This window comes from Streptomyces sp. NPDC029159, from assembly GCF_055564055.1.
Genome location: NZ_JBVHWT010000003.1, coordinates 281,378 through 336,115, shown reverse-complemented (window position 1 = coordinate 336,115; position 54,738 = coordinate 281,378). Strand labels below are relative to the sequence as shown.

Sequence of the window (54,738 nt, the reverse complement as noted above, 5' to 3'; positions counted from 1 at the left end):
GGTAGATACAGAAGGGCTATCACCACCCCTCCCCCCCCCCCCCCCCCCCCCCCACCCCCACCCCCCCTCCCCCCCCCCCCCCCCCCCCCCCCCCCCCCCCCCCGGCCCCGTCGCGTAGGCGTTCGACTTCTCCCTTGACTTCGCCGGAGCGCGATATATCGTGTGTAGCGAAGACGCGATATATTGCGTTGCGATTCCATCAGCCAACCGGGGGGGTCGGCATGTCCAGCAGCGAGTCGAGTTTCGGTACATCGAGTTCTTCCGCATCCGGGTCCGGTACGCCGGGGCCCGACGGAGCAGACCCGCGCTTTCCGCTCCGCGTGGCCGAGCCGCGCACCCTGGAGATCGACGGGCCCGTCGAGGCCCTGGAGATCCGGGTCTGCGGTGGCGCGGTCAACGTCGTGGGGTCGGCCGAGGAGGGCCCGGCCCGGGTGGAGATCGGTGAGGTCACCGGCCATCCGCTGACCGTCTCCCTCCAGGACGGCGCCCTCTCCGTCGGCTATGACGACCCGCCGTGGAAGGGTCCTTGGAAGGGTCTGTTCACCTTCCTCCGGGGCAAGGGGTGGCGCGACCACCGCGCAGAGGTGTCGGTGACCGTCCCGTCCGCCACCCGCGTCGACGTCGGCTCGGTCGGCGCCTCGGCGGTCGTGACGGGCGTCGCGGGCCCCACCCGGGTCCACACCGTCTCGGGCGACAGCACACTCGTCGGGCTGACCGGCGAGGTGCGCGCGGAGACCGTCTCGGGCCGGGTCGAGGCGCAGGGCGTCACCGGCGGTCTGCGGTTCCACTCCGTCTCGGGGGATCTGACGGTCCTGGACGGCAGCGCCGCCACGGTGCAGGCGGACTCCGTCAGCGGTGACATGGTCCTCGACCTCGATCCGTCGGAGCGCGGTGCGGACATCCAGCTGACCAGCGTCTCCGGCGAGGTGGCGATCCGGCTGCCGGAGCCGGGCGACACCCGGGTGGAGGCGGGCACCACCAGCGGCACGTTCTCCAACGCTTTCGACACCCTGCGGGTCGGCGGCGGCTGGGGCGCGAAGCGCCTCAGCGGAACGCTCGGCTCGGGGTCGGGCAGGTTGAAGGTCACCACCGTCTCCGGTGGTCTCGCGCTGCTGCGCCGACCGGCCTTCGAGACCGCGGACGGCGGCCGCCCGGGCGACGGCCCGGCCACCCCGTCCCTAGAGAAGAAGGTGCTCTGAGCATGCCTCCCGTCTTCGCCCACGGCCGTCTGCGCCTCTATCTCCTCAAGCTCCTCGACGAGAATCCGCGCCACGGCTACGAGGTCATCCGCCTGCTGGAGGAGCGCTTCCAGGGCCTGTACGCACCGTCGGCCGGCACGGTCTACCCGCGGCTGGCCAAGCTGGAGGCCGAGGGCCTGGTCACCCACGCCACCGAGGGCGGCCGCAAGGTCTACTCCCTCACCGACGCGGGCCGTGCCGAGCTGGCCGGACGCGGCGGCGAACTGGCCGAGCTGGAGCTGGAGATACGTGACTCGGTGGCCGCGCTGGCCTCCGACATCCGGGCAGATGTGAGCGGTTCGGCCAGTGAGCTGCGCCGCGAGATACGCGAGGCCGCCCAGCAGGCGCGGGCACAGGGCCACCCGGACGCCGACGGCGGGGGTTCGGGGCCTGCCGGGGAGGGCGCGTTCGGCGACAACGAGACGTGGCGGCAGGCGAAGGAGGAGTTCCGCCGCGCCAAGGAGGAGTGGAAGGAGCAGGCGCGCCGGGCGAAGGACGAGCGCCGCCGCGCCGAGCAGGAGGCCCGCCGCGCCCGCGAACAGGCCCGCGCGGCCCAGGCGTTCGCGCGCGAGGAGGTGCAGCAGGCGCTCCGGCGGGTCCAGGAGCAGGCGCAGGAGCGGGTCCGGTCCGGCGATTGGGCGGGCGCGGTCCGCGAGGCCCTCTCCGAGGTCTCCCGCGAGGTCGGCCGTTTCACGGGCGCGCCGCACACCGACGACCACACGGGGCGGGAAGGCGCCTCGCGCCCGCCGGAGGGCGACACCCGCCCGCGTGGGGAGCGCCCGCACGGGGAGCACGTGTCCGGTGCCGGTGCACCCGATGCCCGTATATCCGACGAGCCCGGGCACGACGGGCCCGCGGCGGGTTCCGGGCCGGGCGGCGCGGGGGCCGACGGGGTCACGGAGGATACCGAAGGCCGGTCGGGTCCGGGGGCGGACCGCGCGGCGGCCGGGCGGGCGGCGGCCGGGGAGCGGCCGCTGCCGGAGTGGGCGGAGGAGCCGCCGGGTCCCGATCCGGCCCGCGACTTCGACCGCCTGCTGGACCGCTTCCGGGACGGCCTCCGGGACGCCGCCCGCGACCACGGCATCACCCCTGAGCAGGTACGCCGGGCCCGGCACCGCCTCGCGGAGACCGCCACCGAAATCGGCGGACTGCTCCGGGAGTCGGCGGATCGGGGGTCGGAGAAGTAGGGCGGAGGGAACCGCGGGCGGAGACGTGGCGGGGTGCGGGGCCAGGGAGGTACGGAGAGACGGAGGGGCGAGGTACCGGGAGGAAAGGGCGGCCGGGCGGCGGGAGTTCGGCACTGCGGGAGTGCACCCGGCTCTCCCCCGCCGCCAAGTTCCCTCCCGGTATTTCGCAGCCCGCTCCGCCCCTCATTTCCCCTCCACCCCCCTCGTCACGGAGAGTTAGTCATCGCGGCCAGGATTTACGGCACGTAATCGGGGAACGTCATCTGTCGCACGGTTTTTCGTCCGGTGCCGGTGTGGGCTCCCGGATCGGCGTCCGGGCGGCGGCCGTGTGCGGAGCGGGGCGCACCGTGCGGCCCGCCGTCCGTGCGGGGCACCGGTTCCGTACGGCATCCGCCGCCCCCGTACCGGCACCACACGGTCCGCGGACGCGCCCGAGGCGTGGACCCCTGGCTCTCGCGGCGCGCGCCAACGGCCGTTACCGCTCTGCACGCACGCATCTCCGCACGCACGCATCGTGAAGGCCATGAGGTACAGCGATGTCGGACTACCTTTCGGTCGCCCGCCGAATGTGGCAGCAGCTCGAACCGCTGCACGCCACCGCCTACTCCGCCCCCGAGGCCCAGCGGGTCGCGGCGGGTCTCGGTTACGACACCACGTCATGGCGTCCCGGCTACTTCGCCTGGCGCACGGCTCCGTTGGGGGCCGTGGGTCCGGAGCTGGTGACGGCGACGTACTACACCTTCGCGCCGCGGCTGGTCGCCCAGTTCGTACCGCGGGTCTGGGCGGTGGCCCGGCCGGGCGCGGTGCTGGACGCACGGCTGCGGGCCGTCGACCGCGCCCTCCGCCGGTTGCTGGGCGACAGGTTGACCGGCCCGGAGGTGGCCGAGGCCGCCCGGCTGGCGCGCCGTGCCGCGGAGAACGCCCACGCCGTGGCGCGTCCGCTCGCCGCCGCCAACCGTGATCTGCCGTGGCCCGGGCCGCCGCATCTGGTGCTGTGGCAGGCCGCGGCGGTGCTCCGGGAGCACCGCGGTGACGGCCATCTCGCGACCCTGCTGACCTGGGGGTTGGACCCGTGCGAGGCGCTGGTGTCACATGCCGCGGCAGGGGGCGGCGCGGGCCGGCACGGCTGGGTCGCCCCGGCGTCCGCCGCCGCCCGCGGCTGGAGCGCCCAGGAGTGGAGCGGTGCCCACGACCGGCTGGCGGCGCGCGGCTGGCTCGCGGCGGACGGCAGCGCCACCGCGTCGGGCCTCCGGGAGCGGGAGGCGATCGAGCGGATGACGGACCAGTTGGCGGCCGGTCCCTGGCGGGCGCTGGGCCGGACGGGCGCCGAACGTCTGCATCTGCTGCTGCGCCCGCTGAACCACGCCCTGCGCGCGGCGGACCTCCGGCCGCCGGAAGCGGACCCGGGGCCCGTACCGCCGTGTTTCCGGCGGGAGGTGACGCCGGATCGGGGGGCCATGGGGGCCATGGGCGCGGATCCCGTGCGCGTCGCGGATCCCGTGCACGCCTCGGTGGCCGCGCCGCGTACCTCGGCCCCGCGGTTCTCCGGGTTGCCGCCGTCGCCTTCGTCCTCGCCGCCCCCGCCGTCCTCGCCGTCCTCGGCACCGCCTCCGCCGGGCCGGTCGGCCGACGCGTCCGCCCCGGTGGTGGCCGCGCTCGCGGCACCCGGCCGCACGCCGTAGCGGCTGCGGCGGCGGGCCCGGGTCCGGCCTCGGCGCTGCGCCCGGGGTCCGGCTCAGCACTCGGGGCACGGCTCCGTGGCGGGGCCCGGCGCGTAAGCCCTGAGCGGCCCGCCGACCCGGCCCGGTGCCGCGCCCCACACCGGTCCGGGCCGCGCCCACACCCGCACGCCACCGCCCACCCCACGAAAGACGCACCCCACGCCCCCAACCACCTTGACCTCAACCACACTTGAGAAAGCAGACTCCGAGCGCAACGGCGAAACGGCGAAACAGTGAGACAGCGAGATGACGGGGCGGCCCTGCACCCGGCCCGGCGTACCGCCACACCGCCACACCGCCATGACGAACGGAGTACGCGATGACCAGGGCTTCCGTCTTTCCCGAGGTGCGGCGGGGCGATGCCGCGACCACGCTGATCAGCAGGTGGATCGTGCCGGATCCGGCGGTGCAGGTCGCGGCGGCCGATGCCGTGCTCGACGCGTGGGAGGCGCAGGAGCGGCCCGCTGCGATGCTGTCGCTCACGGTCTTCCTCAGCCTGGACGGCACGGAGGTGCTGCACCATGCGCAGTGGACGAGCGACGAGGCGCACCGGGAGTGGGTGCGGGCGCACCGGCCCGCGGCGCTCGCGCCCATCGACGAGGCGATCCCGGGCATCCGGCGGCCGGGGCTGGTGCGCTACCGGCTCGACCGCAGCCATGTGCCGGACGGGGCGTCGGGCCGCCCGCCGGGGCTGCTGGCCACTCCGGTCTTCACCACGACGGGAGCGGCGGCCCAGCGCGCGCTGACCGACACCGTGCTCGACGCGCTGGACGAGGCGCGGGTGCCGGGGCTGCTCGGGGCGCATCTGTACCGGAGCCAGGACGGTTCCCGGGTGCTCAACCACGCGGAGTGGGTGGATCTCGCGGCGTGGCAGGCGTTCGCCGACGGCCCGGTGCCGATGCGGATCGCGGCACGGATCGCGGCGCTGGACGGCGTCGCCCCGGACTCCGACGGCCCGGACGGCGTCCACCGCTACCGCCTGCACGGCAGTCTGGTCAACGTGGCGCCGCCGGCCTGAGCGCGCCGGGAGGCACCGCCCGGAAGGCCGCCCCGGCCCGGTCCCGTCAGTGCTCCCCGGCCTCCAGCCCCTCCCCCACCAGCGTGATCACTGCGGCGGCCCCGTCCGTACGGAGCTGCGCGGCCACCCCGCCGGGCAGCAGCACCGCGTCGTAACAGCCGAGTTCGGCCGTCGCGCCGTCCGAGGTCACGACCGCGCCGCCGGGGACCGTGGCCGCGCCTTCCGGTTCGCCGGACCCGTCCCCCGTACCGTCCGGCAGGGCGACCACCATCGTGCGGCCGGGCGTGGCCGTCAGAGCGCAGCCGCCCCGGACGATCCCGACGTCGGCGCCCGCCCGGCCCTCCCGTGTCATGACGTTGAGGTTGACGACCGGGCCGGCCAGCAGGCGGGAGTCGGTGGCGGCGGCGCCGGGGAAGGCGAAGGGGGTGTGGCGGGGCAGCGGCGGGTGGGCGGTGCCGTCGACGGTCAGCCGGAGTCCGGCGCCGTCGGCCACGGTGAGGATGCGGCGGATGCCGGGCAGCGGGGAGTACGGGCCGTCGCGGACGACGTCGGCCAGGCTGATCCGCCAGTCGAAGGCGTCCCAGCCCGCGCCGTCGGGGTGGGCGGCGATCTCGCGCGTCACCCCGCCGCCGTTGCTCCACGGCGCGGCGGCCCGCTCCGCCGCCCGCAACACCCGCATCCCCGCACCCATGTGACTCCTCACTTCCCGCCATCCCGCTCGAACCACCAGGCCATCAGGGCGTCACACCGTCAGGACGACCTTGCCGAACAGGTCGCCCTCCGCCATCTTCGCGAAGCCCTCGCGCGCCCGGTCCAGCGGCAGCGTGGAGTCGATGACGGGGCGGACGCCCTTGGCGGCGCAGAAGCTGAGCAGCGACGCCAGCTCCTCCTTGCTGCCCATCGTCGAGCCGACGATCTTCAGCTCCAGGAAGAAGATCCGGTTGAGTTCGGTGCGTTCGGGGTGGAAACCGCTGGTGGCGCCCGAGATGACGAGGGTGCCGCCGGGGCGCAGCGACTTGACCGAGTGCGACCAGGTGGCGGCGCCGACCGTCTCGATGACCGCGTCCACCCGGTGCGGCAGCCGCTCCCCGCTGCCGAACGCCGCCTCCGCGCCCAGCTCCACGGCGCGGCGCCGCTTGGACTCGTCCCGGCTGGTGGCGAAGACCCGCAGTCCGGCGGCGGCGCCCAGCACGATCGCGGCGGTCGCCACGCCGCCGCCCGCGCCCTGGACGAGCACGCTGTCGCCGGGCTGCACCCCGGCGTTGGTGAAGAGCATCCGGTACGCGGTGAGCCAGGCGGTGGGCAGGCAGGCGGCCTCCGCCCAGCTCAGCTCCGCCGGCTTGGGCAGGACGTTCCAGCTGGGGACGGTGACCTGCTCGGCGAAGGTGCCCTGGTAGCGCTCGGTGAGGATGGAGCGGGGCTCGCCGGGGCCGACGCCGTGGCCGGTCTGGCCGATGACGGAGTGCAGGACGACGTCGTTGCCGTCGGCGTCCGTTCCGGCGGCGTCGCAGCCGAGGATCATCGGCAGCGCGTCCTCGGTGATGCCGACCCCGCGCAGCGTCCACAGATCGTGGTGGTTGAGGGAGGCGGCCTTGACGTTGACGGTGGTCCAGCCGGGGCGGCTCTCCGGAGCGGGGCGTTCGCCCAGTTCGAGGCCGTTGAGCGGCTGGTCGCGGTCGATGCGCGCGGCATAGGCAGCAAACATGAGGCCAACCTAGGCCGCGGAAGCCCGTCACGGTACGGGGCGGAGCTGTGACGCGCGCCGCGTGGCGGACGGGTGTACGGCGGCGGGGCGCCCGGGACAGGGCACGGGGACCGGCCGCGCCACAGGGCCCGCACCCGCAACAAGCCCCGTCGCATACGCAACGGGCCGGGCCCGCACCCCCGGAGGAGGCGCGGGCCCGGCCCGACAGCGCTGCGGCGAGGCGCCGCGTAGGCGTCAGGCGCGTGCCACGCCCTCGGCCCGCGCGGCGGCGGCGACCGCGGCGGTGACCGCCGGGGCGACGCGCTCGTCGAACGGCGAGGGGATCACGCACTCGGCGCTCAGCTCGTCGGCGACGACGGAGGCCAGCGCCTCGGCGGCGGCGAGCTTCATACCCTCGGTGATGCGCGAGGCCCGCACCTGCATCGCGCCGGCGAAGATGCCCGGGAAGGCCAGCACGTTGTTGATCTGGTTCGGGTAGTCGCTGCGGCCGGTGGCGACGACGGCCGCGTACTTGTGGGCGACGTCCGGGTGGATCTCCGGGTTCGGGTTGGCCATCGCGAAGATCATGGAGTTCTTCGCCATGGTGGCCACCGCGGACTCCGGGACCGTACCGCCGGAGACACCGATGAAGACGTCCGCGCCGTCGAGGGCGTCCTCCAGCGAGCCGGTCAGCCCGCCCTTGTTGGTGAAGCCGGCCAGCTCGCGCTTGACCTCGGTGAGGTCGCCGCGGTCGGCGGAGACGATGCCCTTGCGGTCGCAGACCGCGACGTCGCCGATGCCCGCCTCGATGAGGATCTTGGCGATGGCGACCCCGGCGGCGCCCGCACCCGAGATGACGGCGCGCAGCTGGCCCAGCGACCGGTCGGTCAGCTTGGCGGCGTTGCGCAGCGCCGCGAGCGTGACGACGGCGGTGCCGTGCTGGTCGTCGTGGAAGACCGGGATGTCCAGCCGCTCCTGGAGCTTGCGCTCGATCTCGAAGCACCGGGGCGCGGAGATGTCCTCCAGGTTGACGCCGCCGAAGGAGGGCGCCAGCCGGACGACGGTCTCGACGATCTCGTCGGCGTCGGTGGTCGCCAGCGCGAGCGGCACCGCGTCCACGCCGCCGAACTGCTTGAAGAGGATGGCCTTGCCCTCCATCACCGGGAGGGACGCCTCCGGGCCGATGTCGCCCAGGCCCAGCACCGCGGTGCCGTCCGTGACGACCGCGACGACCTGGGACTTCCAGGTGTAGTCGTGCACCAGCTCGGGCCGCTCCGCGATGGCGCTGCAGACCTTGGCGACGCCCGGCGTGTAGGCGAGGGACAGGTCGTCCCGGTCGCGGACGGGGACGGTCGCCTGGATGGCCATCTTGCCGCCACGGTGCAGCGCGAAGGCCGGGTCGAAGGAGGCGCCGACGCCGTCGGTCCCCTCGTCGGTGCTGTCGCTGCGAGGATTGATGATCTCCGCTGCCACTTTGTTGAACCCCTTTGTTCGTAAAGATGTTGAGGGTGGCCACCCCCTGGTTGGGAGGTGGGCGGGCACCGCGTCCGTTCCCTGCGCGCCGGATGCCCGGTGCGCGGGGGGGGAGGTACGGACGCCGGGCGCGCCGCACACGCGCCCTGAGCCCCGGATGAGGGGTGTAACGCCCCTTTCTACCGGACGGGCGTGGCGGGCGACGAGCCAGATCCGTCACCCCGGCCCCGACAGATCCGGCAATAAAGACCAACGGGATGAATCCCCGGAAGGGTTAGGGGTCGTCGTCCACATGCCGAGACATCCACCCGGGCGGCCCGGAACGAGCCGGAGCCACCGGCCCCGGTCACCGCTGGGCGGTGGGGCGGACCGAGCTGAACACCCCTCGTCCGTTATCCGATTTTGACCTGAACGGCAGTCCGATTACCGGATCCCTGATGGCAGGATTCCGTCCATCGATCGAGGTCGGGGGAGCTCAACGTCCCCCTGCCCGGCCGTGCCCCGCCGGCTTTTCCCCACCCGCAGGAGGATCAGCATGACCGCACGTCCCACCCGTCGCACGGCCTCCGGCAGGTCTCGGACAGCCGTTGCCGGGGCGACCGCGGTAGCTGCCGCGCTGCTGCTGACGTCCTGCGGGGACCAGACCGACGCGGCCATCGCCCGCCGCGAGGCGGTGAAGAATCGTGACACCAGTGCCCCGCTCTTCAAGCTGCTCCCCAAGGACATCCAGGAGAAGGCGCTCATACAGGTCGGCTCGGACATCACCTACAAGCCAGTGGAGTTCCGCAGCGACGGCGCGGTCGAGGGCATCGACCCCGATCTGGCGGCCGTGCTCGGCAAGGAGCTGGGCGTCAAGCTGAACTTCAACAACGCCACCTTCGACACGCTCATGGGCGGCATGAAGTCCAAGCGGTACGACATCGCGATGTCCGCGATGACGGACACCAAGGAGCGCCAGCAGGGCATCGACTCCAGCACCGGCAAGAAGATCGGTGAGGGCGTCGACTTCATCGACTACCTCAACGTCGGCGTCTCGATCTACACCCAGAAGGGCAAGACGAAGGGCGTCGACAGCTGGGACGCCCTGTGCGGCAAGAAGATCGCGGTGCAGCGCGGCACCGTCTCGCACGACCTGGCCAAGACCCAGTCGAAGAAGTGCGAGGAGAACGGCGCGCAGCCGATCGCCATGGAGGCGTTCGACAACGACTCCGAGGCCCAGACCCGGCTGCGCACCGGCGGCGTGGACGCGGTCTCCAGCGACTACCCGGTCGCCGCGTACGCCGTGAAGGTCTCCGGCCACGGCAACGACTTCCAGATGGTCGCCGGCGCACCCGTGAAGGCCGCGCCGTACGGCATCGCCGTACCCAAGGGCAGCGAGAAGCTGCGCGACGCGCTCAAGGCGGCGCTGGAGCGCGCGATCAAGTCCGGCGCCTACGCCAAGGTCCTCGAGAAGTGGGACGTCAAGGCAGCGGCGGTCGAGGAGGCGAAGCTCAACGGCGGTTCCTGACCGCCGCGGCGCCCGCCTCCGCACCCTCCCGCCGATCCGCTGAACCTCCGAAAGGCAGCATCCGTGTCAGTCGACGTCGAGAAGTCGGACCGGTCCCCGGCCGGCACCCCGTCCCCGCCCGAGCCCATCAAGGCCATCCCCGTCCGCCACTACGGCCGCTGGGTGGCGGCACTGGTCGTCCTCGGAGTGATCGCGGCGCTCGTGAGGGCCTTCGCCTCCGGGAACGTCAACTGGGACGCCATCCCCGAATATCTCTTCAACGCGGACATCCTCAAGGGTCTGCGCAACACCCTGCTGATCACCGTGCTGTCGATGGTCATCGGTGTGGTGCTCGGTGTGATCCTCGCGGTGATGCGCCAGTCGAAGAACTGGGTGACCTCGTCCGTCTCGTGGTTCTACATCTGGTTCTTCCGCGGCACGCCGGTCTACGTCCAGCTCTTCCTCTGGTTCAACCTCGGCCTCGTCTTCCAGTACATCGACATCATGCCGATCTACAAGGACGAGTGGTCGGACTTCATGACGCCGTTCCTGTGCGCGCTGCTGGGCCTCGGGCTCAACGAGGCCGCGTACATGGCGGAGATCTGCCGGGCGGGGCTCAACGCCGTCGACGAGGGCCAGACCGAGGCCGCGCACGCGCTGGGCATGAGCCACGCCAAGACGCTGCGCCGGATCGTCGTACCGCAGGCGATGCGGGTGATCGTCCCGCCGACCGGCAACGAGGTCATCAACATGCTGAAGACCTCCTCGCTGGTCATCGCCGTCCAGTACTACGACCTGTTGCAGGCCGCGCAGAACGTCGGCCGGGACTCCGGCGTCGTGGTGGAGATGCTGATCCTCGCCGCCGCCTGGTACCTGATCGCCACGACGGTGCTCAGCATCGGCCAGTACTACCTGGAGCGGTACTACGCCCGCGGCGCCAGCCGCCAGCTGCCGCCCACCCCGCTCCAGCGCGCCAAGGCGAAGCTGGCGGGCCTCAACCGCGCCGGAGGTACGGCATGACCAGCAAGTCCGCCCCCGCCAAGGGCTCCGGGGCCCCCATGGTGAAGGCCGAGGGCGTCCACAAGTCCTTCGGCGCGGCCCACATCCTCAAGGGCATCGACCTGGAGGTGGCGCCCCAGGAGGTCTTCTGCCTGATCGGCCCGTCCGGCTCCGGCAAGTCGACGTTCCTGCGCTGCATCAACCACCTGGAGAAGATCAACGCCGGGCGGCTGTCGGTCGACGGTGAACTCGTCGGCTACCGCGAGCAGAACGGCAAGCTCTACGAGCTGCGCGACCGCGAGGTGGCCGCCCGCCGCCGCGACATCGGCATGGTCTTCCAGCGCTTCAACCTCTTCCCGCACATGACCGCGGTGGAGAACATCATGGAGGCGCCGGTCCAGGTCAAGGGCGAGTCGAAGGCGTCCGCCCGGGAGCGCGCCACCAAGCTGCTGGACCGCGTCGGCCTGAAGGACAAGGCCGGCAACTACCCCTCGCAGCTCTCCGGCGGCCAGCAGCAGCGCGTCGCCATCGCCCGCGCGCTGGCGATGGAGCCCAAGCTGATGCTCTTCGACGAGCCGACCTCGGCGCTCGACCCGGAGCTGGTCGGCGACGTCCTCGACGTGATGAAGGACCTGGCCGCGGACGGTATGACGATGGTCGTGGTCACCCACGAGATGGGCTTCGCCCGCGAGGTCGGCGACTCGCTGGTCTTCATGGACGACGGCGTGGTCGTCGAATCCGGCCACCCGCGCGACGTCCTCGGCAACCCGCGGCACGAGCGCACCAAGTCGTTCCTGTCCAAGGTGTTGTGAGGCCGGACCGGGACGGACCGGTCGGACCGGCGGAGGCGGTACGGGCCCTGGAGCGCGTACCGCCTCCGGTGCGCCGGGGGCAGGGCGGCGGCCGGTGTGGCCGTCCCTCAGTGCACCGAGAACCCGCCGTCGACGCAGACGGACTGCCCGGTGACGTACCCGGAGGCCCGGCTCGCCAGGAACACGGCGGCGCCCGCGAAGTCCTCGGCCAGGCCGTTGCGGCCGGTCAGGGTGCGGGCGGCCAGCGCCGCCACCCGCTCCGGGTCGGACGACAGCCGCGCGTTGAGCGGCGTCATCACGAAGCCGGGGACCAGCGTGTTGCAGGTGACGCCGTGCGGCGACCACGCCTCGGCCTGCGAGCGGGCCAGCGACTCCAGCGCGCCCTTGGAGACCCCGTAGACGCCGCTCTGCACGAACGCCCGGTGCGCCTGCTGCGAGCTGACGTGGATGATCCGGCCGAAGCCCCGCTCGGCCATCCCGGGGCCGAACCGCCGCCCCAGCAGATGGGGCGCCTCCAGATTGACCGCCATCGTGGCGTCCCAGACCTCGTCGGTCGTCTCCCCCATGGGCGGCCGCAGGTTGATCCCGGCGCTGTTGACCAGGATGTCGGGCTCGCCGAAGACCGCGGCCGCCTCCTCCGCCCCGGCGCGTACCCCGTCCCGGCTGCCCAGATCGCAGCTGACCGCGGCCACCCGGCAGCCGTCGGCGGTCAGTTCCTCGACGGTGGCGGCCAACTCCGCCTCCCGGCGCGCGACGACCACCACGCGCGCCCCGGCGCGCGCCAGCGCCCCCGCGATCCCGCGCCCGATACCGGAACTGCCGCCGGTCACCACGGCGTTCAGCCCCTCCAGCGAGAAGAGTCCGGCGAGGTAGCTCCGGGGCGTCTGCGGCGGCTGCGGTGTCTGAGGTGTCATGCCCGCACCATAAGCGGCGCCCGGTGGACGGCGACGGGGCGTCCCGGCCCGCGGACACCGGGACGGCCCGTACGGCGGCGGGCCCGGGCGACCGTACGGTGGCGGGCCCGGGGCACACCCGATGAACGCGCCCCGGGCCTCGCCCCCGCCTCACTTCAGGCCGAGCACCAGCGCATCGCTCGGCGAGCGCCACACCGTCCGCGCCTCGGCGAAGCCGGAGTCCCGCAGGACCTGGGCGTGCCACCGGTCGGAGGGGGTGTCGCCGTCGGCGTGCTCCCCGTAGATCTCGAACCGCTCGGCGGTCGGCGCGGCCAGCAGCGGGTCGGCGGCGGCCAGCTTCCACCAGTCGGCCCAGTCGACCGCGCCGGCGGCCTTGGCGCGGTCCATCCGGGCGTGGCGCTGCGCCCGGTCGGCGGCGTTGATCCGCGGGGTGGACTCCTCCGGCATGTGGTCGGCGTTCATGAAGACGCCGCCGTCGCGCACCACGGTGCCGAGCTGCCCGTAGAGCCCGCGCAGGTCCTCGGTGTGCAGCCAGTGCAGCGCGGTGGCGGTGAGCACCGCGTCGTACGACGGGTGCGGCAACCGCGCGGTCCAGGAGGGGTCCTTGAGATCGGCGCGAACGAACCGCACCCGCGCGTCACCGGCGAAGTACCCTTCGGCGATGGCCAGCAGCGCGGGATCCAGATCGACGCCGACGCTCTCGGCCTCCGGGAAGCGCTTGAGCAGCCGGTCGGAGATCGAGCCGGTGCCGCATGCCAGGTCGAGCACCCGGGGTGCGGTGCCCACCAGCGCCTCGACCATGTCGAGCATCACCCGGAACCGCTCCTCGCGATCCGGCATGTACCACTCCTGCTGCCGGTCCCAACTCTCCTGCCACGCCTGCCAGTCGGCCCCGGCCACGGTCTCCGTCATCACGAACCCCTTCCGCGTGTAATACCCTCGTAGCCGTAACACCCATTACGGCTACCTGCCCGGAACGATAGCCCGCCCCCGTAAGGACTACAAGTGGAACTGGCCTATTACTCGGACTATGCCGTGCGGCTCGTCAACACCGAGGAGCCCGAGCGCGGCAGCGACAGCCTGACCTCCGTCGAGGCGGTCCGGGCGCTCTTCGGGCCGGCGCAGCAGATCGCCCGGCGCGCCACGGAGAGCGATGTGACCCGGCTGCGCGCGGTCCGCGGGCGGCTGCGGACGGTCTTCGAGGCGGCGGCCGACGGGGACGAGGTCCGCGCCGTCGACCTGCTGAACGCGCTGATGATGGAGTTCCCCGTCAGCCCGCAGATCTCCGGCCACGAGTACCGCGACGCGGACGGCCGCCCCGACTGGCACATGCACATCGCCGACCACGCCGCCAACGCGACCGCCGGCTACACCGCCACCGCCTGTATGGGCCTCGCCTTCCACCTCACCGAACTGGGCGTGGACCGGTTGGGTGTCTGCGAGGCCCGCCCGTGCCGGAACGTCTACCTCGACACCTCCACCAACCGCTCGCGGCGCTACTGCTCCGACCGCTGCGCGACCCGCGCCAACGTCGCCGCCTACCGCGCCCGCAAGAGGCTGGAGAGCGAACGCGCCGCCCGCAGCGGACGCACCGCCGACAGCACCCAGGACGCCACCGCCAGCGGCGAGCGCTGAGCCCCCAGCGGCCGCAGCCGCACCCGGGCACGCGCCACCACCAACTCGTCCGGCACCGCCCCGAACTCCCGGCTGTCGTTGACCACCCGCGGATTGTCGCCCCGCACCCACCAGCCGCCGTCGCGCCGCTCCACGGCCCGTTTGACGATCAGCAGGTCCTGCCGGAACGGGTGCCGGACCACCACCACGTCACCCGGCCGGACGGCCGCGCCGTAGTGGAGCAGCAGCCGGTCGCCGGGCCGGAGCGTCGGCAGCATCGACGGGTTGTACACCTCGGCCAGCCCGAACACCGGCCCCTCCCGCCGCCGCGCCCCGCCGCCGGGCCCGCCGCCGTCGCCGGGCCCGCGCCCGTCCACCTGCTCGGGCATCCCAGCCCACCTCCCGGTCCGGTCCGGCCCGGTGCCCACCGGACCATCCCTCCAGCTCACCGGTCCATCCTCCATCAGTCCCGGGCCGGAGCCCGTCTCCGGCCCTGCGGGAAGCCGGACTTTTGCCCTAAGACCCCCGGGCCGCCCGAGAAAAGGGTTCCGGTACCGAGTAATCTCGCCCGTGAGAAGACGATCACGAGGAAGGACTGAACATGCTCTCGCGCCTGTTCGCCCCCAAGGTGAAGGTCAGCGCCCACTGCGACCTGCCCTGCGGTGTGTACGACCCGGCCCAGGCCCGCATCGAGGCCGAGTCGGTCAAGGCCGTCCAGGAGAAGTACCAGGCCAACGAGGACGCGGACTTCCGCACCCGCGCCGTCCTGATCAAGGAGCAGCGCGCCGAGCTGGCCAAGCACCACATCTCGGTGCTGTGGAGCGACTACTTCAAGCCCCCGCACTTCGAGAAGTACCCGGAGCTGCACCAGCTGGTCAACGACACCCTCAAGGCCCTCTCGGCCGCCAAGGGCTCGAACGACCCGGCCACCGGCCAGAAGGCCCTGGACCTGATCGCCCAGGTCGACAAGATCTTCTGGGAGACGAAGAAGGCTTGATCTCAGCCTAGGCCGCCTGACCTGCGCTTTCGCGGGTCTCGTCGCCTACCTGTCCGCACCTGGTCCGCAGGACGCCGAGCACGGCGTCCATGACGGACCGGGTGCGGTCTTCTTCGCCCGGCCACAGGTGCGCGTAGATCCGCAGCGTCATGACGGCGGACGCGTGGCCGAGGACCAGCTGCACCTGCTTGACGCTCGCGCCGCCGGCGATGAGCGCGGAGGCGTAGAAGTGCCGCAGGTCGTGGGTCACCATGTGCGGCAGCTCGACGGGCTTGCGGCCCCCGCGCTCGGCCGCTTCGTTCTCTTCCGCCTGGAGCACCCTACGGGCGCAGTTCCACGGCGCCTGGGGCGTGGAAGCCCCCAACCGGCTTCCTCACCGTCGTCTTCGTCATCCACGAAAGGACCGGCGAGCCCGAGAACCGAGAACCGCGCAAGCACACTCAGGTCCGGTGGGTCGACGCCGATGCAATCCCTCAGGACTTCGTGGACACCACCTCATGCGCCCTCCGCCGGTACCTCACGGGAGGCTCGAAGGTCTCCCTCAACGGCTGGCAATAGAGACGCCAACTGCGGGTCATTCTTTCAGCACGGCCCGTACGGCTTCGACGACGAAGCTGACAAGCCCGTTCGCAAGGGCAGTCAACACACCGCCGACTGCCGCCGCCAGCACAGTGTTTCGCTCGGCACGGGCCAGTCGCAGCCCGCGCCGGACGTTGCGCTTGCCCTGCTTCTTCTTACGCACGTTCGCCTCCAGTTGAGCGTCCGTCGGGCGCGTCTCCTGCCCGCTCACGTGACCACGCTGCGGGGCCGCGGAGGGCACACGATGAGTTGCGATGGCAGGACCACCAGCGGGGCCCGGACCTGGAGAAACCCTGCCGAGGTGAGGCGGAAGCGGGATGATGCTGCGATGAGCCGAGACAAGGGAGAGTACGGGGAGTCAAGCAGCGGTGGTCAGCGCCGAATTCCCGCACCACGAGTCGCTCCGGGCCCGTTGCGCGAGCTGAAGCTGCTGCTCTATCGCCTCTACGTGGAGGCCAGGACTCCCCCCGTGGCAAGGATCGCCGATCTGATCGCCGACGACCCCAACGATCTGCTCCCAGGGTCCCCTTCGAAGGACACCGTGCACAGGATCATTGGTTCGAGCGAATTCCCAGCGCAACAGGCGAATGTTGTCTCAATTGCAGCGGTACTGGCCCGCGAGGCCCGCTGGGATGTCACGGACGCGACGGAGCGGGTCCGAACGGCATGGGTTAAGGCGCTCCTCGCCGAGCCTCCGGGCAAGCCGCTGAGCGAACTCGGCCCCTACGCTCTCGAAGTCCACCAGTCCATCACCGTCGATGAAGGTGAGCACACGCCAACGTTGCCAGCCTATGTGGCACGTGAACACGACCATCAAGTTCAAGAGAAGGTCGACCGCGCGGTTTCGGAACAGAACGTGATCGTCACACTCGTCGGAGAATCCTCGACGGGAAAAACCCGAACCCTCTGGGAGGCAATCCAGAAACTGCCCCCGAAGTGGCGCCTCTGGAAAGCTCTGGACTCCGCTCCGCACGCTGATCTGGCAGCAGAAATCGAGAAGGTCGGTCCGTACACAGTGGTGTGGCTGAACGAGGCCCAGCGTTTTCTCCTCACAGCCGATCCTGCAGAAGGCGAGAAAGTAGCGGCCGCACTTCGACGGATTATGTACTCATCTGAGCAACGTCCCGTACTGATCCTGGCCACCCTCTGGCCCGAGTACTGGGACCAGTTGACATCGGAACCACACGACGGCCAAAGAGACCTGCACCCGCACGCGCGCCACGTGCTCAATGGGAGTTCCATACGCGTTCCGGTCACCTTCGCGCCGAATGACCTGGATAACCTGAGAGAAGCCGCCGCACACGATGCTCGGCTCGCTCAAGCCATGAAACACGCGGAACAATGCCAGGTGACCCAGTATCTGGCCGGAGTGCCAGCGCTGATTCAGCGCTACCAGACAGCGCCGCCACCAGTTAGAGCCCTCATCGACGCAGCGATGGATATCCGTCGGCTTGGATATGGCGAACACATCTCATTGGAACTACTCGAAACCGCAGCATACGAATACCTGACCGACCTAGAGTTCGACTACTTACCCGATGACTGGCTGGAAGTTGCCCTGGCTTATGCGGCAAAACCTCAAAGAGGGATCCGCGGGCCATTGACTCGGGTTCGCCCGCGAAACAAAGGGGTGACGGAAGGATCGGTACGGTATCGCCTGGCAGATCCCTTGGATCATCTGGGGCGGGAAGAGCGGTGCCGAACCTCCCCGCCACCAGGAATTTGGGACCTCCTGGTGTACCACTCACCACCAACCGAGGCGCTGAACATCGGAAGATCGGCAGAATACCGCGGCCTATACCGCACAGCCATCGCTCTCTACAAGAAATCCGCCGACTCCGGAAGCAGCGAGGCAGCCCTCCACATTGCCGAGATCCTTTCCATGACAAACAGGAGAATAGAAACTTTCGAATGGTACGAGGAGGCACACTCCCTCGGCGATTCCCATGCACTCCGTTTCGCCGCGCAAACCCTGGCGACACGCGATGAGGCCGACTGGGATTCCGCGAAGAGCTATTACATGCGAGCAGCCCGCCAGGGCGACATTTTCGCGCTCGTTGACTGCCGGGACCACATGAGGGAATGGGAATACGACGGGGATGCGGACGAGTGGTTTCATGATGCGCTTACGGAAATCTGGAACCACGTCTCTGTAGAGGCGGCTCTGACCTGGTGCGAGAACTTCGGCACGAAGCATAATTTGGGCAAATTACTCATTGGGGCAGGGCAACGAGCGAGAGGAATGAAAGTACTTGAACAATCGACACTCAATGGCGACTTCATGTCAATGTATACAGTTTGTGAAGAGAAGCGACTGTCCGGCGGAGTTGATTCTGTACTGTCATACCTGAAGGAGCTCGGACACAGCAGCCATACGGGATCCATCTTTGCCCCCATGGCTCTGAAAAAGACAATGCTCTCGGAGGGACTCGAGGAAGAATGCGTGACCACCCTGAGGGAAATGATCAGAAACGGAAACAGTTCGGCGGCCAGCGAGTTTACTGAACTAATGCGCCACCTGGGTCGAAGCGATGAGGCGATCGACTTCCTCCACTCCCAAACCGAGAGGGAAACCGGCGTGACATACAAGCTTGCTGATCTTCTGCGGCAGGAGTCTAGGAGCGATGAAGCGGTTTCGTTGCTGACCCCACTGGCAAATGCTGGGGATTCTCGGGCTCAGTACGAATTGGCCTGCATTCTCGAGGAGAAGGGGCAGCTCAACGAGGCAGTAATCTGGTATCAGAAGAGCGCGGAGGACGGCAGGCATAATGCAGATTCCGGCGCGGTGAGACTGCTGTTGCGCGCCAATCGTGCGTCCGAGGCCCTCACTTGGCTCAAATCGATCAGCGACCCTGACGCTTCCCACGATCGAATCGACTGTGCAGTGCGGGTTTTGGAATCCATGGGACGCCGCGAGGAAGCGAAGCGGCTGAAAGACTACGGCTGGGAGCCAGACGGCACCATCAGCGCCCCGTGGTCCATCACTCCTTCCACACGCGCTGAGACATGAGGAAGGCCCACTCTCCTCCTAGACCGGCACTGCGCCAGAGAAGCAAGGCCACCGCTTCCAACGGCGAAGCACTGCCGCAGTCCGCATGTAGACCGCAAGACACCCGGTCAAGACCGTCGCACCCCATCGCCGCCCACCACCAAAGGCCAGGTCGGCGACCTGCGGCACTGATCCCCGCAGGTCGCCGACCCGCCCCATTACTAGGAGACCAAGAAGGCCTGATCCCCGGATCGGTCCATGACGCCCTGCGGGTGGTGCACCTCCGCAGACCGGCGTCGTCGCGAAGGGGCTCGGCGGGATTCCGCCGGGTCCCTTCGGCGTGTGTGGGGCGGCGCTACGGCTGGTTCAGGTAGGTGAGGACGGCGCGGACGCGGCGGTTGGTGTCCTCGTCGGTGAGGCCGAGCTTGCCGAAGAGGGTGGTGGTGTACTTGCCGATGGCGCTCTCGCTGAGGAAGAGACGGCGGGCGATGGCCTGGTTGGACAGGCCCTCGGCCATGAGGGCGAGGACGGAGTGCTCGCGCGGGGTGAGGCGGTCGAGTGCGCGGGCCGGGGCGCCGCGGGAGAGCAGTTTCGCGATCACGGCCGGGTCCATGGCGGTCCCGCCGCCCGCGACGCGTTCCAGGGCGTCGAGGAACTGGTCGGCGTCGAACACGCTCTCCTTGAGCAGGTAGCCGACACCGCCGGAGCCGTCCGCCAGCAGCTCGCGGGCGTAGAGCTGTTCGACGTGCTGGGAGAGGATCAGGACCGGCAGGCCGGGGATCTCGCGGCGGGCGGTGAGGGCGGCGTGCAGCCCCTCGTCCGTGTGGTGCGGGGGCATCCGGACGTCGATGACGGAGACGTCCGGGCGCCAGGTCCGCAGCGCGTCGAGCGTCTCGGGGCCGGTGGTGGCCGTCGCGACCACCTCGTGCCCGTACGCCTCGATCAGACGGACCAGCCCGTCGCGCAGGAGGTAGAGGTCTTCGGCTACGAGGATGCGCATGGCACGGCCATCCTCACACGGGTCGGGCCGCCCGGTGGGCTGATGATCTCCAGGGTGCCGTCGAAGGCGGCGAGGCGGCGGCGCAGGCCCGTGAGTCCGCCGCCGGGCCGGTCGGCGGCGCCGCCCCGGCCGTCATCCTCGATCTCGGCGGCCAGGACCGCGTCGTGCAGTGTGAGGCGGACGCGGGCGCGGGTCGCGTGGGCGTGCCGGGCCGCGTTGGTGAGGAGTTCACTGACACCGAAGTAGACGGCGGACTCGATCGGCGGGTCGAGGCGCGGCGGGAGTGCGGCGTCGACGTCCACGTCGAGGGGGACGTCCAGCGCGCGGGCGCGGACGGCGTCGGCGAGGCCCCGTTCGGTCAGTACCGGCGGGCTGATGCCGCGGATCAGGTCGCGCAGTTCGGCCAGCGAGGCGGTGGCACCGTCCCGGGCGTCGCGCATCACCGCACGGGCGCGGTCCGGGTCGGTCTCCAGCAGCTTCTCGGCGGTCGCCAGGGACATGCCGAGCGCGACCAGGCGGGCCTGCGCGCCGTCGTGCAGATCGCGTTCGATCCGGCGGATCTCGGCGGCCTGCGCGACGGTGGTGTCCGCGTGCCGGGCGGTCAGTTCGGCCACCCGGTCCGCCAGGGCCATCGCGCGCGACGGGCCCAGGAAGCGGACGGCCAGCGGCGTGAGGGGCCGCCAGGCGTACGGGGCGCCGGCGACGGCCGCGGCCAGGAGGGCCACCGCGGCGAGGCGCGCGGGCTCCGGCCGGGTGAACAGGGCGCCCGCGGTGATCACCGCGGCCGGCGGCAGCGCGGCGACGGCGCCCGCCAGCGGCACGATCGCGGTGAACCGCAGGTCACGCCAGGTGGCGGGATCTCCCCAACGGACGCGCCACTTCTGGTCCATGAGGGCGTCCCGGCGGCTGCGTTCGTAGGTGAAGCCGTTCCACCAGTACCCGGTGGACAACTGCGTCACCGGCCCGGCCCGGCGGTATCCGGCGGGGATCGCGGTGGCGGCCCACCGGACGACGAGGTGGCGGACCGCCCGGCAGACCGGCCGGGACAGGGCGAGCGTGCCGCCGCCCGCCACCACGCACGGCAGGACCCAGGACCACGGGTTACCCGCGCCCCAGTGGATGCCCAGCGCCACGGCCACGGCCCACACCGCCGGTATCAGCAGGCCGACGACGGCCACGGCGCACCCCCGTACCCACCCGCCGCCGACACGCGCCGCCCACACTCCCAGGTGCCGCATGGCGCCCCTCCCCGTTCCTGTCCGGTGCCTCCACTGTGCACCGCGCGGCGCCCTCCGCCGTCCTCCCCGGGCGAGGAGTGTGGCTACCCCCACCCCGGTGTGGGCCTGCCCCCATACCGCCCCTGACCGGCGCTTCCTAGCGTTCGGGGCATGACATCCCGGACACCCGCCCCGTGCAGGGCCGCACTCCTCAACTCACCCGACGTCCACGGCACCTTCGTCACCGTCAGGCGCGGCGCCGTCCTCCACGGCGCACTCGCCACCGCCGCACTCCTGACGGTCGCCGCGATGGCGGTCGGCGGCCATCCGGTGAACACGTTCATGTGGGTCCGGGCGGCGCTGCTGCCGGTGGTCGCGGTGGTGCTCCACCGGACGGCGGTCGCCGCGTCCCGGGGCTCCGCACGGGCCTACGAGCGGCTGCGCGCCCTGAGCACCGTCTTCCCGGTCGCGATCGTCGGCGTCGATCTGATCCCGGGTGTCTGCCCGGCGTGGTACACGGCGATGCAGACCCTCTGCGTACTCCCCGTTCTCGGCGTCGCCGCCCTCACCCGCCGCGCCACGGTGCGCGCCGCGTTTCCCAAAGGCAGGTGAACGCAGGGCCGACCGGGACGGGCGGGGCGGCCGGGTATCAGCGGGTCAGGACCGTGTCACGCGGTCTCCCCCCTCGGTACGGAGTCGGCCTCGCCCACGGCCGGAGAAGCCCCCGCGGCTGCCGTCGGGGCGGCGATGGAGCGGGCGAGCAACGACACCCGCACCGTCCCCACCACCCCGGCCAGCGCCGCGATGCCGCCGCCGACGACGATGCTCCACCGGGACCAGTCCGCGGGGAACGCGGCCGCCAGCGCGAACCCGCAGGCCACCGCGGTCTGGAGGGTCGCGCCGTAGGCGGCGCCGACCTGGCCGCGCCGGTCCGCGGGGCAGTCGGCCATCACATACGTCCGCAGCATGACGTTCTGCAGGGCGTTGGCCATGCCGCCGCACAGGAAGGCGGCCAGCATCAGCGGTACGAACAGCACGGCGCCGGCGAGCACATAGGCGAGCCCGATGACGGTGGCCGCGGCGACGGCGAACACCTGCGGCGGGAGGGCCGCCAACCGGCCGCGGACCAGTACGGGCCCGATGACCAGGCCGATGCTCCAGGCGGTGAGCAGTGCGCCGTAGGCGGTGACGCCGCCCGGGATGCGGTGGGCGAAGAACGGCATGACGACGTTGAGGGCCGAGGTGGCGGCTACGGTCACCACGATGACGCCGAGTGTCGCGCGGCGCTGCCCGCCGTTCCAGAGCATGGCGAGGCCCGCGCGTAGACCACGGCCGGCGGGGGAGCCCGTACCCGTGTCCTCGGACGCCGCTCCGCCGTCCGGAGTCGTGCCGTCCGTCCCCGGCCCGGCGCCGTGGGCGGACCAGCGGGCGATCACCGGGACGGCGAGGAGCGCGAAGCCGAAGGTCGCGCCGTCGGCCGCCAGGGCGAGGCCGGTGCCGCCGTATCCGGCGAGCAGGCCCACCAGCGCCGGTCCCGCGATGTAACCGGCGTTCCTGGTCGACTCCATGACCGCGTTCGCCCGCAGTTGGGCGCCCGTCTCGGGGAAGAGCCGTGGCACCAGTGCCATCACACACGTCTGGGCCACCGCTCCGAACGAGCCGAGCAGCAGCACCGCGGCGATGAGCTGCACCGGACCGTTGGCGAACACGGCTGCGCCGCATGCGGTGACCGCCTCCAGCGCCAGCGTCCCCGCCAGCACCAGTTCGGTCCGGTACCGGTCCACGGTCCGGCCGATCAGTCCGCTGAGGACGATGCCGGGCAGCAGTCCGGCGATCATCTGGGCCGACACCACCGCGGGCAGCCCGGTGCGGTCGGCGGCGCGCAGCGACAGCGCGACCGTGGCGATCTCGTCGCCGACGGTGCTGACCAGCAGCGCGGCCATCACCACCAGCGTGGACCGCTTGCTCAGGTGTACGGGTGTCACGGGGATGCGGTTCCGCTCTCCTCTCGATTGACCGCCGGATCGCCCCCTAGGCCGAAGCCAGCCTCCGCGGCAGCCCCCCGTCCCCCTTCCGTACCAGCCACGCCCGGTACGCGCTGCTCGACCAGGCGATTTCCGTGTACGAGGCGGTGAGGTCGGCGAAGAGGGACTCGGGTGGGGCGGCGAGGGTGGTGTCGGAGCGGCAGGCCATGAAGAGGCGGACGGCGAGGGGGTCGCCGCGCAGGGGGCGGATGTCCATGCCGTGGCGGGGGCGGGAGGTCGGCTGGCAGGGGGTGACCACTTCGCCGGCGGCGACGAGGTCGGCGGCGGTGAGGTAATCGCCGTGCACCACGCGGGGGTTGACCCCGGCGGCGGCCCAGATGCGGCGCAGACCTGCCCATTCGCCGTCCACGGTCGGGTCGACCATCCACGGGTCGCCCGCCAGATCGGCGAGGTCGACGACCTCCTTGGCGGTGGCCGGGTGGGTGGCCGGGAGGGCGATGAACTGCGGTTCGCGGGCGATGAGTTCGTACTGGACGAGGCCGGCGGGTACCCGGAGCGGCGCGCCCTCGACCTCGTGGACGAAGACGGCGTCGAGCTGGCCGGAGGAGACCATCTGGAGCAGCGCGTTGGCGGAGACGTCGATGCGCAGCGCGGGGTCGGTGCCGGGCAGGCGGGCGCGCAGGCGGCGCAGCCAGCCGGCGACGGCACGGCTGCTGGTGCTGCCGATGCGCAGCCGGGCGCCCTGTTCGCTGACGGAGACAGCGGTGATCTCGTCGACCAGGGCGCGCATGTCGGCGACGATGGGGCGGGCGCGGGAGAGGACGACGTGGCCGAGCGGGGTGGGACGGCTGCCGGTGGCGGCGCGGAAGAAGAGCTGGCCGCCGAGGGCCTTCTCGATGCGGTGGAGCTGCGTGGTCAGCGACGGCTGGGTCATGCCCAGCTGACGGGCCGCCTTCCGTACGCTGCCGGAGTCGGCGATGGCGCACAGGGCTCGAAGATGCCTCACCTCTAGCTCCACGCGGGGAGCATAGCCATGCGTGAAGGCGTCACACCAGACTCCTGAACCCTCATGAACTGCCCCTTTTCCCCGGGGTATTGATCCGCCCTATCGCCTCCTGGCATCTCCGTCTCCCGGGTGAACTGCGTCCAGACTCGGCGGCACCAAGAAATCCGGGGCCCCGGCCGCCGCCCCACACGGCGGCCGTGACCCTCGGAAATTAAGGAGCCCCCACATGAGATCTCCCAAGACGGCGCTGTCGGCGGCGCTCGGCCTGGGCCTCGCCGCCGCACTCACCGCGGCGGTCCCGGCGTCCGCGACGCCCGCCTCCCCCACCTCTCATCGCTCCACCCCCGCCTCGGTGGCCGCGTACACCGGTTCGGCCGCGCAGAAGGCCGACACCAAGGCCTTCTTCGACGCCGTGCTGAAGTCCGCGGCGAAGAAGCTGAAGGCCAACCCGCACCTCCAGTCGGTCACGGTGACCTACGACGCGAGCGCCGCCCCGACGTTCGCGAGCCAGATATCCCAGGCCGCGCAGATCTGGAACAGCGCGGTCTCCAACGTCAAGCTGGCGGAAGGCAGCGGCGGCGACTTCCAGTACCGCGAGGGCGACGACCCGCGCGGTTCGTACGCCAGCACCGACGGCCACGGCAGCGGCTACGTCTTCCTGGACTACGCGCAGAACCAGCAGTACAACTCCACCCGCGTGGTGGCCCACGAGACCGGTCACGTGCTGGGTCTGCCGGACCACTACGAGGGCCCGTGCAGCGAGCTGATGTCCGGCGGCGGCCCCGGCCCGTCCTGCCAGAACACCCAGCCGGACGCCAACGAGCGTGCGCAGGTCAACCAGTTGTGGGCGAACGGTCTGGCGGGGCTCCTCCCCAAGGCGTCCTGACCCGTCCGCCCGTCGCACCGGCGGGCGCGCCCTCCTGACGCCCCGTCGGGACGCGCCCCCCGGTACGGCACCCCCGCGCGGCGGCCCACCGCCGCCGTGCCGCTTCCGGCAGGGGATCCCCACCCGCCTGCCGCGTCCGGTCCCCCTCGCCCCGGCCGCCCGCACCCCAACCGGCGCGGGCCACCGGCGGACAGCGTCCGGATCCGGCGGCGGCCTCTGCCCGGACCACCGGGCGGCCCCGCGTACGGCCGCCTCGTGCCCGTCTTCCCCGTACGCGGCCCTGCGGCGGAGTCCTTCGCGGACTCCGCCGCAGGTGCGTGCGGGGCCCGGCCTCTTTTGACAGACGGAAACATGGGATGTTCACATGACCGGAAGAATGCGGCGGGCCGGTGGACGGTCCGCCGTCCCGGTCGGAGGAGAGGACGCCGCGCCGATGCCGCTGCGCAGTACCGCCCGTACCAGCCTGGTCGGCCTCGTCATCGAGCAGCTGGAGGCGCTGATCGCGGGCGGTGAGTGGCCGGTGGGGACGAAGATCCCGCCGGAGCCCGCCCTCGTCGAGCAGCTGGACGTCGGGCGCAACACCGTCCGCGAGGCGGTCCGCGCACTCGTCCACACCGGGCTGCTGGAGGCCCGGCAGGGCGACGGCACCTACGTCCGCGCCCGCAGCGACTTCGGCGCCGCCGTCCAGCGCCGGCTGCGCCGTGCGGAGAACCTGGAGGCGTACGAGGTCCGGGCCGCGCTGGAGCGGGACGCCGCGCGCCACGCGGCCGAGCGGCGCACCCCCGCGGATCTGGCGGCGCTGCGGGAGTCGCTGGCCGAGCGGGTGCGGGCCTGGGAGTCCGGGGACACCGAGGCGTTCGTGGCGGCCGACGTCCGCTTCCACCAGCTGATCGCCCAGGCCGCGCACAACGGTGTGCTGGCGGATCTGTACGCACATCTCAGCGACGCGCTGCGCGCCACGCTGCACGCGGTGCTCGCCGCGCACGTGCCGGACGCGGTGCACCACCAGCTCGACGGCCACACCGCGGTCGTCGACGCCATCGAGGCGGGCGACGCCGACGCCGCCGAACGCGCCGTACTGGCGCATCTGACCGAAGCGAGGGACGCCCTGCGCGATGCCACGGGCGACGGTGCCCGGGCCGGCGGGCGCCCGCACACCACCGGAGAACACCGTGCCTGAGTCCGGATCCGCCGTCGCCGACGGCCCGATATCCACCGCGCCGCCGCGCCCCGGGGCCGCCGAGCCCGCGGCCGTCCCCACCGGGCGCCGCGCGCTCTACCTGGGGCTGGGCGTCGTCCTGCTGGCGCTGAACCTGCGGCCCGCGCTGGTCGCGGTGTCGCCGCTGGCCGGGACCATCCGGGACGACAGCGGGATGTCGGCGGCGGCGACGAGTCTGCTCACCGCGCTGCCGCTGCTCTGCTTCGGGCTGCTGGCGCCGGTCGCGCCGCGGCTGGGCCGCCGGCTGGGGATGGAGCGGTCGCTGCTGGGCACGATGGCGCTGATCGGCGCCGGGACCGCGCTGCGGCTGGTGGACTCGGTGGTGGCGCTGTTCGCCGGGACGGTCGTGATCGGCGCCGGGATCGCGGTCGCCAACGTGCTGCTGCCCGGCCTGATCAAGCGGGACTTCCCGGCCCGCGCCGGGCTGATGACCGGCCTGTACTCGATGTCGCTGTTCGGCGGCGCGGCGCTGGCCGCCGGGGTGACCGTCCCGGTGCAGCGGGCCGCCGGGCTGAGCTGGCAGGCCACGCTGGCGTGCTGGGGCGGCCTCGCGGTGGTGGCGCTGGTCTTCTGGCTGCCGCAGACGGGCGCCCGCAGCCGGGTCTTTGCCGGGGCGGCGGGCGCGGCGGCCCACCCGGTACGCGGCCTGTGGCGCTCCCCGCTGGCCTGGCAGGTCACCGGCTACATGGGGCTCCAGTCGCTGAGCTACTACGCGGCCGCCGCCTGGTTGCCGACGGTGTTGAAGGACGCCGGGATGTCGGCGGGCGACGCCGGGTGGATGCTGTCGTACTCGTCGCTGCTGGGGATCGCGGGGTCGTTCCTCGCCCCGGTGATCGTCGGGCGGCGGCTGCGCGCCGGGACGCTCGCCGCGGTGAGCGCGCTGCTGTGCGCGGTGGCGTTCGCGGGACTGCTGGCCGCGCCGGCGGGCGGTGCGTACGTCTGGATGACGCTGCTCGGCCTCGGGCAGGGCGGGGCGATCAGCCTGGCGCTGCTCTTCATCGTGGAACGGGCCCCGGACGCCCGGCACACCGCGCAGCTCTCCAGTATGGCGCAGTGCTTCGGCTACATCCTGGCGGCGACCGGCCCGGCGGTGCTGGGCGCGGTACACGACGCGACGGGCGGCTGGACGGTGCCGGTCACGGTGCTGCTGGTGTTGCTGGTACCGCAGATCGCCGCGGGCTTCGGGGCGGGACGGCCGCTCCACGTCGGAGGGCGCGGGTAGCGGCCGGGCGGGCGCGGGGGCTTTCTTTCAGGGAGGGTTCCTGAAGGACGTCGGTGGGCTCGGGACGTCGAAGGGCTCGGGGCCCGGTTGCTTTCAGGGAGGGTTCCTGAAAGCAACCGGGCCCCGAGCCTTCTCTCAGGAACCCTCCCTGAGAGATACCCCTCTCACAGCCACCCGTTCCGCTTGAATCCGCGGTGGATCAGCCAGCACAGCCCCAGCGTGATGGCCACGATCAGCGGATATCCGTACGTCCAGTCCTTCTCCGGCAGGTACGTGAAGTTCATGCCGTAGATGCCGCAGACCATGGTCGGGACGGCGAGGATCGCGACCCAGGCGCTGATCCGGCGCATGCCCTCGTTCTGCGCGACGGTGACCTGCGCGAGATGGGCCTGGAGTATCGAGTTGAGGAGTTCGTCGAAGGACGTGATCTGTTCGACGACGCGTTCCAGGTGGTCGGTGACGTCCCGGAAGTACGTCCGCAGCCGGGCGTCGACGTACGGCATCGGTCCGGTCACCAGCTTCTGCAGCGGCCGATCGAGCGGGGCGACGGCGTGCTTCAGCTCAAGCACCTCGCGTTTGAGCTGGTAGATGCGGCCGGCGCCGCCGCTGCCGCGGACCGAGAAGACCTCGCTCTCCACGTCGTCGATGTCGCTCTGGATCTCGTCGGCGACGTCGAGGTAGTCGTCCACCACGAGGTCGGCGATGGCGTGCAGCACCGCCGACGGGCCGATGGCCAGCTGCTCCGGGTCGCGCTCCAGCTGTTCGCGGAGCGGGCCGAGGGAGCCGTGGCCGCCGTGCCGGACGGTGATCACGAAGTCGGCGCCGGTGAAGACCATGAGTTCGCCGGCCTCGATGACCTCGCTGGTGTCGGTGAGCTGCTCGTGCTCGACGTAGCGGACGGTCCGGAAGACGGTGAAGAGCGAGCCGTCGTACAGCTCGATCTTCGGGCGCTGATGGGCGAGGACGGCGTCCTCGACGGCGAGCGGGTGCAGCCCGAACAGCTCGACGATGCCCGCGAACTCCGTCTCCGTCGGCTCGTGCAGCCCGATCCACACGAATCCGGCGCCGGAGCGCCGCACCCGGCGCAGCGCCTCGTCGGCGGGGTGGTCGCCGGGCTGCCGTACGCCTTTCTCGTACACCGCGCAGTTGACGACGGCGGTCCCGAGCGGTGAGCGGGCGGGGTGGCTGAGGTCGACCCCGCGGGTACGCGGCTGCGGCAGCCGGACGGCACGGCGGATGCTACGGATCATCGACACCGGCACAGTATGGCGTCCCGGCCCGCCGGACGGCAGGGAGCGGGCACACGGGGTGGCGGCCCCGGGGAGCCGCCGGAGCGGTCGCCACCCCGTGACGGAATACCCCTGGGGGGTATACAGTTGGAGACAGCGGGACGCCGGTGACGCCGCCGTCCCCACCCCCGGGAGCGCCCGCGGTCCCCGGTTCCGGTATCCCTGTGAGGAGTACGGCATGAAGGCACCGACCACCCCGGTCCTGCTCGGCGGCTACGCACTGATCCTGCTGGTCGTGCTCGCCGCCGGATTCGGAATCGGCCGCGCCACCGGCGCCCCGGCACCGCCCGCACCTTCCGCGCCGCACGGCGCCCCGCATACCCCCCACCCGTACGCACACCACGAGGAGAAGTCGTGATCACCGTGCCCGGAGAGCAGTACATCGAGCTGGAGATCGGCGGGATGACCTGCGCCTCGTGTGCGGCGCGCGTCGAGAAGAAGCTCAACCGTATGGACGGTGTCACCGCCACGGTCAACTACGCCACCGAGAAGGCGCGCGTCTCCCTGGAGGAGGGCAGCGCGCTGGAGACCGCCGATCTCATCGCCACCGTCGAGAAGACCGGCTACACCGCCGCGGTGCCCGCGCCGCCGGTGCCGGAGCCCGCCGACGAGCAGGGCGCGGCGGAGCCCGCGGACGACGGCCTCACCGCACTGCGGCAGCGGCTGCTGACCGCGCTGGTGCTCTCCGTCCCGGTGATCCTCATGGCGATGGTCCCGGCGCTGCAGTTCACCAACTGGCAGTGGCTCTCGCTGACGCTCGCCGCCCCGGTGGTCGTCTACGCCGCGTGGCCGTTCCACCGCGCCGCCTGGACCAATCTGCGGCACGGCGCGGCCACCATGGACACCCTGATCTCCATGGGGACGCTCGCCGCGTTCGGCTGGTCCCTGTGGGCGCTGTTCTTCGGTACGGCCGGGATGCCCGGTATGCGGCACCCCTTCGAGCTGACCCTCACCCGCGGGGAGGGCGGCGGCTCGATCTATCTGGAGGCCGCGGCCGGGGTCACCACGTTCATCCTGGCGGGCCGCTACTTCGAGGCCCGTGCGAAGCGGAAGGCCGGGGCCGCGCTGCGCGCCCTGATGGAGCTGGGGGCCAAGGACGTCGCGGTGCTGCGCGGCGGCCGGGAGGTCCGCATCCCCACCGCCGAGCTGGCCGTCGGCGACCGTTTCGTCGTCCGCCCCGGCGAGAAGATCGCCACCGACGGCAAGGTCACCGAGGGCTCGTCCGCGGTGGACGCCGCCCTGCTGACCGGCGAGTCCGTCCCCGTCGAGGTCGGGCCCGGCGACGCCGTCACCGGTGCCACCGTCAACGCCGGGGGCCGGCTGGTCGTCGAGGCGACCCGGGTCGGCGCCGACACCCAGCTCGCCCGGATGGCGCGGATGGTGGAGGAGGCGCAGAACGGCAAGGCCGCGGCGCAGCGGCTGGCCGACAAGATCTCCGCGGTCTTCGTCCCGGTGGTCATCGCGCTGGCGGTCGGCACCCTCGGTTACTGGCTCGGGACGGGCGCCGGGGCCACCGCCGCCTTCACCGCCGCCGTCGCGGTGCTGATCATCGCCTGCCCGTGCGCCCTGGGGCTGGCCACCCCGACCGCCCTGATGGTCGGCACGGGCCGCGGCGCCCAGTTGGGCATCCTGCTCAAGGGCCCGGAGGTGCTGGAGTCCACCCGCGCCGTCGACACCGTCGTCCTGGACAAGACCGGCACGGTCACCACCGGTGTGATGACGCTGACCGGCGTCCACCTCGCCGACGGCGAGGACCGGGCGACCGCGCTGCGGCTGGCCGGTGCGCTGGAGCACGCCTCGGAGCACCCGATCGCCCGCGCCGTCGCCACGGCGGCCGAGGAGGCGGCGTCCGGTGCGCTCCCGGCGCCCCGGAACTTCGAGAACGTCCCCGGGCTCGGCGTCCGCGGGGAGGTCGACGGCCACACCGTGCTGGTCGGCCGCGAGCGGCTGCTGGCGGACGCCGGGCTGGCGCTGCCGGCGCCGCTGGCGACGGCGAAGCGGCAGGCCGAGGAGGCGGGCGCCACCGCCGTCGCGGTCGCCTGGGACGGCGCCGCCCGTGCGGTGCTGGTGATCGCCGACGCGGTCAAGGAGACCAGCGCCGAGGCGGTCCGGCGGCTGCGGGCGCTGGGCCTGACGCCGGTGCTGCTGACCGGTGACAACCGCGCGGTCGCCGAGGCGGTCGCCGCCGAGGTCGGCATCGACGAGGTCATCGCCGAGGTGCTGCCGCAGGACAAGGTCGCCGTGGTGGAGCGGCTGCGCGCCGAGGGCCGTACGGTCGCCATGGTCGGCGACGGCGTCAACGACGCGGCGGCGCTGGCCACCGCCGATCTGGGCCTGGCGATGGGCACCGGCACCGACGCCGCCATCGAGGCCGGCGACCTCACGCTGGTCCGCGGTGATCTGCGGGCCGCGGCCGACGCCATCCGGCTGGCCCGCGCCACCCTCGGCACCATCCGCACCAACCTCTTCTGGGCCTTCGGCTACAACGTCGCAGCCCTGCCGCTGGCCGCCGCGGGCCTGCTCAACCCGATGATCGCGGGCGCCGCGATGGCCTTCTCCTCGGTCTTCGTCGTCGGCAACAGCCTCCGCCTGCGCCGCTTCCGCGCGACGGCGGAGTGACGGATACGCGGGAGGCGGTACGGAGGCGGGGCCCGGGCCGGGGAGGCCGGGGCCCCGCCTCCGCCGTACGCAGCGGCATACGGAATGCGGCCGGGGGCGCGTACCGGACACACCCGCGCCGGGGCGCGCACGAGCGTCCCGTGCGCCCCCGACCGCACCCGGCACGCCCCCGGGCCGGGCCCGGGTGGCGTCGGGTCCCTCCAGAGAAGACGGCGGAAGATTGGCGGTTCTCGAAAAGGGGTGCTCGCCCGCCGCAGGTCACACTGGTCGCACGACACCGCAGGTCCGGAGGGGACGACATGCCAGGTTCACGCGTTCTCGCGGTCGGCCACCATCAACCGCCGGGCGTGCTCACCAACGACGATCTCGCGACGATGGTGGAGACCGACGACGCCTGGATCCGCAGCCGGGTCGGCATCCGCACCCGGCACATCGCCGGACCCGACGAGACCGTCGACTCGATGGCGGCCCAGGCGGCGGCGAAGGCCCTCGCCTCCAGCGGCGTCCCGGCCGAGGAGATCGACCTCGTCCTCGTCGCGACCTGCACCGCGACCGACCGCAGCCCCAACACCGCGGCCCGCGTCGCGGCCGCCCTCGGCCTCGCGGCCCCCGCGACGATGGACATCAACGTCGTCTGCTCCGGCTTCACCCACGCCCTGGCCACCGCCGACCACGCCATCCGCGCCGGCTCCGCCCGCTCGGCACTGGTGATCGGCGCCGAGAAGTTCAGCGCCGTGACCGACTGGACGGACCGTACGACCTGCGTGCTGGTCGGCGACGGCGCGGGCGCCGCCGTGGTCACCGCCTCCGAGGAGCCGATGATCGGCCCGGTGCTGTGGGGTTCGGTCCCCGAGATGGGCCACGCGGTCCGGATCGAGGGCGAACCGGCCCGCTTCGCCCAGGAGGGCCAGACCGTCTACCGCTGGGCCACCACCCAGCTGCCGGCCATCGCCCGCCAGGTCTGCGAACGCTCCGGCATCGCCCCCGCCGACCTCGCCGGGATCGTCCTCCACCAGGCCAATCTGCGGATCATCGAGCCGGTCGCCCGGAAGATCGGCGCGGTCAACGCCGTCGTCGCCCGGGACGTCGTCGACTCCGGGAACACCTCGGCGGCGTCGGTGCCGCTGGCCCTGTCCAAGCTGGTCGAACGGGGCGAGATCACCACCGGCGACCCCGTCCTCCTCTTCGCCTTCGGCGGCAACCTCTCCTACGCGGGGCAGGTCATCCGCTGCCCCTGACCGGGCAGAACGCCGACGCCGCCGCAGCTCAGGGCACCTCGCGCAGATACATCGCACCGCAGGAATGGCAGAACGGTTCGCCCTCGGGCGTGCCCCAGAGACGGGCCGGCTGGGTGGCGGCGGACTCGCCCAGAATCCGGCCGCACATCGCCTTGATCCCGTCGAGGCGGACCATGTGCCAGATCTTGACCGGGGCGTCCGGTCCCGGCGTCACGCCGTCCTCGTACTCCGCGCGCATCTCGTGCTCCATGGCGGTGCACCTCCTAGGCCCACGATGCGCCAGGAAGATCGCCGCCACAACGCGACCGGAGCCGGGCGGACGGCCGGCCCGCCCGGACGGCTCAGAACACCGACCAGCCGGTGAGCGTCGTGAAGTGATCGAGCGCCGCGGCACCGGCGACGGAGTTGCCCCGCCGGTCGAGACCCGGGCTCCAGACGCACAGCGTGCAGCGGCCCGGTACGACGGCGAGGATCCCGCCGCCGACGCCGCTCTTGGCGGGCAGCCCCACCCGGTAGGCGAACTCCCCCGCCGCGTCGTAGGTGCCGCAGGTCAGCATCACCGCGTTGATCCGCTTGGCCTCCCGCGCCTCCAGCAGCCGGGTGCCGTCCGCACGCAGCCCGTGCCGGGCGAGGAAGCCGCCGGCGGTGGCCAGATCCCGGCAGCTCATCTCTATGGAGCACTGCCAGAAGTAGTGCTCGATAACGCTGGGGACCGGGTTCTCCAGATTGCCGAACGACGCCATGAAGTGCGCGAGCGCGGCGTTACGGTCCCCGTGGTCGGCCTCCGAACCGGCCACCGCCTGGTCGAACGCCAACTCCTCGTTGCCGCTCTCCTCCCGCAGGAAGTGCAGCATCGTCGTACTGGCGTCACCGGTGAGGGTCTGGAGGCGGTCGGTGACGACGAGCGCGCCCGCGTTGATGAACGGATTCCGCGGAATGCCGTTCTCCCACTCCAGCTGCACCAGGGAGTTGAACGGCGTACCCGACGGCTCCCGGCCCACCCGGGACCAGATCTCCTCGTCGTGCGCGTGCGCCATCACCAGCGCCAGCGAGAAGGTCTTCGAGATCGACTGCACCGAGAAGGGCGTCTCCCAGTCGCCCGCCCCGTACACCGAGCCGTCGATGTCGACCAGCGCGATACCGAAGCGGTCCGGGCTGACGCGTTCGAGCGCCGGGATGTAGTCGGCGACCGCGCCCTGCCTCACGAACGGCCGCGCATAGGCCGCTACCTCATCAAGAACGGCCTGGTAGTCCATATCGGACACGCTAACCCGGCGCTTTCCGCACCCCGCGCCGGGGCCCGGCATTCCGCCCCGGCCCGCCCAACGGGCCGCCCGCCTCGCGTCCGCCGCCCGGGTGGCGGAGCCTGACACGGGGAACCCGGCGGCCGGACGGGCCGTTGACCCCATGAGACCGATCGTGCACAGGAGGCAGTGATGGCAGGTTTTCTCGACCGCGCCAAGGAGCAGGCCCAAAACGCCCTCGAGCAGGGCAAACAGAAGGTGGACGAGGTCCAGCAGCAGCGCGCGGGCAACGACCTCCTCAAAAAGCTCGGCGCCGCCTACTACGCCGAACGCCGCGGCAACGGCTCACCGGACGCGACCCAGCACGCACTGAGCGCCCTGGAGGCGCACATCAGCGCGCATGGGGACGGGTTTTTGCGGGCGTAGGGGCGGCGGGAGACCTCAACCGGGCCGCCTCCACACTGGTAGGTGTGTTCGATTACGTTGTCGATCCCGACAGCTTGCGCCCCCGGCTTCCGTCACCGCTCCAGGAAGTGACGGAGCCGGTGTTCTCACGGCACGGTGTGCGGCTGCTGATCAAGCGGGACGATCTGATCCACCCCGCCCTACCGGGTAACAAATGGCGGAAGCTGGCACCCAACCTTCGTGCCGCCGCAGAGGCCGGGCAGCGAACCCTGCTGACGTTCGGTGGCGCGTACTCCAACCACCTGCGCGCCACCGCAGCCGCCGGCCGGCTGCTCGGGTTCCGCACCATAGGCGTCGTACGCGGCGAAGAACTGGCCGTGGCCCCCCTCAATCCGTCGCTGACGCGGTGCGCGGCCGATGGCATGTACCTGCACTTCATCGACCGTGGCACCTACCGGCAGGCCCGTTCCCCGGGGGTGCTGAGCGGTCTCCTCGACCGGTTCGGTGACTGTTACGTGATACCGGAAGGCGGAAGCAACGCCCTCGCCGCTCGCGGCACTGCGGAGCTTGGGCAGGAGCTGCGCGGCAATGCCGACGTGGCGGCGGTGGCCTGCGGAACGGGCGGCACACTCGCCGGCCTCGCGGCCGGACTCGGCACATCCGGCCACGCCCTGGGCATCGCCGTTCTCAAGGGCGGCAGCCCCCACTTCCTCGGGGAGACGGTGGCGGGCCTGCAACGGGCGACGTTCGGCGACCGCTGTGGTGACTGGCGCGTGGAGGACCGCTTCACCTGCGGCGGCTACGCCCGTACGACCCCTGAGCTGGACTCCTTCGTGGCCGCGTTCGAGCAGCGCCACGGCATGGCACTGGAGCGCATCTACGTGGCCAAGATGCTGCTCGGTCTCACCACGCTGGCCGCGGAGGGCACCTTCGCCCCGGGCACCACGGTGGCCGCCGTGCTCACCGGTACGCCGTAACTCCTCACCCCTCCTCCTCCCGATAAGCCGCCGCCTCCTCCAGGTCGAGGCGGCGGAGCAGGGTGCGCAGCATCTCGTCGTCGATGCGGCGGGTGTCGCGGAGGTGGACGAAGACGCGGCGTTCGGCGTCGATCATCTCGCCGGCCAGGCGGCGGTACGTCTCATCGGCGGATTCGCCGGTCACCTCGTTGACGGTGCCCAGCCGTTCCCAGACGGCGTTGCGGCGGCGCTCCATCACGGTGCGCAGCCGGTCCTCCAGGGGGCCCGGCAGGGTGTTGCGCTCGTCGGCGAGGAGGGCGTCGAGGCGTTCCTCGGCGGCGCGCGATGCCTCGTTCTGCGCCTGTGCCTCGGCGAGCGTCTGGGCGCGCGCGTCGCGGCCGGTCAGCTTCAGGGCATGGATCAGCGGCGGCAGCGTCAGGCCCTGGACGACGAGGGTGGCGATGACGGTGGTGAAGGTCAGGAAGAGCACCAGGTTGCGGGCGGGGAACGGCCCGCCGTCGTGCACCGTCGCCGGGATGGAGAAGGCGATGGCCAGCGACACCACGCCCCGCATCCCGGCCCAGCCGACGACCAGCGGCGCCGCGGCCGTGACGCCCGGCTCCCGCTCCCGGATACGGGCCGAGAGGCGCGGCAGATACGTCGCCGGGAAGACCCACACGAACCGCGCCACCACCACCGCCACGAAGACCAGCACCGCGTACCGCGCGGCCTGCGCGCCGCTGAATTCGCCGAGCCCGCGCAGCACCACCGGCAGCTGGAGCCCGATCAGCGCGAAGACCGCGGACTCCAGCAGGAACGACACCATCCGCCACACGGCCGCCTCCTGGAGCCGCGTCTCGAAGTCGACCTGCCAGGAGCGGTGCCCCAGATAGAGGGCGACGACCACCACGGCGAGCACCCCGGACGCCCCGAGCTGCTCGGCGGCGGCGTACGCGACGAACGGGATGAGCAGCGAGAGGGTGTTCTCCAGCAGCGGCGATGCCCGCAGCCGGCGGCGCAGCCAGTGCAGCGGCACCATCAGGACGAGGCCGACGCCGATGCCGCCCAGGGAGGCGACGGCGAACTCCTCGGCCCCGCCGGCCCAGGTGGCGCCCGCGCCGACCGCCGCGGCCACCGCCACCTTGTAGGCGGTGATGGCGGTCGCGTCGTTCACCAGGGACTCGCCCTGGAGGATCGTGGTGATCCGGCCGGGCAGCCCCAGGCGGCGGGCGATGGCGGTGGCCGCGACGGCGTCCGGCGGTGCGACGACGGCGCCCAGGACGAGCGCGGAGGTCAGTGGCAGATCCGGGACGGCCAGGTGGGCGAGGAACCCGACGGCGAGCGTGGCGAAGAGGACGTACCCGACGGAGAGCAGCGCCACCGGCCGCCAGTTGGCCCGCAGGTCCAGGTAGGAGCTCTCCAGCGCCGCGGTGTGCAGCAGCGGCGGCAGCACCAGCGGCAGCACGATGTGCGGGTCGAGGGTGTAGTCCGGCACCCCGGGGACGTACGCGGCGACGAGCCCGGCGGCGACCAGCAGCAGCGGCGCCGGTACGGGCGTCCGCCGGGCGAGCGCGGCCACCGCGGCGCTCCCGGCGATCAGCAACAGCAGCGGCATGACGTCCATCGGCCCGTCCCGTCCGTACCCTCCGGCGCGGTCCGGGTGCGGCACCGCCCGGCCACGACCCGGTGACAGCCGCCCGCGGGTCGTAACCTGGCCATCATGAGCGAGTGTGTGCACGTCCGTGATCTGCCACGCGCCGAACCCGCCCCGCTGAGCGACACCTGCCTGGAGTGTCTGGAGGTGGGCAGCCACCCCGTCCAGCTGCGGCTCTGCCTGGTCTGCGGCCATGTCGGCTGCTGCGACTCCTCGCCGTTCCGCCACGCCACCGGGCACTACGAGCGGACCGGCCACCCGGTGATGCGCTCCTTCGAGCCGGGCGAGTCCTGGCGGTGGTGCTTCGCCGACCAGCTCCTGGTGTGAGGGCGGCGGGACCCGGGGGCCGCCGCGCGAGGGCCCCGGGCCCGGTGCCCGGCCTCCCTGCCGGTCCGCCACCGGCGCGGTTTAGCCTGGCGGCATGATCCGCGAAGCAGCCGTTGCCGACGTCCCCGCCATCCTGGCCATGATCCGCGAACTCGCCGAGTACGAACGCGCCCTGGAGTCGGCGCGGGCGACCGAGGCGCAGCTCACCGAGGCGCTCTTCGGGCCGCAGCCGGCCGCCTTCGCGCTGATGGCCGAGGAGGACGGCGAGCCGGTGGGCTTCGCCCTGTGGTTCCGCAACTTCTCGACGTGGACGGGCACGCACGGTGTCTATCTGGAGGACCTCTACGTCCGCCCCGAGGCGCGCGGCGGGGGCCACGGCAAGGCGCTGCTGGCGGCGCTCGCGGAGATCTGTGTGGCCCGCGGCTACGAGCGTTTCGAGTGGTCCGTCCTGGATTGGAATGAACCGTCCATCGGCTTTTACCGGTCGATCGGTGCGCAGCCCATGGACGGATGGACGGTCTTCCGGCTCACTGGAAAGGAACTGCACGCCCTCGCGGACACCACGCGGGTCAACGGAGCGTCACCGGCGAGGATTTGACGCCCCCACCCCCTAGCCACTGTGCGTACTCATGTGTTTACAATCAGTGACGACAGCGGTTCCGGGAGCCCCCGGATCCGTTCGCATTCCGGACGACGGCCGTGCTCCGTCCGGGCGACACCGGCCCGCGGATCGCGGTAGCGTCACAGCCGAACCCTGTGCTGCGCCGCTTCCCTCGGGAGCGACCGGCCAGACGCCCGGAGCGGTGCAGCGGCCACGCACATCAGCTCAACACGTATCAGCTCAATCCAGCTTGTGCCACCTTGGAGGTGAGGGTGTCCCAGATCGCAGGCGAGCCCGGGACCCAGGACTTCGTGGAAGTCCGGCTGCCCGCTGCGGGTGCCTACCTTTCCGTGCTGCGTACGGCCACCGCCGGACTCGCAGCCCGCTTGGACTTCACCCTCGACGAGATCGAGGACCTGCGCATCGCGGTGGACGAGGCGTGCGCGATCCTGCTCCAGCAGGCCGTGCCCGGCTCCGTGCTGAGCTGCGTCTTCCGTCTCATCGACGACGCACTGCAGGTGACCGTCTCGGCGCCGACCACCGACGGCCGCGCGCCCGAGCGCGACACCTTCGCCTGGACGGTGCTCTCCGCACTGGCCGGCAAGGTCGACTCCGCCGTCGCCGAGGACCGTACGGTCACCATCAGCCTCTACAAGGAGCGCGGCGCCGGTCCCGGACCGTCATGACCGAACAGGGGGCCCCGTGAAAGATCTCGAACGCGGCGCGGGGATCGCGCCGGGTGCGACCATCCCGGACCAGCAGGCCCGGCCGCACCCGACGGGCGCGGACGACCCCGGCGGCCGGCCGGACGCAGCGGAGCAGGCAGAGCGGGCGGACCACATGGACGACAGCGAGCAGCAGGGCGAGCGGGCGCAGCACACGCCGCGCCCGCCCCAGGAGACCCCGGAGGAGCCCCAGGGCGCCCCGGAGCCCCCGCACGCCCACGAACCGGCGCACGCCCACGATCCGCACGACCGCAGCGGTGCACGGGCGATGTTCCACGAGCTGCGGAAGCTCCCCGACGGCTCCCCGGAGCACGCGGAGCTGCGCAACACCCTGGTGCAGATGCACCTCCCGCTGGTCGAGCACCTGGCCCGCAGATTCCGCAACCGCGGCGAGCCCCTGGACGACCTCACCCAGGTCGCGACCATCGGCCTGATCAAGTCGGTCGACCGCTTCGACCCGGACCGCGGCGTGGAGTTCTCCACGTACGCGACGCCCACCGTCGTCGGCGAGATCAAGCGGCACTTCCGGGACAAGGGCTGGGCGGTCCGGGTGCCGCGCCGCCTCCAGGAGCTGCGGCTGTCGCTGACGACGGCGACCGCCGAGCTGTCCCAGCGGCACGGCCGGGCGCCGACCGTCCACGAGCTGGCGGAGCATCTGTCGCTCTCCGAGGAGGAGGTCCTGGAGGGCCTGGAGTCGGCGAACGCCTACTCCACCCTCTCCCTCGACGTCCCCGACACCGACGACGAGTCCCCCGCGGTGGCCGACACGCTCGGCGCGGAGGACGAGGCGCTGGAGGGCGTGGAGTACCGCGAATCCCTCAAGCCGCTGCTTGAGGATCTGCCGCCGCGCGAGAAGAAGATCCTGCTGCTGCGGTTCTTCGGCAACATGACCCAGTCGCAGATCGCCCAGGAGGTCGGCATCTCCCAGATGCACGTCTCCCGGCTGCTGGCCCGCACCCTGGCCCAGCTGCGCGACCGTCTCCTCGTCGAGGAGTGAGCGGCCGGCCGTGACGGCCGAAGGGGGCGGGATCCGCGTGGATCCCGCCCCCTTCGCCGTTCCGGTCCGCTACTCCCGCGGGCCGATGCCGAGCGCCACGGTGGCCGTCGGGTTGACCAGCAGCCCGAGGACGGCGAAGGCGGCGACCGCCAGTGCGACGCCCGCCGCGATCAGCGCACCGCCGGCGCTGATCAGTGTCCAGGCGACGGGCAGCGCCACGATCTGGGTGATCATCGAGGGGCCGCGGCTCCAGCGGCGCAGCAGCCACAGCCCGCGGGCGGCGGCCAGCGGCAACACCGCCAGCGCGAGCACGGTCACCGCGCCCGTCACGGCCTGCTGCGGGCTGTCGGGCGAGCCGGTGACGCCCTCGATCAGCAGGGAGACGCCGAGGGCCGCCAGCGCGACGCCCTCGACGGCGGTGAGCACCGCGGCGGCGGTCAGCCGGGCCGGGCGCGGTCCGGGCTGCTCGGGGGCCGCGGGCGCGGCGGCGGCCTGGCGTGCGGACTTCTTCTGCTGCTTACTGCTCACCCCAGCAGGGTAGCGCCGCCGCGCCGCCCACCGGCCGCCCCCGGGCCCGCCGCACGGGGCCGGCACCGCGGTCCGGGCCCGGTAGGCCGTCCGGGGAGGTGCGTCGCAGGGCCGGTACCAGCAGGTAGGTACGCTGGCGGTCATGCGCGCGCTTCTCGTGGTCAATCCCGCTGCCACCACCACCAGTGCCCGCACCCGTGACGTGCTGGCCCATGCGCTCGCCAGCGATCTCGATCTGAAGGTCGCCGAGACCCGGTACCGCGGCCACGCCCGCGACCTCGCCCGGCAGGCCGCCGAGGACGGCAGGACCGAGCTGGTGGTGGCGCTCGGCGGCGACGGCACGGTCAACGAGGTCGTCAACGGTCTGCTGACCCACGGCCCCGACCCGGAGTCCCACCCCCGCCTGGCCGTGGTGCCCGGCGGCTCCACCAATGTCTTCGCCCGCGCGCTCGGCCTGCCGAACGACGTCGTGGAGGCGACCGGCGCCCTGCTGGACGCGCTGCGGGACGGCAGCGAGCGCACCGTCGGCCTGGGGCACGCCGCGGGCACCCGCGGCAGCGAGGACGAGGGTGTCCCGGGGCGCTGGTTCACCTTCTGCGCCGGGTTCGGCTTCGACGCCGGGGTGGTCGGCCGCGTCGAACAGCAGCGCGAGCGCGGCAAGCGGTCGACGCACAGCCTCTACGTCCGTCAGGTCGTCCGGCAGTTCCTGGGAGATCAGAACCGCCGGGAGGGCACCATCACGCTGGAGCGCCCGGCCCCGGACGGCGGCGCGCCGGAGGTCACCGAGGGGCTGGTGATGTCGATAATCTGCAACACCTCTCCCTGGAGCTACCTGGGCAATCGCCCGCTCTACCCGCTCCCCGACGCCTCGTTCGACACCGCGCTGGACGTCTTCGCGCTGAGCCGTCTCTCCCCCGCCGCCGTGACGCGTTACGCGACCCAGCTGCTGACCTCGACCCCCGAGCGCGGACCCCACGGCAAGCACGCACTGTCACTCCACGACCTGACGGCCTTCACCTTGCATTCACAGGCGCCACTGCCCTTTCAGATGGACGGAGACCACCTCGGACTGCGCACGAGTGTGACGTTCACAGGCGTACGCCGTGCACTGCGTGTGATTGTGTGAGCGGCAGGGGCTAAAGTCCTTTCACTCGAACGTTTAGGCTGACTTCCACCCCCTAGAAGTACGGCTGTGACCTAGGCGACACCAAGGAATCAAAAAAAAGTTTCCGGTAGGGGTTGTATCCGTCGCCGAGGTTTGCGAGTCTCTTCATGGCGATCGGGACGGCCGTTTCACCGGCCCCCTTGAGAGCCCGAATCCCCTCCTCATTCCACAGGACCGCACCAGTTTGTCGACTGGCATTCGGCCCTTCCCCTGCGGAGGGATTCGTGAAAGCGTTCACATTCACAAGCAACGTTCCCGTTATACGAGGAGATGGAGCAGCCATGGACTGGCGTCACCGCGCCGTTTGCCGCGAAGAAGACCCCGAGCTCTTCTTCCCCATCGGCAACACCGGTCCTGCGCTCCTGCAGATCGAGGAAGCCAAGGCCGTCTGCCGCCGCTGCCCCGTCATGGAGCAGTGCCTGCAGTGGGCGCTCGAGTCCGGCCAGGACTCCGGCGTCTGGGGTGGTCTGAGTGAGGACGAGCGCCGCGCGATGAAGCGCCGTGCAGCTCGCAACCGGGCGCGCAACGCCAGCGCCTGACACAGACTCCCCGTGGCCCCCGAGCCGCAGCGCGCAGTACCCCCGATGCGCAGAGCAACGTGAGCTTTGAGCCCCGGACCATCCGATGGTCCGGGGCTTACTGCTGTGTGGAACACCGCCGCGCCACTCCCCCGGTGGCCGTGGCGCCCGCCCCGGTCAGCTCTTCTCGGGCCGCACCGGTACGTCGAGGAGCACCCGCGTACCGCCCTCGGCGCCGCGCACCATGTCGAACGCGCCGCCCAACTCCCCTTCCACCAGGGTCCGTACGATCTGGAGCCCCAGGTTTCCGGTGCTGTGCGGGTCGAAGCCCTCGGGCAGCCCGCGGCCGTTGTCCTGGACGGTGACCAGCAGCCGCGGCTCGGTACGGCTGCCGCCGCGGACCGCGCCGACCTCGACCGCGCCCTGTTCCCCCTCGTCGAAGGCGTGCTCCAGGGCGTTCTGGAGGATCTCGGTCAGCACCATCGACAGCGGGGTGGCGACCTCCGCGTCGAGGATGCCGAAGCGGCCGGTGCGGCGGGTGGTGACCTTGCCGGGGGAGATCTCGGCGACCATCGCGAGGACCCGGTCGGCGATCTCGTCGAACTGGACGCGTTCGTCGAGGTTCTGCGACAGCGTCTCGTGGACGATGGCGATCGAGCCGACCCGGCGCACCGCCTCGTCCAGCGCCTCGCGGCCCTTGGCGGAGTCCATCCGGCGGGACTGGAGGCGCAGCAGCGCGGCGACGGTCTGGAGGTTGTTCTTCACCCGGTGGTGGATCTCCCGGATGGTGGCGTCCTTGGTGATCAATTCCCGTTCGCGGCGGCGGAGTTCGGTGACGTCGCGCAGCAGCACCAGCGAGCCGCTGTGGGTGCCCTTGGGCTTGAGCGGGATCGCCCGGAGCTGGATCACCCCTTCGTCGCCCTCCACCTCGAACTCCCTGGGCGCCCAGCCGCTGGCCAGCTTGACCAGCGCCTCGTCGACCGGGCCGCGGGCGGGTGCCAGTTCGGCGGTGGTGCGGCCGAGGTGGTGGCCCACCAGGTCGGCGGCGAGGCCGAGGCGGTGGTAGGCGGAGAGCGCGTTGGGGCTGGCGTACTGGACGACGCCGTCCGCGTCGAGCCTGATCAGACCGTCGCCGGCGCGCGGCGAGGCGTCCATGTCGACCTGCTGGGCCGGGAACGGAAACGTTCCGGCGGCGATCATCTGGGCGAGGTCGGAGGCGCTCTGGAGGTAGGTCAGCTCCAGGCGGCTGGGGGTGCGGACGGTGAGGAGGTTGGTGTTGCGGGCGATCACGCCCAGCACCCGGCCCTCGCGGCGGACCGGGATGGACTCGACGCGGACCGGCACCTCCTCGCGCCACTCCGGGTCGCCCTCGCGGACGATCCGGCCCTCGTCCAGCGCGGAGTCCAGCATCGGGCGGCGGCCCCGGGGGACGAGGTGGCCGACCATGTCGTCCTGGTAGGAGGTGGGCCCGGTGTTCGGCCGCATCTGGGCGACCGACACATAGCGGGTGCCGTCGAGGGTGGGCACCCAGAGCACCAGATCGGCGAAGGACAGATCGGACAGCAGCTGCCATTCCGAGACGAGCAGGTGCAGCCACTCGAGGTCGGAGTCGCTCAGAGCGGTGTGCTGGCGGACGAGATCGTTCATGGAGGGCACGCCAGCGAGCCTACCGGCGTACGGTGTCCCTGTTCTTCCCGTGTTCTCCGTGCGGAGGGCTTCCCGTGGGGTGGCCGTCCCGTGGACGGTACGGTGCAGATCTTCTGCCGTGCACGGGCATGGACAGATCAGAATGGTCTAGTCCACAATGTTTTCCACTACAGACTTCCGCTCTCCCCGCACAGGAGGGCGGATCGAGACCGGCGCGTTCTCTGCCCTGACTACGCGGCGGTCTCCGATCGACCGGCTCCCCGGCGGGCGCCACCCCCACCGCACTCGGGGTGTCCGACCGCCCGGCGGAACCGGCCGATGTAGCTCCGGGCTGCGGTGCCGGACAGGTTGAGGGTCCTGTCCCGGCGCCGCGGCCCGCGGGTGTTTCCGGGCCCGGACGCGCCGGTGGCGCGGGGCCGGGTCGGGGCGGATCTTGCGTTGATCCCCCGTTGACGGGCAGTTGATTCCGCGCGCCCAAGCTGGAAGCGCGTCACCGCCGGCCTCCCCCGCCCGGTCGCCCGCCTGCTTCCCCCCGGGCGACCGTCCGGGCGCGTCGCCGGGCCGGCCCGTTCCCCGTCGGGCAGGGTCCGGCGGCGCGCCCCTTTTCCGGGTCCGCGCATTCTCCGCGCCCCTTTTCCGGCACCGTCCGCCGCTCCCTCATTTCCCCTTCTCCGTAAGGGAATTACGGAATTCCGTGCACCTCGGAGCGAACGGTGGATAAACGGAGCGTGGGAGATACGGCACGGAGAGTGGAAATGCGCGGGCGGGTGGGGAATTCGGGGCCGAATCCGGGCGGAGGACGGCTTCCGGGAGCCGGGTCCGGAGGCGTCCACTCTGCTAGATTGGTCTATACCACCAGACTCCCATTCTTCAGAACGGCAGGCCACGCGTGGAAGTTGTCATCGTTCCGGACGCCCCCGCAGGCGGCAGGCTCATCGCCGACGCCCTCGCCGCCCTGGTGCGCCGCAAGCCCGACGCGCTGCTCGGTGTCGCCACCGGCTCGACCCCGCTGCCCATCTACGAAGCGCTCGCCGCGCAGGTCGCGTCCGGCGCGGTGGACGCCTCACGGGTCCGCGTCTGCCAGCTCGACGAGTACGTCGGACTGCCCGCCGGACACCCCGAGTCCTACCGTTCGGTGGTGCTGCGCCAGGTCGTCGAGCCGCTCGGGATCGACAAGGGGTCCTTCCTGGGGCCCGACGGCGCCGCCGAGGACATCCCGGCGGCCTGTGCGGCGTACGACGAGGCGCTGCGGGCGGCCGGCGGGGTGGACCTCCAGATCCTCGGGATCGGCACGGACGGTCACATCGGTTTCAACGAACCGTGCTCCTCGCTCGCGTCGCGCACCCGCATCAAGACGCTGACGCAGCAGACCCGCGAGGACAACGCACGGTTCTTCGACAGCCTCGACGAGGTACCGCACCACGTCATCACGCAGGGCATCGGCACGATCCTGGAGGCCCGGCACCTGGTGCTGCTGGCGACCGGCGCGGGCAAGGCGCGCGCCGTGGCGCAGGCGGTCGAGGGCCCGGTCGCCGCGGTGGTGCCGGCCTCGGCGCTCCAGCTGCACCCGCACGCCACGGTCGTCGTCGACGAGGCCGCCGCGTCGGAGCTGAAGCTCGCGGACTACTTCCGGGCGACGTACGCGGCCAAGCCGGAGTGGCAGGGCCTGTAACCAGCACGGACACGGCGACGGCCGGGGCGCTCCCCCCACGCGGGAGCGTCCCGGCCGCCGGTCTGTGGGGGCCAGGTCAGCCGTCGGCCACCGTGCCCGTCAGCGCCTCGGCGGCGGCGCGGGCGCAGACCCGGGCGGCGCCGTGGGTGGCGAGGTGGAGCGCGCCGCACGGCTCCGCCTGCGGGACGCCCATCTCGACGACGACGGTGTCGGGGCGGGCCGCCACCAGTGCGGTGAGCGCCCCGGCCATCCAGGGGTGGCGGTGCGCGTCGCGGACCACGGCGACGACGCGGCGCCGCCCGGCCTCGGTGAGCACCGCGGCGACCAGCCGGTCGGTGCCCTCGGCGGTGGCCCGCTCGGCGCCGTACGCGGTCGTGGTGGTGCCGGGCAGCAGCCGGGTCAGTTCGGCGGCGACGCCCCAGGGGGTCTCGTCGCCGACGGCGATGTTGGCGACGGGGGTGAACGCGGCGACGTGCACCGGTTCGGTGAGCGGGGTGAACGGCTCCCGGGCGGTGCGGCGCAGGGCGCGGCGGGCGGCGCGCAGCCCGGGTGCGGGTGCGGCCCCCTCCACCGCGCCCGCAGCCGGAGCCGGTGCGGACGGGGCCGCCGCGCCGCGGACCCACGCCGCCAGGGCGCGTACCCGGGCCGCAGCGTCCGCCAGCCGTTCCTCCGGCAGGTCGCCGTCGTGGACCGCCCGGACCAGGGCGTCGCGCAGCCGGTCCACGGTGGCCTCGTCGGAGAGTCCGCCGCCCACGCAGAGCGCGTCGGCGCCGGCGGCCAGCGCCAGGACGCTGCCGCGTTCGATGCCGTAGGCGGCGGAGATGGCGCGCATCTCGATGCCGTCGGTGACGATCAGCCCGTCGAAGCCGAGGCCGCCCTCGGACTCGGGGGCGCGCAGCAGTCCGTGCAGGGCGGCCGGGCTGAGGGTGGCCGGGCGGTCCGGGTCCAGGGCCGGCAGCAGGATGTGGGCGCTCATGACGGCCCGGGTGCCCGCGGCGACGGCGGCGCGGAACGGCACCAGCTCCCGCTCCCGCAGCGTCGTGAGGTCCACGCCGACGCGCGGCATGTCGTGGTGGGAGTCGACGGCGGTGTCGCCGTGGCCGGGGAAGTGCTTGGTGCAGGCGGCGACCCCGGCGGACTGGAGGCCGTCGACGTAGGCGGCGGTGTGCCGGGCGACCAGCGCCGGGGCGGCGCCGAAGGAGCGGACGCCGATGACCGGGTTGCCCGGGTCGGAGTTGACGTCCGCGCAGGGCGCCCAGTTGAGGTTGATACCGCAGGCGGCGAGGCGGGTGCCCAGGTCGCGGGCGACGGCGCGGGTGAGGTCCGGGTCGTCGACGGCGCCGAGCGCGAGGTTGCCCGGGTAGGAGGAGCCGGTGCGGACCTCCAGGCGGGTGACGTCGCCGCCCTCCTCGTCCACGGCGACCAGCACATCGCCGCGTACGGCGCGCAACCGGGCGGTGAGGGCGGCGAGCTGGTCCGGGCTGACGACGTTGCGGCCGAAGACGGCGACGGCGGCGAGGCCCTCGTCGAGGCGGCGCAGCACCCAGTCGGGCGGGGTGGTACCGGTGAAGCCGGGCTGGAGGACGGCGAGCGCGTCGCGGGTGAGGGCGTCGGTGGCCGTGCGGGTTCGGGTGGTGCTCATGGGGTCCGGGTCATCCCTTCACGGCGCCGGAGGTGAGGCCGCCGACGGCCTTGCGCTGGAGGAAGAGGAAGAGGACCAGGATCGGTACGGCGAAGATCGACGCGGCGGCCATGGTGGCGCCCCAGTCGTCGCCGAACTGGCTCTGGAACTGCGACAGCCACAGCGGCAGGGTCCCCTTGACCGGTTCCTTGTTGAGCACCAGGACGAGCGGGAACTCGTTCCAGGCGGTGATGAAGCCGAAGAGCGAGGTGGCCATCAGACCGGGGGCGAGCAGCGGGAAGACGACCTTGGTGAACGCCTGGCGGCGCGAGCAGCCGTCGACCATCGCGGACTCCTCCAGCTCCTTGGGCACGGCGGCGACGTAGCCGCGGAGCGTCAGGAGGGTGAAGGGCAGCACCATCAGCATGTAGAAGGCGGTCAGCGGGACGAGGCTGTTCAGCATGTCGGCGTCGCGGACGATCATGTAGATCGAGATGACCATGACCTCCCAGGGCGCCATCTGCGCGACCATGAAGACCAGCAGCGTCGCCTTGCGGCCCTTGAACCGCATCCGGGTCAGCGCGAAGGCGCCGCAGAGCGCGATGAGCAGCGAGAGGCCGACGGCGACGGCGGTGACGAGCACGGAGTTGCCCGCCAGTGTCCAGAAGTCGGGGGCGCCCACCGCGGTCGCGAAGTGCTGGAAGGTGCCGTGCAGCGGGAACCACACGGGGACGTCGCTGATGATGTCGCCGGTCGGCTTGAACGCCGTGTTGAACATCCAGTAGACGGGGAAGACGAAGCCGATGGCGAGGACGATCGCCGTCGCGTTGGGCCAGATCCGGCCGGCGAGCGAGCGCTTCACAGCTCGTCCTCCTCTTGCTTGAGCGTCAGACGCAGGTAGTACGCGGTCACGGCGAGCAGCACGGCGATGGTGAGCAGGGAGATCGCGGCGCCCATGCCGAAGTGGAGGTTGCCGACGCCCTCGGTGAACGCGTAGATCGGCAGGGTCTCGGTGAGCCGGTCCGGGCCGCCCTTGTTGATGGCGAAGATCTGCGGGAACGCCTTGAAGACCCAGATGACCTCCAGGAACGTCGTGGCGAGGAAGAACGGCTTGAGGAAGGGGAAGGTCACGGTGGTGAAGACCTTCCAGGTCCCGGCGCCGTCCATCCGGGCCGCCTCGTACAGCTCCCTGGGGATGGTCGTGGTCGCGGCGTAGAGGTTGAGCGCCACGAAGGGCAGGGACTGCCAGACGATCAGCAGGGTGATGACGAAGAAGGTGGAGAGCTGGGTGCCGACCCAGTCGTAGTGGGCCATGGAGTGCCAGCCGAGCTGGTCCAGGACCCAGTTGACGACGCCGTAGCGGGAGTCGAAGAGCCACTGGAAGACGGTGGTGGCGGCGATGACGGGCATCGCCCAGGCCAGCACCAGCGCGACGGAGAGCGCCAGGCGCATCTTCTTGCCGAGGCGGGCGAGGAGCAGGCCGATGAGGACGCCCAGCACCATGATCAGGGTGACGTTGACGGCGGTGAAGACGAGGGTGCGGAGGGTGACCCGCCAGAACTCCTCGCTGCCCAGGATCTCCTGGAAGTTGCCGGTGCCGCTCCAGACCGTCAGGTGCTGGATCAGCTCCTTCATGTTCAGGGTCTGGAAGGAGAGCAGGATGTTGCGGACCATCGGCCAGCCGAGGAAGACGGCGGTGGCCAGCAGCGCGGGGAGCAGCAGCAGATAGGGCGTGGCTCTGCCGGTGCGGCTCCGCCGGGTGCCGGTGGCGCGGCCGGACGGCGGCGCACCGCCTTTGCCGATGCGCGGCGCCCTCTTGTCCACCGCGTCGTCGAGCTGCACTGCCATGGCCGTTCGCTCCCCTTCGTACCGATGTCGCGCGCGTTGCGGTGCCTCCGTACGGGCCGGGTGGCCGGGCCGGGCGGAGGACCGGGTGTGCCGTCGCCGAAGGGGCGCGCCCTGATGGGCGGCGCCCCTTCGGCGGGCGGTGCCCTACTTCTGGGCGAGCCGCTTGTTGATCTCCTGCTCGACGGCCTTGGCGGCGTCGTCGGCGGTCTTCCCGCTCAGCACGGCGGTCATGTAGTTCTTGATCGGGTTCGGGACGTTCTCGACGGCCGCCCACTCCGGGATGAGCGGGGTGGTGCCGCCGGACTTCGCGGCCGCGGGGGCCGCCGCCTCGGCCGCCGGGTTGCCCTTCGCGGCGCTCGCCAGATCGGGGGACTTGGGGCTCCAGCCGACCTCCTTGACCATCTGCGCGTCGTTCTTCTTCGACAGCGCGACCTTGAGGAACTCCTTGGCCAGCTCCTGCTTGGTGCTGCCGCCGGCGACCGCGAAGTTGGAGCCGCCGAGGAAGACGCCCTCGGGCTTGTCGGCGGTCTCACCGGGGATGGTGAAGAAGCCGATGTCCTTCTTGATGTCCGGGTTGGCCTTGACGGCGGTGGCCGCCTCGTAGCCCATGGCGATGATGGCGCCGGTCTTGCCCTTGGCGAAGACCTCGGCCTGCTGCGGCGTCGCCTCGTCCTTGTTCTTGGGGGCGTCGCTGAAGGACTGGTAGGTCTTGTAGATGTCCATCGCCTTGGCGACCTTGGGGTCGGCGAGGTTGGAGACCCACTTGCCGCCGCTCTTCTTGACGAGGTCCGCGCCGGTGCCGATGGTCAGGCCGTCGAAGAAGTACCAGTTCTGGCCGGGCAGGTAGAGCGGTTCGGCATCGGTCTTGTTCTTGATGGTGTCGAACGCCTTGAACAGCTCGGTGCGCGTCTTCGGCAGATCCTTGATCCCGGCCTCGGCCCAGATCTTCTTGTTGTACATGACGACGCGGTTGCCGGCGTACCAGGGGAGCGCGTACTGCTTCCCGTCGGCCATCGCCGCCTTGTTGAAGGAGTCGCTCCAGTCGGCGCCGATCTGCTTCTTGAGGTCACCGAGGTCGAGCAGGGCGCCGGCCTTGGCGTAGGCGGCGGTCTGGGTGTTGCCGATCTCGACGACGTCGGGCGGGCTGTCCTCGGACAGGGCGGTGGTCAGCTTCTGCTGGATGCCGTCCCACTGCTGGACCTTGAAGTTGACGGTGGCGCCGGTCTTCTTCTCGAATTCCTTGGAGACCTGGGCCGTCCACTGTGACGGGTTGGATCCCGACATCACCCACACGGTCAGCTTCTGACCCTTGAAGCCGTCCGCACCGTTACCGCTGCCGTCGCTGGACCCACAGGCAGCGACACTCATCAGCATTCCCGCGACCGCGGTCGCTGCTATGAGTCCACGCTTCATTGCGCTCTCCCCTAGAGGCCGGGTGTGGTCTTTAATGGTTTAGACCAGTTCCCGCAGCTTGGCCTAGACCTTTTGGGGTGTCAAGGGTGTATAAGAGTCGCTGTCGGCTCCGTTACCGGACCGACATCTGCCGGGTGCGGGCCCGCGGCGGGGCCCGGCGACCACGCCCGTGCCACGATGTGAGGCGCAAGGTACGGAGGTGCCGGTGACGGCAGCACGACAGAGGGCGGAAAGGCGGGTCATGCAGACCGACGGGGGCAGCGCGGAGAACGGCACGACGGCCACACGCAGCGCCCGCGTTCCCAAGTATTACCGCCTCAAAAAGCACTTGCTGGAGATCACCGAAACGCTTCCGCCGGGCACCCCGGTGCCGCCGGAGCGGGCGCTGGCCGCGGAGTTCGACACCTCCCGCACCACGGTCCGCCAGGCCCTCCAGGAACTGGTGGTCGAGGGGCGGCTGGAGCGCATCCAGGGCAAGGGCACCTTCGTCGCCAAGCCGAAGGTCTCCCAGGCACTGCAACTGACCTCCTACACCGAGGACATGCGCGCCCAGGGGCTGGAGCCCACCTCGCAGCTGCTGGACATCGGCTACGTCACCGCCGACGACCGGCTGGCCGGGCTGCTGGACATCGCCGCCGGCGGCCGGGTGCTGCGCATCGAGCGGCTGCGGCTGGCCAGCGGTGAGCCGATGGCCATCGAGATCACCCATCTGTCCGCCAAGCGCTTCCCGGCGCTGCGCCGCAATCTCGTCAAGTACACCTCGCTCTACACCGCGTTGGCCGAGGTGTACGACGTGCGGCCGGCCGAGGCGGAGGAGACCATCGAGACCTCGCTGGCCACCCCGCGCGAGGCCGGGCTGCTGGGCGCGGACGTCGGCCTGCCGATGCTGATGCTCTCCCGCCATTCGCGCGATGCGCAGGGCCGTCCGGTGGAGTGGGTCCGCTCGGTCTACCGCGGTGACCGCTACAAGTTCGTGGCCCGGCTGAGCCGTCCGGTGGAGTGACACCCCCGGCGTGGCGCACCGGCACACGGCGGCCTCCCGCACACCCCCAAGGGGTGCGCCGGTGGCCGCCGTTGCCGTACCGATATGCGGACACCTAGTGACGGCTGACGCGGCCCTGCCATAGATTTCCAGCCCATTACAGGAGATCGCCAGGGACGGAGCGGCCATGCCGGAGCACGACGGAACACCCCCTTCCAGACAGGTCGTCACACCGACGCGTGTGGTGGCCGGACTCTGCCTGATCGCCCCGTTCGTGGCGATGCTCTGGGTGGGCTCGTACGCGAAGATCGAGCCGACGCTCATCGGCATCCCGTTCTTCTACTGGTACCAGATGCTGTGGGTGCTGATCTCCACGGCGCTCACGATGATCGCGTACAAGCTGGTCCAGCGGGAGAACCGCGTCCGTAAGGGCGGTGCGGCCGAATGACGCTCCCCTCCTCGGCGCTCGCCGCGTCCCACGCCGGCGGCGTCAACGGCGTCGCCCTCACGGTCTTCGTCCTCTTCTTCGTCGCCGTCACCGTCATGGGCTTCCTCGCGGCCCGCTGGCGCAAGGCCGAGCAGTCGGCCAACCTCGACGAATGGGGGCTGGGCGGCCGCAGCTTCGGCACCTGGGTGACGTGGTTCCTGCTCGGCGGCGACCTCTACACCGCGTACACCTTCGTGGCCGTCCCGGCGGCGATCTACGCCGCGGGCGCGTCCGGCTTCTTCGCGGTGCCGTACACGATCCTCGTGTACCCGCTGATCTTCACCTTCCTGCCCCGCCTGTGGTCCGTCTCGCACAAACACGGCTACGTCACCACCTCGGATTTCGTGCGCGGACGCTTCGGCTCGAAGGGCCTGTCGCTGGCCGTCGCGCTGACCGGCATCCTGGCGACGATGCCGTACATCGCCCTGCAACTCGTCGGCATCCAGGCGGTCCTGGACGTGATGGGCGTCGGCGGCGGCGAGAACACCAACTGGTTCGTCAAGGACCTGCCGCTGCTGATCGCGTTCGCGGTGCTCGCCGCGTACACCTACTCCTCGGGGCTGCGCGCCCCGGCGCTGATCGCGTTCGTCAAGGACGGGCTGATCTACCTGGTCATCGCCGTCGCGATCATCTACATCCCGATCAAGCTCGGCGGGTTCGACGCGATCTTCCACGAGGCGGGCAAGGCGTTCGCCGAACCGGGCCCGACCGGCAAGCCCCGCGGTGAGCTGGCCAGCGGCCCCAACAGCCAGTGGGCGTACGCCACATTGGCGCTGGGCTCGGCGCTCGCGCTGTTCATGTATCCGCACTCGATCACCGCGACGCTCTCCTCCCGCAGCCGCAACGTGATCCGCCGCAACACCACGATCCTGCCGCTGTACTCGCTGATGCTGGGCTTCCTCGCGCTGCTCGGCTTCATGGCGATCAAGGCGGGCACGGAGACCCACGGCAACGCCCAACTCGCCATCCCGCAGCTCTTCGCGGACATGTTCCCGAGCTGGTTCGCGGGCGTGGCGTTCGCCGCCATCGGCATCGGCGCCCTGGTGCCCGCCGCGATCATGTCCATCGCCGCGGCCAACCTCTTCACCCGCAACGTCTACAAGGACTTCCTCAAGCCCGGCGCCACGCCCGAGCAGGAGCACAAGGTCGCCAAGCTGGTGTCGCTGCTGGTGAAGGTCGGCGCGCTGGTCTTCGTCCTCACCATGGACAAGACCGTGGCGATCAACTTCCAGCTGCTGGGCGGCATCTGGATCCTGCAGACCATGCCGGCGCTGGTCGGCGGCCTGTTCACCCGCTGGTTCCACCGCTGGGCGCTGCTGGCCGGCTGGGCGGTCGGCATGGTCTACGGCACGCTCGCCGCCTACGGCGTGGCGAGCCCGACGCAGGCGCACTTCGGCGGCTCCAGCGCGGAGATCCCCGGCATCGGCCAGATCGGCTACATCGGCCTGACGGCGTTCGTCCTGAACGTCGTGGTGACGCTCGTCCTCACCGTCGTCCTGCGCGCCCTGAAGGCCCCCGACGGCGCCGACGAGACCAGCCCCGGCGACTACACCGCCGACGTCGGCGACCAGGGCGTCACCCCGGACCTGCCGCCCGCGGCGGCGGACGTTCCGGCGGGGCGCTGAGGGCGCGGACACGCCCGGCTGCCTCCAGGTCGCCGCTTCCCTCACGGGAGGCGGCGACCTGTTTTTTCACCTCGGCGCCCGGCTTTCCCAGGCGTGGAGCGGATCATCGCCCCGAACCGACAGCCACCGACCGCTCACTAGATATGGGGGTGCGCCCAAGACCCCACCACCACATGTATGCTCGTGCTCGCTGTCGCCGCAGGGGAATCCGGTGTGAGTCCGGAACTGTCCCGCAACGGTGTACGAGAGCGCAGATATCCCACGATGTCGACCGGCCCGGCCGGTGTGCGCCCCCGTCAGTCCGAAGACCTGCCGATGGTACGTCCGCGCCACCCTGGCCCGGGCGTCGAGATGTCCGGGCCCCGAGGGATGGGCCGGTGGACGCCGCGCGGGCCGCCGCGCGCCCGGGTGCGCTGTGCCGCCGGGCGCCGCCCGTTCGACCGTCCGTCGCGCCTCCCTCCGGCCCCCGCCGAGTGAGGGAGAGCACCACGTGACCACCGCGCCACCGCAGTCCGCGACCGACGCCGAGGCCGCAGCGCTTGAGACGGCCACGTTCCCCGCCGGCGTCCCCGGCCAGGACCCGCCCGGCACCGCCCTGCTGCGCACCCTGACCGAGCTGACCGCCGACCTGACCGCCACCGACCCGGGCAAGGTCGCCGCCGCCGCGCTCCGCGGCCGCCACCCCGGCTCCGACGAGGCGGGGCTGCGGGAGCTGGCCATCGACGCCGCCGCCGGTCTGATCGGCGACGAGCCGCAGTACTCCAAGCTCGCCGCCCGGCTGCTCACCCTCGCCATCGCCGAGGAGGCCGCGGGCGAGGGCGCCACGTCGTTCTCCGCGTCGGTCGCCACCGGTCACCGCGAGGGCCTGATCGCCGACTCCACCGCCGCGTTCGTCGCCACCCACGCCGCGGAGCTGGACGCCCTCGTCACCCGGGCGCTGGCCGACGGCGCCGACGACCGGTTCGGCTACTTCGGGCTGCGCACCGTGCACTCCCGCTACCTGCTGCGCCACCCCACCACCCGGCAGGTCATCGAGACCCCGCAGCACTTCCTGCTCCGGGTCGCCTGCGGGCTGGCCGAGGACGACTCGGCGCGGGCGCTGGCCGACGTCGCCGAGCTGTACCGCCTGACCAGCTCGCTGTCGTACCTGCCCTCCTCCCCCACCCTCTTCAACTCCGGCACCCGCCACCCGCAGATGTCGTCCTGCTACCTGCTGGACTCGCCGCTGGACGAGCTGGACTCGATCTACGACCGCTACCACCAGGTCGCCCGGCTCTCCAAGCACGCCGGCGGCATCGGCCTCTCGTACTCCCGTATCCGGGCCCGCGGTTCGCTGATCCGCGGCACCAACGGGCACTCCAACGGCATCGTGCCGTTCCTGCGGACGCTGGACGCCTCCGTCGCCGCGGTCAACCAGGGCGGCCGGCGCAAGGGCGCCGCCTGCGTCTACCTGGAGACCTGGCACGCGGACATCGAGGAGTTCCTGGAGCTGCGCGACAACACCGGCGAGGAGGCGCGGCGTACCCACAACCTGAACATCGCGCACTGGATCCCCGACGAGTTCATGCGCCGCGTCGAGGCCGACACCGGCTGGTCGCTGTTCTCCCCCGCGGACGCGCCGGAGCTGGTCGACCTGTGGGGCGACGAGTTCGACGCCGCGTACCGCAGGGCGGAGGCCGAGGGCCGCGCCACCAAGCAGGTCCCGGCGCGGGTGCTGTACTCCCGGATGATGCGGACGCTGGCGCAGACCGGCAACGGCTGGATGACCTTCAAGGACCACGCCAACCGCACCGCCAACCAGACCGCCGAGCCCGGCAAGGTCGTCCACTCCTCCAACCTCTGCACGGAGATCCTGGAGGTCACCGACGACGGCGAGACCGCGGTCTGCAACCTCGGTTCGGTCAACCTCGCTGCCCACCTCGGCGACACCG

50 protein-coding genes, 3 pseudogenes and 1 riboswitch (1 of these 54 running past the window's edge) are annotated in these 54,738 nt (G+C 71.8%); of the genes and pseudogenes, 31 read left to right on the top strand and 22 right to left on the bottom strand.

All coding sequences use genetic code 11. The features are described from left to right. The first annotated feature begins 320 nt into the window (after nucleotides 1-320). The 4 genes and pseudogenes from ACZ4U4_RS08530 (at nucleotide 321) to ACZ4U4_RS08515 (ending at nucleotide 5,164) form a co-directional block, all read left to right on the top strand. Nucleotides 321-1,199: a DUF4097 family beta strand repeat-containing protein gene (locus ACZ4U4_RS08530; RefSeq protein WP_467870417.1), complete on the top strand. Its 879-nt coding sequence runs from the start codon at nucleotides 321-323 to the stop codon at nucleotides 1,197-1,199. 2 nt (nucleotides 1,200-1,201) lie between these two features. Further along, nucleotides 1,202-2,425 carry a PadR family transcriptional regulator gene (locus tag ACZ4U4_RS08525; RefSeq protein WP_467870415.1) on the top strand — a complete coding sequence of 408 codons (1,224 nt, stop codon included), beginning with the start codon at nucleotides 1,202-1,204 and terminating at the stop codon, nucleotides 2,423-2,425. A gap of 536 nt (nucleotides 2,426-2,961) precedes the next feature. Next, a pseudogene (locus ACZ4U4_RS08520) lies at nucleotides 2,962-3,822 on the top strand (SCO6745 family protein); the annotation flags it as partial. Nucleotides 3,823-4,465: 643 nt separating this feature from the next. Next, nucleotides 4,466-5,164: an antibiotic biosynthesis monooxygenase family protein gene (locus ACZ4U4_RS08515; protein WP_467870414.1), complete on the top strand. Its 699-nt coding sequence runs from the start codon at nucleotides 4,466-4,468 to the stop codon at nucleotides 5,162-5,164. A 46-nt stretch (nucleotides 5,165-5,210) separates the two neighbouring features. Here the strand turns inward: ACZ4U4_RS08515 and ACZ4U4_RS08510 are convergent, their stop codons facing one another. The 3 genes from ACZ4U4_RS08510 to ACZ4U4_RS08500 form a co-directional block, all read right to left on the bottom strand. Continuing rightward, nucleotides 5,211-5,855 carry a HutD/Ves family protein gene (locus ACZ4U4_RS08510; RefSeq protein WP_467870412.1) on the bottom strand — a complete coding sequence of 215 codons (645 nt, stop codon included), beginning with the start codon at nucleotides 5,853-5,855 and terminating at the stop codon, nucleotides 5,211-5,213. 51 nt (nucleotides 5,856-5,906) lie between these two features. Continuing rightward, nucleotides 5,907-6,869 carry a zinc-binding dehydrogenase gene (locus tag ACZ4U4_RS08505; protein WP_467870410.1) on the bottom strand — a complete coding sequence of 321 codons (963 nt, stop codon included), beginning with the start codon at nucleotides 6,867-6,869 and terminating at the stop codon, nucleotides 5,907-5,909. Nucleotides 6,870-7,103: 234 nt separating this feature from the next. After that, complete coding sequence (locus tag ACZ4U4_RS08500) at nucleotides 7,104-8,321, bottom strand: NAD(P)-dependent malic enzyme (protein WP_467870408.1); 1,218 nt, start codon at nucleotides 8,319-8,321, stop codon at nucleotides 7,104-7,106. A 535-nt stretch (nucleotides 8,322-8,856) separates the two neighbouring features. Here ACZ4U4_RS08500 and ACZ4U4_RS08495 point away from each other — a divergent pair. The 3 genes from ACZ4U4_RS08495 to ACZ4U4_RS08485 all read left to right on the top strand — a co-directional run bounded on the left by ACZ4U4_RS08495 (nucleotide 8,857) and on the right by ACZ4U4_RS08485 (nucleotide 11,618). Further along, the gene (locus ACZ4U4_RS08495; RefSeq protein WP_467870406.1) at nucleotides 8,857-9,828 is read left to right on the top strand and encodes an ABC transporter substrate-binding protein; all 972 of its coding nucleotides are present in this window, start codon (nucleotides 8,857-8,859) and stop codon (nucleotides 9,826-9,828) included. A 63-nt stretch (nucleotides 9,829-9,891) separates the two neighbouring features. Then, nucleotides 9,892-10,827: an amino acid ABC transporter permease gene (locus ACZ4U4_RS08490; protein ID WP_467870404.1), complete on the top strand. Its 936-nt coding sequence runs from the start codon at nucleotides 9,892-9,894 to the stop codon at nucleotides 10,825-10,827. Nucleotides 10,828-10,865: 38 nt separating this feature from the next. Next, nucleotides 10,866-11,618 (top strand): amino acid ABC transporter ATP-binding protein, encoded by a 753-nt coding sequence (locus tag ACZ4U4_RS08485; protein WP_467870931.1) that lies wholly within the window; start codon nucleotides 10,866-10,868, stop codon nucleotides 11,616-11,618. A 107-nt stretch (nucleotides 11,619-11,725) separates the two neighbouring features. Here ACZ4U4_RS08485 and ACZ4U4_RS08480 read toward each other — a convergent pair whose 3' ends face one another. After that, nucleotides 11,726-12,532, bottom strand: coding sequence for an SDR family NAD(P)-dependent oxidoreductase (locus ACZ4U4_RS08480; RefSeq protein WP_467870402.1), 807 nt, complete (start codon nucleotides 12,530-12,532; stop codon nucleotides 11,726-11,728). Nucleotides 12,533-12,682: 150 nt separating this feature from the next. Beyond that, complete coding sequence (locus ACZ4U4_RS08475; RefSeq protein ID WP_467870399.1) at nucleotides 12,683-13,444, bottom strand: class I SAM-dependent methyltransferase; 762 nt, start codon at nucleotides 13,442-13,444, stop codon at nucleotides 12,683-12,685. Nucleotides 13,445-13,537: 93 nt separating this feature from the next. On the opposite strand from ACZ4U4_RS08475, the gene ACZ4U4_RS08470 reads away from it, so the two are divergent. Continuing rightward, nucleotides 13,538-14,167 carry a CGNR zinc finger domain-containing protein gene (locus tag ACZ4U4_RS08470; protein ID WP_467870397.1) on the top strand — a complete coding sequence of 210 codons (630 nt, stop codon included), beginning with the start codon at nucleotides 13,538-13,540 and terminating at the stop codon, nucleotides 14,165-14,167. On the opposite strand, the gene sodX is transcribed toward ACZ4U4_RS08470, so the two are convergent. Beyond that, nucleotides 14,071-14,535, bottom strand: a complete 465-nt coding sequence (gene sodX / locus ACZ4U4_RS08465; protein WP_467870394.1) for a nickel-type superoxide dismutase maturation protease — start codon at nucleotides 14,533-14,535, stop codon at nucleotides 14,071-14,073. The genes ACZ4U4_RS08470 and sodX overlap by 97 nt on opposite strands. A 212-nt stretch (nucleotides 14,536-14,747) precedes the next feature. Here sodX and sodN point away from each other — a divergent pair, with 212 nt between their 5' ends. After that, complete coding sequence (gene sodN, locus ACZ4U4_RS08460) at nucleotides 14,748-15,143, top strand: superoxide dismutase, Ni (RefSeq protein WP_030280828.1); 396 nt, start codon at nucleotides 14,748-14,750, stop codon at nucleotides 15,141-15,143. A gap of 7 nt (nucleotides 15,144-15,150) precedes the next feature. On the opposite strand, the pseudogene ACZ4U4_RS08455 reads toward sodN, so the two are convergent. Beyond that, nucleotides 15,151-15,480: pseudogene (locus ACZ4U4_RS08455) on the bottom strand (tyrosine-type recombinase/integrase); the annotation flags it as partial. Here ACZ4U4_RS08455 and ACZ4U4_RS08450 point away from each other — a divergent pair. After that, nucleotides 15,479-15,701, top strand: a pseudogene (locus ACZ4U4_RS08450) (NUDIX hydrolase); the annotation flags it as partial. The pseudogenes ACZ4U4_RS08455 and ACZ4U4_RS08450 sit on opposite strands and share 2 nt — an antisense overlap. A gap of 16 nt (nucleotides 15,702-15,717) precedes the next feature. Here the strand turns inward: ACZ4U4_RS08450 and ACZ4U4_RS08445 are convergent. Then, nucleotides 15,718-15,933, bottom strand: a complete 216-nt coding sequence (locus ACZ4U4_RS08445) for a hypothetical protein (RefSeq protein ID WP_467870391.1) — start codon at nucleotides 15,931-15,933, stop codon at nucleotides 15,718-15,720. Nucleotides 15,934-16,191: 258 nt separating this feature from the next. Here ACZ4U4_RS08445 and ACZ4U4_RS08440 point away from each other — a divergent pair, with 258 nt between their 5' ends. After that, nucleotides 16,192-18,732, top strand: a complete 2,541-nt coding sequence (locus ACZ4U4_RS08440; protein WP_467870389.1) for a tetratricopeptide repeat protein — start codon at nucleotides 16,192-16,194, stop codon at nucleotides 18,730-18,732. Between the two features lie 334 nt (nucleotides 18,733-19,066). Here the strand turns inward: ACZ4U4_RS08440 and ACZ4U4_RS08435 are convergent, their stop codons facing one another. Then, entirely contained in the window at nucleotides 19,067-19,711 is a 645-nt protein-coding gene (locus tag ACZ4U4_RS08435) for a response regulator transcription factor (protein WP_467870387.1), read from the bottom strand. After that, nucleotides 19,696-20,949, bottom strand: a complete 1,254-nt coding sequence (locus ACZ4U4_RS08430) for a sensor histidine kinase (RefSeq protein ID WP_467870384.1) — start codon at nucleotides 20,947-20,949, stop codon at nucleotides 19,696-19,698. The genes ACZ4U4_RS08435 and ACZ4U4_RS08430 overlap by 16 nt, the downstream gene beginning before the upstream one ends. Nucleotides 20,950-21,099: 150 nt before the next feature. On the opposite strand from ACZ4U4_RS08430, the gene ACZ4U4_RS08425 reads away from it, so the two are divergent. Continuing rightward, nucleotides 21,100-21,540 (top strand): hypothetical protein, encoded by a 441-nt coding sequence (locus ACZ4U4_RS08425; RefSeq protein WP_467870382.1) that lies wholly within the window; start codon nucleotides 21,100-21,102, stop codon nucleotides 21,538-21,540. A gap of 56 nt (nucleotides 21,541-21,596) precedes the next feature. Here the strand turns inward: ACZ4U4_RS08425 and ACZ4U4_RS08420 are convergent, their stop codons facing one another. Both ACZ4U4_RS08420 and ACZ4U4_RS08415 read right to left on the bottom strand, forming a co-directional pair. After that, a complete protein-coding gene (locus ACZ4U4_RS08420) occupies nucleotides 21,597-22,913 on the bottom strand; it encodes an MFS transporter (protein ID WP_467870378.1) in 1,317 nt (438 codons plus the stop codon). Between the two features lie 46 nt (nucleotides 22,914-22,959). Beyond that, complete coding sequence (locus ACZ4U4_RS08415) at nucleotides 22,960-23,919, bottom strand: LysR family transcriptional regulator (protein ID WP_467870376.1); 960 nt, start codon at nucleotides 23,917-23,919, stop codon at nucleotides 22,960-22,962. 226 nt (nucleotides 23,920-24,145) lie between these two features. Here ACZ4U4_RS08415 and snpA point away from each other — a divergent pair, with 226 nt between their 5' ends. The 3 genes from snpA to ACZ4U4_RS08400 all read left to right on the top strand — a co-directional run bounded on the left by snpA (nucleotide 24,146) and on the right by ACZ4U4_RS08400 (nucleotide 27,246). Beyond that, a complete protein-coding gene (gene snpA, locus ACZ4U4_RS08410; RefSeq protein WP_467870373.1) occupies nucleotides 24,146-24,805 on the top strand; it encodes a snapalysin in 660 nt (219 codons plus the stop codon). A 433-nt stretch (nucleotides 24,806-25,238) separates the two neighbouring features. Continuing rightward, complete coding sequence (locus ACZ4U4_RS08405) at nucleotides 25,239-25,985, top strand: FadR/GntR family transcriptional regulator (RefSeq protein ID WP_467870370.1); 747 nt, start codon at nucleotides 25,239-25,241, stop codon at nucleotides 25,983-25,985. Continuing rightward, nucleotides 25,978-27,246: a CynX/NimT family MFS transporter gene (locus ACZ4U4_RS08400; RefSeq protein ID WP_467870367.1), complete on the top strand. Its 1,269-nt coding sequence runs from the start codon at nucleotides 25,978-25,980 to the stop codon at nucleotides 27,244-27,246. The genes ACZ4U4_RS08405 and ACZ4U4_RS08400 overlap by 8 nt, the downstream gene beginning before the upstream one ends. Before the next feature lie 164 nt (nucleotides 27,247-27,410). Here ACZ4U4_RS08400 and ACZ4U4_RS08395 read toward each other — a convergent pair whose 3' ends face one another. Then, complete coding sequence (locus ACZ4U4_RS08395) at nucleotides 27,411-28,496, bottom strand: magnesium and cobalt transport protein CorA (RefSeq protein WP_467870928.1); 1,086 nt, start codon at nucleotides 28,494-28,496, stop codon at nucleotides 27,411-27,413. A 217-nt stretch (nucleotides 28,497-28,713) separates the two neighbouring features. Between ACZ4U4_RS08395 and ACZ4U4_RS08390 the strand changes: the two genes are divergently transcribed. The 3 genes from ACZ4U4_RS08390 to ACZ4U4_RS08380 all read left to right on the top strand — a co-directional run bounded on the left by ACZ4U4_RS08390 (nucleotide 28,714) and on the right by ACZ4U4_RS08380 (nucleotide 32,392). After that, nucleotides 28,714-28,893 carry a hypothetical protein gene (locus ACZ4U4_RS08390; protein WP_467870364.1) on the top strand — a complete coding sequence of 60 codons (180 nt, stop codon included), beginning with the start codon at nucleotides 28,714-28,716 and terminating at the stop codon, nucleotides 28,891-28,893. Then, complete coding sequence (locus ACZ4U4_RS08385; RefSeq protein ID WP_467870361.1) at nucleotides 28,890-31,154, top strand: heavy metal translocating P-type ATPase; 2,265 nt, start codon at nucleotides 28,890-28,892, stop codon at nucleotides 31,152-31,154. The genes ACZ4U4_RS08390 and ACZ4U4_RS08385 overlap by 4 nt, the downstream gene beginning before the upstream one ends. A gap of 299 nt (nucleotides 31,155-31,453) precedes the next feature. Beyond that, the gene (locus ACZ4U4_RS08380) at nucleotides 31,454-32,392 is read left to right on the top strand and encodes a beta-ketoacyl-ACP synthase III (protein ID WP_467870358.1); all 939 of its coding nucleotides are present in this window, start codon (nucleotides 31,454-31,456) and stop codon (nucleotides 32,390-32,392) included. 28 nt (nucleotides 32,393-32,420) lie between these two features. Here ACZ4U4_RS08380 and ACZ4U4_RS08375 read toward each other — a convergent pair whose 3' ends face one another. Both ACZ4U4_RS08375 and ACZ4U4_RS08370 read right to left on the bottom strand, forming a co-directional pair. After that, on the bottom strand, nucleotides 32,421-32,642 hold the full coding sequence (locus ACZ4U4_RS08375) for a hypothetical protein (RefSeq protein ID WP_467870356.1): 222 nt from the start codon (nucleotides 32,640-32,642) through the stop codon (nucleotides 32,421-32,423). A 91-nt stretch (nucleotides 32,643-32,733) separates the two neighbouring features. After that, nucleotides 32,734-33,648: a glutaminase gene (locus ACZ4U4_RS08370; RefSeq protein WP_467870354.1), complete on the bottom strand. Its 915-nt coding sequence runs from the start codon at nucleotides 33,646-33,648 to the stop codon at nucleotides 32,734-32,736. Nucleotides 33,649-33,828: 180 nt separating this feature from the next. Here ACZ4U4_RS08370 and ACZ4U4_RS08365 point away from each other — a divergent pair, with 180 nt between their 5' ends. Together ACZ4U4_RS08365 and ACZ4U4_RS08360 are read left to right on the top strand one after the other, a co-directional pair. Further along, on the top strand, nucleotides 33,829-34,062 hold the full coding sequence (locus ACZ4U4_RS08365) for a hypothetical protein (protein WP_467870351.1): 234 nt from the start codon (nucleotides 33,829-33,831) through the stop codon (nucleotides 34,060-34,062). 44 nt (nucleotides 34,063-34,106) lie between these two features. Continuing rightward, entirely contained in the window at nucleotides 34,107-35,018 is a 912-nt protein-coding gene (locus ACZ4U4_RS08360) for a 1-aminocyclopropane-1-carboxylate deaminase/D-cysteine desulfhydrase (RefSeq protein WP_467870348.1), read from the top strand. 4 nt (nucleotides 35,019-35,022) lie between these two features. Here ACZ4U4_RS08360 and ACZ4U4_RS08355 read toward each other — a convergent pair whose 3' ends face one another. Beyond that, nucleotides 35,023-36,621 carry a Na+/H+ antiporter gene (locus tag ACZ4U4_RS08355; RefSeq protein ID WP_467870346.1) on the bottom strand — a complete coding sequence of 533 codons (1,599 nt, stop codon included), beginning with the start codon at nucleotides 36,619-36,621 and terminating at the stop codon, nucleotides 35,023-35,025. 96 nt (nucleotides 36,622-36,717) lie between these two features. Here ACZ4U4_RS08355 and ACZ4U4_RS08350 point away from each other — a divergent pair, with 96 nt between their 5' ends. The 4 genes from ACZ4U4_RS08350 (at nucleotide 36,718) to ACZ4U4_RS08335 (ending at nucleotide 39,301) form a co-directional block, all read left to right on the top strand. Then, nucleotides 36,718-36,978, top strand: coding sequence for a UBP-type zinc finger domain-containing protein (locus ACZ4U4_RS08350; RefSeq protein ID WP_467870343.1), 261 nt, complete (start codon nucleotides 36,718-36,720; stop codon nucleotides 36,976-36,978). Nucleotides 36,979-37,072: 94 nt separating this feature from the next. Further along, entirely contained in the window at nucleotides 37,073-37,576 is a 504-nt protein-coding gene (locus tag ACZ4U4_RS08345; protein WP_467870341.1) for a GNAT family N-acetyltransferase, read from the top strand. Between the two features lie 275 nt (nucleotides 37,577-37,851). Next, nucleotides 37,852-38,265 carry an ATP-binding protein gene (locus ACZ4U4_RS08340; RefSeq protein ID WP_143940718.1) on the top strand — a complete coding sequence of 138 codons (414 nt, stop codon included), beginning with the start codon at nucleotides 37,852-37,854 and terminating at the stop codon, nucleotides 38,263-38,265. A gap of 43 nt (nucleotides 38,266-38,308) precedes the next feature. Further along, complete coding sequence (locus ACZ4U4_RS08335) at nucleotides 38,309-39,301, top strand: RNA polymerase sigma factor SigF (RefSeq protein WP_467870926.1); 993 nt, start codon at nucleotides 38,309-38,311, stop codon at nucleotides 39,299-39,301. 69 nt (nucleotides 39,302-39,370) lie between these two features. On the opposite strand, the gene ACZ4U4_RS08330 is transcribed toward ACZ4U4_RS08335, so the two are convergent. Next, entirely contained in the window at nucleotides 39,371-39,829 is a 459-nt protein-coding gene (locus ACZ4U4_RS08330) for a hypothetical protein (protein ID WP_467870338.1), read from the bottom strand. Between the two features lie 142 nt (nucleotides 39,830-39,971). Here ACZ4U4_RS08330 and ACZ4U4_RS08325 point away from each other — a divergent pair, with 142 nt between their 5' ends. Together ACZ4U4_RS08325 and ACZ4U4_RS08320 are read left to right on the top strand one after the other, a co-directional pair. Continuing rightward, nucleotides 39,972-40,955: a diacylglycerol/lipid kinase family protein gene (locus tag ACZ4U4_RS08325; RefSeq protein WP_467870335.1), complete on the top strand. Its 984-nt coding sequence runs from the start codon at nucleotides 39,972-39,974 to the stop codon at nucleotides 40,953-40,955. Between the two features lie 320 nt (nucleotides 40,956-41,275). Continuing rightward, nucleotides 41,276-41,533, top strand: a complete 258-nt coding sequence (locus tag ACZ4U4_RS08320) for a WhiB family transcriptional regulator (protein ID WP_003983230.1) — start codon at nucleotides 41,276-41,278, stop codon at nucleotides 41,531-41,533. A gap of 156 nt (nucleotides 41,534-41,689) precedes the next feature. Here the strand turns inward: ACZ4U4_RS08320 and ACZ4U4_RS08315 are convergent, their stop codons facing one another. Next, nucleotides 41,690-43,159 (bottom strand): sensor histidine kinase, encoded by a 1,470-nt coding sequence (locus ACZ4U4_RS08315; protein WP_467870924.1) that lies wholly within the window; start codon nucleotides 43,157-43,159, stop codon nucleotides 41,690-41,692. A gap of 889 nt (nucleotides 43,160-44,048) precedes the next feature. On the opposite strand from ACZ4U4_RS08315, the gene nagB reads away from it, so the two are divergent. Continuing rightward, nucleotides 44,049-44,831: a glucosamine-6-phosphate deaminase gene (nagB, locus tag ACZ4U4_RS08310; RefSeq protein WP_030280864.1), complete on the top strand. Its 783-nt coding sequence runs from the start codon at nucleotides 44,049-44,051 to the stop codon at nucleotides 44,829-44,831. Between the two features lie 76 nt (nucleotides 44,832-44,907). Here the strand turns inward: nagB and ACZ4U4_RS08305 are convergent, their stop codons facing one another. From ACZ4U4_RS08305 to ACZ4U4_RS08290, 4 genes are all read right to left on the bottom strand, one after another. Then, nucleotides 44,908-46,473, bottom strand: coding sequence for a glycoside hydrolase family 3 protein (locus tag ACZ4U4_RS08305; protein ID WP_467870331.1), 1,566 nt, complete (start codon nucleotides 46,471-46,473; stop codon nucleotides 44,908-44,910). A gap of 10 nt (nucleotides 46,474-46,483) precedes the next feature. Beyond that, a complete protein-coding gene (locus ACZ4U4_RS08300; protein ID WP_467870328.1) occupies nucleotides 46,484-47,314 on the bottom strand; it encodes a carbohydrate ABC transporter permease in 831 nt (276 codons plus the stop codon). Then, on the bottom strand, nucleotides 47,311-48,300 hold the full coding sequence (locus tag ACZ4U4_RS08295) for a carbohydrate ABC transporter permease (RefSeq protein WP_467870325.1): 990 nt from the start codon (nucleotides 48,298-48,300) through the stop codon (nucleotides 47,311-47,313). The genes ACZ4U4_RS08300 and ACZ4U4_RS08295 overlap by 4 nt, the downstream gene beginning before the upstream one ends. 144 nt (nucleotides 48,301-48,444) lie before the next feature. Then, nucleotides 48,445-49,713 carry an extracellular solute-binding protein gene (locus tag ACZ4U4_RS08290; RefSeq protein WP_467870323.1) on the bottom strand — a complete coding sequence of 423 codons (1,269 nt, stop codon included), beginning with the start codon at nucleotides 49,711-49,713 and terminating at the stop codon, nucleotides 48,445-48,447. A gap of 241 nt (nucleotides 49,714-49,954) precedes the next feature. Between ACZ4U4_RS08290 and ACZ4U4_RS08285 the strand changes: the two genes are divergently transcribed. From ACZ4U4_RS08285 to ACZ4U4_RS08270, 4 genes are all read left to right on the top strand, one after another. Beyond that, nucleotides 49,955-50,716 carry a GntR family transcriptional regulator gene (locus ACZ4U4_RS08285; RefSeq protein WP_467870321.1) on the top strand — a complete coding sequence of 254 codons (762 nt, stop codon included), beginning with the start codon at nucleotides 49,955-49,957 and terminating at the stop codon, nucleotides 50,714-50,716. A 166-nt stretch (nucleotides 50,717-50,882) separates the two neighbouring features. Then, the gene (locus tag ACZ4U4_RS08280) at nucleotides 50,883-51,143 is read left to right on the top strand and encodes a DUF3311 domain-containing protein (protein ID WP_467870319.1); all 261 of its coding nucleotides are present in this window, start codon (nucleotides 50,883-50,885) and stop codon (nucleotides 51,141-51,143) included. After that, nucleotides 51,140-52,807 carry a monocarboxylate uptake permease MctP gene (mctP, locus tag ACZ4U4_RS08275; protein ID WP_467870316.1) on the top strand — a complete coding sequence of 556 codons (1,668 nt, stop codon included), beginning with the start codon at nucleotides 51,140-51,142 and terminating at the stop codon, nucleotides 52,805-52,807. The genes ACZ4U4_RS08280 and mctP overlap by 4 nt, the downstream gene beginning before the upstream one ends. Before the next feature lie 173 nt (nucleotides 52,808-52,980). Next, a riboswitch (cobalamin riboswitch) is annotated at nucleotides 52,981-53,138 on the top strand. Nucleotides 53,139-53,297: 159 nt separating this feature from the next. Beyond that, nucleotides 53,298-54,738, top strand: partial view of a ribonucleoside-diphosphate reductase subunit alpha gene (locus ACZ4U4_RS08270; RefSeq protein ID WP_467870313.1) — the 5' portion only. Its footprint extends 986 nt past the window's final position; only the first 1,441 of its 2,427 coding nucleotides appear in the window; its start codon is at nucleotides 53,298-53,300; its stop codon lies beyond the right edge, outside the window.

Coding starts and splice junctions, on each gene's coding strand:
- ACZ4U4_RS08525 (WP_467870415.1), top strand. CDS start 1,202: ATGCCTCCCGTCTTCGCCCACGGCCGTCTGCGCCTCTATCTCCTCAAG.
- ACZ4U4_RS08515 (WP_467870414.1), top strand. CDS start 4,466: ATGACCAGGGCTTCCGTCTTTCCCGAGGTGCGGCGGGGCGATGCCGCG.
- ACZ4U4_RS08510 (WP_467870412.1), bottom strand. CDS start 5,855: ATGGGTGCGGGGATGCGGGTGTTGCGGGCGGCGGAGCGGGCCGCCGCG.
- ACZ4U4_RS08505 (WP_467870410.1), bottom strand. CDS start 6,869: ATGTTTGCTGCCTATGCCGCGCGCATCGACCGCGACCAGCCGCTCAAC.
- ACZ4U4_RS08495 (WP_467870406.1), top strand. CDS start 8,857: ATGACCGCACGTCCCACCCGTCGCACGGCCTCCGGCAGGTCTCGGACA.
- ACZ4U4_RS08485 (WP_467870931.1), top strand. CDS start 10,866: ATGGTGAAGGCCGAGGGCGTCCACAAGTCCTTCGGCGCGGCCCACATC.
- ACZ4U4_RS08480 (WP_467870402.1), bottom strand. CDS start 12,532: ATGACACCTCAGACACCGCAGCCGCCGCAGACGCCCCGGAGCTACCTC.
- ACZ4U4_RS08475 (WP_467870399.1), bottom strand. CDS start 13,444: ATGACGGAGACCGTGGCCGGGGCCGACTGGCAGGCGTGGCAGGAGAGT.
- sodX (WP_467870394.1), bottom strand. CDS start 14,535: ATGCCCGAGCAGGTGGACGGGCGCGGGCCCGGCGACGGCGGCGGGCCC.
- sodN (WP_030280828.1), top strand. CDS start 14,748: ATGCTCTCGCGCCTGTTCGCCCCCAAGGTGAAGGTCAGCGCCCACTGC.
- ACZ4U4_RS08435 (WP_467870387.1), bottom strand. CDS start 19,711: ATGCGCATCCTCGTAGCCGAAGACCTCTACCTCCTGCGCGACGGGCTG.
- ACZ4U4_RS08430 (WP_467870384.1), bottom strand. CDS start 20,949: ATGCGGCACCTGGGAGTGTGGGCGGCGCGTGTCGGCGGCGGGTGGGTA.
- ACZ4U4_RS08425 (WP_467870382.1), top strand. CDS start 21,100: ATGACATCCCGGACACCCGCCCCGTGCAGGGCCGCACTCCTCAACTCA.
- snpA (WP_467870373.1), top strand. CDS start 24,146: ATGAGATCTCCCAAGACGGCGCTGTCGGCGGCGCTCGGCCTGGGCCTC.
- ACZ4U4_RS08405 (WP_467870370.1), top strand. CDS start 25,239: ATGCCGCTGCGCAGTACCGCCCGTACCAGCCTGGTCGGCCTCGTCATC.
- ACZ4U4_RS08395 (WP_467870928.1), bottom strand. CDS start 28,496: ATGATCCGTAGCATCCGCCGTGCCGTCCGGCTGCCGCAGCCGCGTACC.
- ACZ4U4_RS08390 (WP_467870364.1), top strand. CDS start 28,714: ATGAAGGCACCGACCACCCCGGTCCTGCTCGGCGGCTACGCACTGATC.
- ACZ4U4_RS08380 (WP_467870358.1), top strand. CDS start 31,454: ATGCCAGGTTCACGCGTTCTCGCGGTCGGCCACCATCAACCGCCGGGC.
- ACZ4U4_RS08375 (WP_467870356.1), bottom strand. CDS start 32,642: ATGGAGCACGAGATGCGCGCGGAGTACGAGGACGGCGTGACGCCGGGA.
- ACZ4U4_RS08370 (WP_467870354.1), bottom strand. CDS start 33,648: ATGGACTACCAGGCCGTTCTTGATGAGGTAGCGGCCTATGCGCGGCCG.
- ACZ4U4_RS08365 (WP_467870351.1), top strand. CDS start 33,829: ATGGCAGGTTTTCTCGACCGCGCCAAGGAGCAGGCCCAAAACGCCCTC.
- ACZ4U4_RS08355 (WP_467870346.1), bottom strand. CDS start 36,621: ATGGACGTCATGCCGCTGCTGTTGCTGATCGCCGGGAGCGCCGCGGTG.
- ACZ4U4_RS08350 (WP_467870343.1), top strand. CDS start 36,718: ATGAGCGAGTGTGTGCACGTCCGTGATCTGCCACGCGCCGAACCCGCC.
- ACZ4U4_RS08345 (WP_467870341.1), top strand. CDS start 37,073: ATGATCCGCGAAGCAGCCGTTGCCGACGTCCCCGCCATCCTGGCCATG.
- ACZ4U4_RS08325 (WP_467870335.1), top strand. CDS start 39,972: ATGCGCGCGCTTCTCGTGGTCAATCCCGCTGCCACCACCACCAGTGCC.
- ACZ4U4_RS08320 (WP_003983230.1), top strand. CDS start 41,276: ATGGACTGGCGTCACCGCGCCGTTTGCCGCGAAGAAGACCCCGAGCTC.
- ACZ4U4_RS08315 (WP_467870924.1), bottom strand. CDS start 43,159: ATGAACGATCTCGTCCGCCAGCACACCGCTCTGAGCGACTCCGACCTC.
- ACZ4U4_RS08305 (WP_467870331.1), bottom strand. CDS start 46,473: ATGAGCACCACCCGAACCCGCACGGCCACCGACGCCCTCACCCGCGAC.
- ACZ4U4_RS08295 (WP_467870325.1), bottom strand. CDS start 48,300: ATGGCAGTGCAGCTCGACGACGCGGTGGACAAGAGGGCGCCGCGCATC.
- ACZ4U4_RS08290 (WP_467870323.1), bottom strand. CDS start 49,713: ATGAAGCGTGGACTCATAGCAGCGACCGCGGTCGCGGGAATGCTGATG.
- ACZ4U4_RS08285 (WP_467870321.1), top strand. CDS start 49,955: ATGCAGACCGACGGGGGCAGCGCGGAGAACGGCACGACGGCCACACGC.
- ACZ4U4_RS08280 (WP_467870319.1), top strand. CDS start 50,883: ATGCCGGAGCACGACGGAACACCCCCTTCCAGACAGGTCGTCACACCG.
- mctP (WP_467870316.1), top strand. CDS start 51,140: ATGACGCTCCCCTCCTCGGCGCTCGCCGCGTCCCACGCCGGCGGCGTC.